Source organism: Pseudomonas protegens CHA0 (genome assembly GCF_000397205.1).
Lineage (GTDB): Bacteria > Pseudomonadota > Gammaproteobacteria > Pseudomonadales > Pseudomonadaceae > Aquipseudomonas > Aquipseudomonas protegens.
The window spans coordinates 412111-469481 of sequence record NC_021237.1 but is presented as its reverse complement, the minus strand read 5'-3'; the positions used below and the strand labels follow the sequence as shown (position 1 = coordinate 469481).

The 57371-nt window shown below is 63.3% G+C and carries 49 protein-coding genes, 1 tRNA gene and 1 pseudogene (2 of these 51 only partly in view); 22 read left to right on the top strand and 29 right to left on the bottom strand.

Going from position 1 to position 57371, the window contains the following annotated elements; translation table 11 throughout:
* The 6 genes from PFLCHA0_RS02055 to hutC all read right to left on the bottom strand — a co-directional run.
* Window positions 1–670: the 5' portion of an ABC transporter permease gene (locus PFLCHA0_RS02055; protein WP_011058779.1), read on the bottom strand. The gene continues 182 nt to the left of window position 1, outside the view; only the first 670 of its 852 coding nucleotides appear in the window; its start codon is at window positions 668–670; the stop codon falls past the left edge of the window.
* Window positions 671–741: 71 nt separating this feature from the next.
* Window positions 742–1707, bottom strand: a complete 966-nt coding sequence (locus tag PFLCHA0_RS02050) for an ABC transporter substrate-binding protein (protein WP_015633846.1) — start codon at window positions 1705–1707, stop codon at window positions 742–744.
* 75 nt (window positions 1708–1782) lie between these two features.
* Complete coding sequence (locus PFLCHA0_RS02045) at window positions 1783–3252, bottom strand: purine-cytosine permease family protein (RefSeq protein ID WP_015633845.1); 1470 nt, start codon at window positions 3250–3252, stop codon at window positions 1783–1785.
* Between the two features lie 129 nt (window positions 3253–3381).
* Window positions 3382–5064, bottom strand: a complete 1683-nt coding sequence (hutU, locus tag PFLCHA0_RS02040; protein WP_011058776.1) for a urocanate hydratase — start codon at window positions 5062–5064, stop codon at window positions 3382–3384.
* 404 nt (window positions 5065–5468) lie between these two features.
* A complete protein-coding gene (locus PFLCHA0_RS02035; RefSeq protein WP_011058775.1) occupies window positions 5469–6041 on the bottom strand; it encodes a HutD/Ves family protein in 573 nt (190 codons plus the stop codon).
* Window positions 6038–6787 carry a histidine utilization repressor gene (gene hutC, locus PFLCHA0_RS02030; protein WP_011058774.1) on the bottom strand — a complete coding sequence of 250 codons (750 nt, stop codon included), beginning with the start codon at window positions 6785–6787 and terminating at the stop codon, window positions 6038–6040. Before hutC ends, PFLCHA0_RS02035 begins: the two co-directional genes overlap by 4 nt.
* Window positions 6788–6894: 107 nt before the next feature.
* Here hutC and PFLCHA0_RS02025 point away from each other — a divergent pair, with 107 nt between their 5' ends.
* Window positions 6895–8259 (top strand): formimidoylglutamate deiminase, encoded by a 1365-nt coding sequence (locus PFLCHA0_RS02025; RefSeq protein WP_011058773.1) that lies wholly within the window; start codon window positions 6895–6897, stop codon window positions 8257–8259.
* Between the two features lie 81 nt (window positions 8260–8340).
* Here the strand turns inward: PFLCHA0_RS02025 and PFLCHA0_RS02020 are convergent, their stop codons facing one another.
* Window positions 8341–8910, bottom strand: coding sequence for a lipocalin family protein (locus PFLCHA0_RS02020; RefSeq protein ID WP_011058772.1), 570 nt, complete (start codon window positions 8908–8910; stop codon window positions 8341–8343).
* A 35-nt stretch (window positions 8911–8945) separates the two neighbouring features.
* Window positions 8946–9200 carry a hypothetical protein gene (locus PFLCHA0_RS02015; RefSeq protein ID WP_011058771.1) on the bottom strand — a complete coding sequence of 85 codons (255 nt, stop codon included), beginning with the start codon at window positions 9198–9200 and terminating at the stop codon, window positions 8946–8948.
* 210 nt (window positions 9201–9410) lie between these two features.
* On the opposite strand from PFLCHA0_RS02015, the pseudogene PFLCHA0_RS32185 reads away from it, so the two are divergent.
* Window positions 9411–10517 (top strand): annotated as a pseudogene (locus tag PFLCHA0_RS32185) (HAMP domain-containing protein); the annotation flags it as partial.
* 93 nt (window positions 10518–10610) lie between these two features.
* Window positions 10611–11375 (top strand): methyl-accepting chemotaxis protein, encoded by a 765-nt coding sequence (locus PFLCHA0_RS32180; RefSeq protein WP_370059460.1) that lies wholly within the window; start codon window positions 10611–10613, stop codon window positions 11373–11375.
* Between the two features lie 36 nt (window positions 11376–11411).
* Here PFLCHA0_RS32180 and PFLCHA0_RS02005 read toward each other — a convergent pair whose 3' ends face one another.
* The 5 genes from PFLCHA0_RS02005 to PFLCHA0_RS01985 all read right to left on the bottom strand — a co-directional run bounded on the left by PFLCHA0_RS02005 (window position 11412) and on the right by PFLCHA0_RS01985 (window position 20873).
* A complete protein-coding gene (locus PFLCHA0_RS02005) occupies window positions 11412–12014 on the bottom strand; it encodes a DUF924 family protein (protein ID WP_011058769.1) in 603 nt (200 codons plus the stop codon).
* 3 nt (window positions 12015–12017) lie between these two features.
* On the bottom strand, window positions 12018–13028 hold the full coding sequence (locus PFLCHA0_RS02000; protein WP_011058768.1) for a class 1 fructose-bisphosphatase: 1011 nt from the start codon (window positions 13026–13028) through the stop codon (window positions 12018–12020).
* Between the two features lie 186 nt (window positions 13029–13214).
* Window positions 13215–14588, bottom strand: a complete 1374-nt coding sequence (locus PFLCHA0_RS01995) for a DUF3999 domain-containing protein (protein WP_015633843.1) — start codon at window positions 14586–14588, stop codon at window positions 13215–13217.
* Window positions 14585–18217 carry a DUF2339 domain-containing protein gene (locus PFLCHA0_RS01990; protein ID WP_015633842.1) on the bottom strand — a complete coding sequence of 1211 codons (3633 nt, stop codon included), beginning with the start codon at window positions 18215–18217 and terminating at the stop codon, window positions 14585–14587. Before PFLCHA0_RS01990 ends, PFLCHA0_RS01995 begins: the two co-directional genes overlap by 4 nt.
* A gap of 205 nt (window positions 18218–18422) precedes the next feature.
* Window positions 18423–20873: a glycogen/starch/alpha-glucan phosphorylase gene (locus PFLCHA0_RS01985; protein WP_015633841.1), complete on the bottom strand. Its 2451-nt coding sequence runs from the start codon at window positions 20871–20873 to the stop codon at window positions 18423–18425.
* Window positions 20874–21142: 269 nt separating this feature from the next.
* Between PFLCHA0_RS01985 and PFLCHA0_RS01980 the strand changes: the two genes are divergently transcribed.
* Complete coding sequence (locus PFLCHA0_RS01980; protein ID WP_026020056.1) at window positions 21143–21583, top strand: YkgJ family cysteine cluster protein; 441 nt, start codon at window positions 21143–21145, stop codon at window positions 21581–21583.
* Window positions 21584–21852: 269 nt separating this feature from the next.
* On the opposite strand, the gene typA is transcribed toward PFLCHA0_RS01980, so the two are convergent.
* Both typA and thiI read right to left on the bottom strand, forming a co-directional pair.
* Window positions 21853–23673, bottom strand: a complete 1821-nt coding sequence (typA, locus tag PFLCHA0_RS01975) for a translational GTPase TypA (protein WP_041751915.1) — start codon at window positions 23671–23673, stop codon at window positions 21853–21855.
* Between the two features lie 139 nt (window positions 23674–23812).
* Window positions 23813–25267, bottom strand: coding sequence for a tRNA uracil 4-sulfurtransferase ThiI (gene thiI, locus PFLCHA0_RS01970; protein WP_015633839.1), 1455 nt, complete (start codon window positions 25265–25267; stop codon window positions 23813–23815).
* 331 nt (window positions 25268–25598) lie between these two features.
* Between thiI and glnA the strand changes: the two genes are divergently transcribed.
* From glnA to PFLCHA0_RS01955, 3 genes are all read left to right on the top strand, one after another.
* Window positions 25599–27005, top strand: a complete 1407-nt coding sequence (gene glnA, locus PFLCHA0_RS01965) for a glutamate--ammonia ligase (protein ID WP_011058761.1) — start codon at window positions 25599–25601, stop codon at window positions 27003–27005.
* A 137-nt stretch (window positions 27006–27142) separates the two neighbouring features.
* Complete coding sequence (locus PFLCHA0_RS01960; RefSeq protein WP_011058760.1) at window positions 27143–27697, top strand: chorismate mutase; 555 nt, start codon at window positions 27143–27145, stop codon at window positions 27695–27697.
* A 68-nt stretch (window positions 27698–27765) separates the two neighbouring features.
* Window positions 27766–28272, top strand: a complete 507-nt coding sequence (locus PFLCHA0_RS01955; protein ID WP_015633837.1) for a DUF4124 domain-containing protein — start codon at window positions 27766–27768, stop codon at window positions 28270–28272.
* 3 nt (window positions 28273–28275) lie between these two features.
* Here PFLCHA0_RS01955 and PFLCHA0_RS01950 read toward each other — a convergent pair whose 3' ends face one another.
* Both PFLCHA0_RS01950 and PFLCHA0_RS01945 read right to left on the bottom strand, forming a co-directional pair.
* A complete protein-coding gene (locus PFLCHA0_RS01950) occupies window positions 28276–29463 on the bottom strand; it encodes a CaiB/BaiF CoA transferase family protein (RefSeq protein ID WP_015633836.1) in 1188 nt (395 codons plus the stop codon).
* Between the two features lie 35 nt (window positions 29464–29498).
* Complete coding sequence (locus tag PFLCHA0_RS01945; protein ID WP_015633835.1) at window positions 29499–31220, bottom strand: acyl-CoA dehydrogenase family protein; 1722 nt, start codon at window positions 31218–31220, stop codon at window positions 29499–29501.
* Window positions 31221–31330: 110 nt separating this feature from the next.
* Here PFLCHA0_RS01945 and PFLCHA0_RS01940 point away from each other — a divergent pair, with 110 nt between their 5' ends.
* Together PFLCHA0_RS01940 and PFLCHA0_RS01935 are read left to right on the top strand one after the other, a co-directional pair.
* Window positions 31331–32230: a LysR family transcriptional regulator gene (locus PFLCHA0_RS01940; protein ID WP_011058756.1), complete on the top strand. Its 900-nt coding sequence runs from the start codon at window positions 31331–31333 to the stop codon at window positions 32228–32230.
* A 157-nt stretch (window positions 32231–32387) separates the two neighbouring features.
* Window positions 32388–33800 carry an MFS transporter gene (locus PFLCHA0_RS01935; RefSeq protein ID WP_015633834.1) on the top strand — a complete coding sequence of 471 codons (1413 nt, stop codon included), beginning with the start codon at window positions 32388–32390 and terminating at the stop codon, window positions 33798–33800.
* On the opposite strand, the gene PFLCHA0_RS01930 is transcribed toward PFLCHA0_RS01935, so the two are convergent.
* The gene (locus tag PFLCHA0_RS01930) at window positions 33783–34877 is read right to left on the bottom strand and encodes a bifunctional transcriptional activator/DNA repair enzyme AdaA (protein ID WP_011058754.1); all 1095 of its coding nucleotides are present in this window, start codon (window positions 34875–34877) and stop codon (window positions 33783–33785) included. The two genes, PFLCHA0_RS01935 and PFLCHA0_RS01930, sit on opposite strands and share 18 nt — an antisense overlap.
* Window positions 34878–35248: 371 nt before the next feature.
* Here PFLCHA0_RS01930 and glnL point away from each other — a divergent pair, with 371 nt between their 5' ends.
* Complete coding sequence (gene glnL / locus PFLCHA0_RS01925) at window positions 35249–36334, top strand: nitrogen regulation protein NR(II) (RefSeq protein ID WP_011058753.1); 1086 nt, start codon at window positions 35249–35251, stop codon at window positions 36332–36334.
* Window positions 36331–37767, top strand: coding sequence for a nitrogen regulation protein NR(I) (ntrC, locus tag PFLCHA0_RS01920; protein WP_011058752.1), 1437 nt, complete (start codon window positions 36331–36333; stop codon window positions 37765–37767). Before glnL ends, ntrC begins: the two co-directional genes overlap by 4 nt.
* A gap of 685 nt (window positions 37768–38452) precedes the next feature.
* Here the strand turns inward: ntrC and PFLCHA0_RS01915 are convergent.
* Window positions 38453–38893 (bottom strand): hypothetical protein, encoded by a 441-nt coding sequence (locus PFLCHA0_RS01915; protein WP_011058751.1) that lies wholly within the window; start codon window positions 38891–38893, stop codon window positions 38453–38455.
* Between PFLCHA0_RS01915 and trmL the strand changes: the two genes are divergently transcribed.
* Window positions 38892–39347, top strand: coding sequence for a tRNA (uridine(34)/cytosine(34)/5-carboxymethylaminomethyluridine(34)-2'-O)-methyltransferase TrmL (gene trmL / locus PFLCHA0_RS01910; protein ID WP_011058750.1), 456 nt, complete (start codon window positions 38892–38894; stop codon window positions 39345–39347). The two genes, PFLCHA0_RS01915 and trmL, sit on opposite strands and share 2 nt — an antisense overlap.
* Window positions 39348–39442: 95 nt before the next feature.
* Here trmL and secB read toward each other — a convergent pair whose 3' ends face one another.
* The 3 genes from secB to PFLCHA0_RS01895 are packed head-to-tail and all read right to left on the bottom strand — an operon-like array spanning window position 39443 to window position 40632.
* Window positions 39443–39922, bottom strand: coding sequence for a protein-export chaperone SecB (gene secB / locus PFLCHA0_RS01905; RefSeq protein ID WP_011058749.1), 480 nt, complete (start codon window positions 39920–39922; stop codon window positions 39443–39445).
* 42 nt (window positions 39923–39964) lie between these two features.
* Window positions 39965–40219, bottom strand: coding sequence for a glutaredoxin 3 (grxC, locus tag PFLCHA0_RS01900; RefSeq protein WP_015633833.1), 255 nt, complete (start codon window positions 40217–40219; stop codon window positions 39965–39967).
* On the bottom strand, window positions 40219–40632 hold the full coding sequence (locus tag PFLCHA0_RS01895) for a rhodanese-like domain-containing protein (protein WP_011058747.1): 414 nt from the start codon (window positions 40630–40632) through the stop codon (window positions 40219–40221). Before PFLCHA0_RS01895 ends, grxC begins: the two co-directional genes overlap by 1 nt.
* 164 nt (window positions 40633–40796) lie before the next feature.
* Between PFLCHA0_RS01895 and gpmI the strand changes: the two genes are divergently transcribed.
* From gpmI to PFLCHA0_RS01870, 5 genes are all read left to right on the top strand, one after another.
* On the top strand, window positions 40797–42338 hold the full coding sequence (gpmI, locus tag PFLCHA0_RS01890; protein WP_015633832.1) for a 2,3-bisphosphoglycerate-independent phosphoglycerate mutase: 1542 nt from the start codon (window positions 40797–40799) through the stop codon (window positions 42336–42338).
* Between the two features lie 166 nt (window positions 42339–42504).
* On the top strand, window positions 42505–43419 hold the full coding sequence (locus tag PFLCHA0_RS01885) for a DUF1460 domain-containing protein (protein ID WP_015633831.1): 915 nt from the start codon (window positions 42505–42507) through the stop codon (window positions 43417–43419).
* A gap of 174 nt (window positions 43420–43593) precedes the next feature.
* The gene (locus tag PFLCHA0_RS01880; RefSeq protein ID WP_015633830.1) at window positions 43594–44880 is read left to right on the top strand and encodes a murein hydrolase activator EnvC family protein; all 1287 of its coding nucleotides are present in this window, start codon (window positions 43594–43596) and stop codon (window positions 44878–44880) included.
* A gap of 31 nt (window positions 44881–44911) precedes the next feature.
* Window positions 44912–46222 carry a S41 family peptidase gene (locus tag PFLCHA0_RS01875; protein ID WP_011058743.1) on the top strand — a complete coding sequence of 437 codons (1311 nt, stop codon included), beginning with the start codon at window positions 44912–44914 and terminating at the stop codon, window positions 46220–46222.
* 115 nt (window positions 46223–46337) lie between these two features.
* A complete protein-coding gene (locus PFLCHA0_RS01870) occupies window positions 46338–47144 on the top strand; it encodes a divergent polysaccharide deacetylase family protein (RefSeq protein ID WP_015633829.1) in 807 nt (268 codons plus the stop codon).
* 38 nt (window positions 47145–47182) lie between these two features.
* Here PFLCHA0_RS01870 and PFLCHA0_RS01865 read toward each other — a convergent pair whose 3' ends face one another.
* From PFLCHA0_RS01865 to PFLCHA0_RS01835, 7 genes are all read right to left on the bottom strand, one after another.
* Window positions 47183–47938 carry a substrate-binding periplasmic protein gene (locus tag PFLCHA0_RS01865; RefSeq protein ID WP_015633828.1) on the bottom strand — a complete coding sequence of 252 codons (756 nt, stop codon included), beginning with the start codon at window positions 47936–47938 and terminating at the stop codon, window positions 47183–47185.
* 63 nt (window positions 47939–48001) lie between these two features.
* Window positions 48002–48772: an imidazole glycerol phosphate synthase subunit HisF gene (gene hisF, locus PFLCHA0_RS01860; RefSeq protein WP_015633827.1), complete on the bottom strand. Its 771-nt coding sequence runs from the start codon at window positions 48770–48772 to the stop codon at window positions 48002–48004.
* Between the two features lie 9 nt (window positions 48773–48781).
* The gene (gene hisA, locus PFLCHA0_RS01855; RefSeq protein ID WP_011058739.1) at window positions 48782–49519 is read right to left on the bottom strand and encodes a 1-(5-phosphoribosyl)-5-[(5-phosphoribosylamino)methylideneamino]imidazole-4-carboxamide isomerase; all 738 of its coding nucleotides are present in this window, start codon (window positions 49517–49519) and stop codon (window positions 48782–48784) included.
* Between the two features lie 42 nt (window positions 49520–49561).
* On the bottom strand, window positions 49562–49822 hold the full coding sequence (locus PFLCHA0_RS01850) for a DUF2164 domain-containing protein (protein WP_011058738.1): 261 nt from the start codon (window positions 49820–49822) through the stop codon (window positions 49562–49564).
* A complete protein-coding gene (hisH, locus tag PFLCHA0_RS01845) occupies window positions 49823–50461 on the bottom strand; it encodes an imidazole glycerol phosphate synthase subunit HisH (protein WP_011058737.1) in 639 nt (212 codons plus the stop codon).
* Window positions 50461–51054, bottom strand: a complete 594-nt coding sequence (gene hisB / locus PFLCHA0_RS01840) for an imidazoleglycerol-phosphate dehydratase HisB (protein WP_011058736.1) — start codon at window positions 51052–51054, stop codon at window positions 50461–50463. Before hisB ends, hisH begins: the two co-directional genes overlap by 1 nt.
* A 237-nt stretch (window positions 51055–51291) precedes the next feature.
* Window positions 51292–52953, bottom strand: a complete 1662-nt coding sequence (locus PFLCHA0_RS01835) for an OFA family MFS transporter (protein WP_015633826.1) — start codon at window positions 52951–52953, stop codon at window positions 51292–51294.
* Window positions 52954–53295: 342 nt separating this feature from the next.
* On the opposite strand from PFLCHA0_RS01835, the gene PFLCHA0_RS01830 reads away from it, so the two are divergent.
* The 5 genes from PFLCHA0_RS01830 to PFLCHA0_RS01810 form a co-directional block, all read left to right on the top strand.
* On the top strand, window positions 53296–55521 hold the full coding sequence (locus tag PFLCHA0_RS01830; RefSeq protein WP_015633825.1) for an AsmA family protein: 2226 nt from the start codon (window positions 53296–53298) through the stop codon (window positions 55519–55521).
* On the top strand, window positions 55518–56585 hold the full coding sequence (gene mutY, locus PFLCHA0_RS01825; RefSeq protein ID WP_011058733.1) for an A/G-specific adenine glycosylase: 1068 nt from the start codon (window positions 55518–55520) through the stop codon (window positions 56583–56585). Before PFLCHA0_RS01830 ends, mutY begins: the two co-directional genes overlap by 4 nt.
* Entirely contained in the window at window positions 56582–56854 is a 273-nt protein-coding gene (locus PFLCHA0_RS01820; protein WP_015633824.1) for an oxidative damage protection protein, read from the top strand. Before mutY ends, PFLCHA0_RS01820 begins: the two co-directional genes overlap by 4 nt.
* A gap of 105 nt (window positions 56855–56959) precedes the next feature.
* Window positions 56960–57035, top strand: a tRNA-Phe gene (locus PFLCHA0_RS01815).
* A gap of 320 nt (window positions 57036–57355) precedes the next feature.
* Window positions 57356–57371, top strand: partial view of a Fic family protein gene (locus tag PFLCHA0_RS01810; protein ID WP_015633823.1) — the 5' end (the start) only. It continues 1139 nt past the right edge of the window; the window shows 16 of its 1155 coding nt (coding positions 1–16); the start codon lies at window positions 57356–57358; the stop codon falls past the right edge of the window.

Here is a 57371-nt window from a genome sequence, read left to right as displayed (position 1 = left end):
ACAGGGCCATCATCGTGGTCTGGTTGATCCCGGCCATGATGCTCGGCAGGGCCAGGGGCAGTTGCACACCGAACAGCTGCTGCCAGCGGTTGGCGCCGAAGGCGTTGATCGCCTCCATCACCTCGCCGTCCACCTGGCGGATCCCCAGGTCGGTGAGGCGGATCAAGGGCGGCGCGGCGTAGATCACCGTAGCGAAGATCGCCGGCACCTTGCCCAGGCCGAACAGCATCAGCACCGGGATCAGGTACACGAAGCTGGGCATGGTCTGCATGATGTCCAAGAGCGGCATCAGCACTGAGCGCAGGCGGTTGCTGCGGGCCGAGAGGATCCCCAGGGGGATGCCGATCAGCACCGAGATCAGGGTGGCCACCAGCATCAGCGCCAGGGTCTGCATCAGCTTGTCCCACAGACCCACCGCGCCCACCAGGAACAGCAGGCCGACGATCACCGCGGTGGTCAGCAGCTTGCGGGTGGCGTGCCAGGCGATACCGCCGACAATCGCCAGCATCAGCCACCAGGGCGCCATGCGCAGCAGGCCTTCGAGGTTGACGATGGCCCACAGCAGGGTGTCGGAAATGTGCCGGAACACATCGCCATAATGGGTCACCAGGGCGTCGACCCAGCCGTTGACCCAATCGGCGATGGAAAACGTGAAGCTTTCTGGAAACATAGGAAACTCTCGCTCAAAGGAGGTTGCTGTCCGGTTCCCGACGGCCCTTGGAGCCGCCGGAAAAGCCCGGGCTACAGGGCCGCGTCGATTTTCCCGGCGGCCTCTTCACTGACCCATGGGTGCCAGACTTCAGGATGTTCCTTGAGAAAGAGTTTCGCCAGTTTCGGCGACTCGATGCGCTCACGGCTCATGCGCGCCAGATTCTGGTTGAGCAGGTCGATCGGCAGGTTGACCTTTTCCAGTACCGCCACCAGCTCCGGGGCCTCGTCGTGGAAGACTCTGGACAAGCCGACCTTGATGCTCACGCTCTTGTCGACGCCAGGTTTCTCATCGAGCTTGACCAGGTCCACCTGGCCCATCAGAGGGGTCGGCGACCAGTAGTAGAAGAGGATCGGCTCGCCGCGCTTGTAGCTCGACAGTACCGCCGCATCCAGGGCCGGGCCGGTGCCCGGGCGGAAGTTGGTGTAGCTGCTTTCCAGGCCGTAGCTCTTGAGCATCTCGCTGTTGTCCAGCTCGCAGGTCCAGCCCGCCGGGCAGTTGTAGAAACGCCCCTTGCTCGGTTCTTCCGGGTCCTTGAACACGCTGGCGTACTTGCCCAGGTCGGCAATGTTCTTCAGGTCCGGGGCCTTGGCTTCGAGCTTGCGCTTGGCGTCGCCTTCGATCACGTAGCGCGGGACGTACCAGCCTTCGACAGCACCCACCACCGGCGCGCCGACGCCCACCACCTTGCCGGCCTTCTCGGCCTTGTTCCACACCTCGCTGCGGCCCACCCACTCTTCGGCGAAGATCTGGATGTCATTGCTGCCCAGGGCGTTTTCCATGGTGATGGAGTTGCCCGGCAGGCTGTCGGTCTTGCAGCCGTAGCCCTTCTCCAGGACCAGTTGCAGCACGTCGGTCAGCAACATGCCGCTTTCCCAGTTCAGGCCGGCGAACTTCACCGCCTTGCCCGACTCGCACCAGCCCGCGGCCTGGGCGCCGGAAGCGACCAGCAGGCCCATGGACAGCAACGTGGTCAGCAGGGTCTTATGCATTTTCATTGTGTGACGCTCCTAATCATGAGTTGGCTTACGGCAGTTAAGAGGCATCCAGCCCTGTCCACGTCCAATCAAGACTCATACCGCTGCAGCGCGGGTGGTCCCACTCGTTTTTTGTTCGGTGGGCGCGCCCTGCTCTATTGGCAGGATCAGGTGCTCGGGCACCGCGCCATGCCACTTCTTCGCACAGGCGTAGTACAACGCCGCGGGCACCACCAGGCCGATGATCCAGGAGATGTCGGTATCTCCGAGGCTCGCCACCAGGGGGCCGGTGTAGAAGTGGGTGGAAATGAACGGCATCTGAATCAGCACGCCGAACACATAGATACTGATGCCCATGACATTCCAGCGGCCGTAGCGACCGTCCGGATTGGACAGCGCGGGGATGTCATAGCGCTCCTTGGTAATGCAGTAGAAATCCACCAGGTTGATCGCACTCCAGGGCGTGAAGAACGCCAGCAGGAACAGGATGAAGGCGGAGAAATCCTTGAGGAACGAATCCTTGCCCAACAGTGCCAGGGTGGCGGCAAGCGAGACCATGATGAAGATGTAGAACAGGCGCACACCGCTGCCGATATGCCGGCTGCCGCGAAAGCCGCTGATGATGGTGGCGATCGACATGAAGCTGCCGTAGGCATTCAGCGTGGTCACCGTGACCTTGCCGAAGGCCACGGCGAAATACAGCAGGCCGGCGACGATACCGGTACCGCCGAGGCTGACGATGAACGACACCTCGTGGTGGGCGAACTGGGACCCGGCCAGGGCCGCCGCGAAGACCCCGAAGACCATCGCGGCCTGGGCCCCGATCACCGAACCCAGGCCTACGGCCCAGAAGGTTTTCGCCGCCGAGGTGCTGCGCGGCAGGTAGCGCGAGTAGTCCGCCACATAAGGGCCGAAGGCGATCTGCCAGGAGGCCGACAGCGATACCGCCAGCAGGAAGCTGGCCAGGGAAAAATGCTTGTTGCCGAGCAGGGCCGCGATGTCGTTGCCTGCCAGCAGCTTGTAGAACAGGTAGATGAAGGCCACCACGCCAAGCACGCTGGCGATCCGCCCGATGCCGTGGATGACCCGGTAGCCGAAAATGGTGAAGACCATGATCGAGCCGGCGAACAGCAAGATGCCGGCCCAGTCTTCGACGTGCAGCAGTTGCGCCACAGCCTGCCCCGCCAGCAGCGAACCGCTGGCGGAAAAGCCGACGTACATCAGGCACACCAGCACCAGGGGAATCACCGCACCGTACACGCCGAACTGCACGCGGCTGGAGATCATCTGCGGCAGCCCCAGTTGCGGGCCCTGGGCGGCATGCAGGGCCATGACCCCGCCCCCCAGCAACTGACCGACCAGCAAGCCGATCAGCGACCAGAACACATCACCGCCCAGGACCACTGCCAGGGCGCCGGTGACAATGGCGGTGATCTGCAGGTTGGCGCCCAACCACAGGGTGAATTGACTCAAGAGACGACCGTGTCTTTCCGCTTCCGGGATGTAGTCGATCGAACGCCTTTCGATCAACGGTTTGTTGCTTGCACGATCATTCGCTAAAGCCATGGACGTCGAACCTCTAGTGGGCACTGCAGACGATTTCCCCTGTAGGAGCGAGCGGGCTTGCGAGGCGGTGTGCCTGATGCACCGCGGTGCATGCTTGGCCAGCAAGCTGGCTCCTACAGAGAGCGGTGGTTACTTGCCGGTGATCATCGGCAGATTCAGGCCCTGTTCCTTGGCGCAATCGATGGCGATCTGGTAGCCGGCATCGGCGTGACGCATCACCCCAGTGGCCGGGTCGTTGTGCAGCACCCGGGCAATACGCTCGGCCGCTTCATCGGTGCCGTCGCAGACGATCACCATCCCCGAATGCTGGGAGAAGCCCATGCCGACGCCGCCGCCGTGGTGCAGGGAAACCCAGGTCGCGCCACTGGCGGTGTTCAACAGGGCATTGAGCAGCGGCCAGTCGGATACGGCATCGGAACCGTCCTGCATGGATTCGGTTTCACGGTTCGGGCTGGCCACGGAACCGGAGTCCAGGTGGTCGCGACCGATGACGATCGGTGCCGACAGCTCGCCGCTGCGGACCATTTCGTTGAAGGCCAGGCCGAGCTTGGCGCGCAGGCCCAGGCCAACCCAGCAGATCCGTGCCGGCAAGCCCTGGAAGCTGATGCGCTCGCGCGCCATGTCCAGCCAGTTGTGCAGGTGGGCGTCGTCGGGGATCAGTTCCTTGACCTTGGCGTCGGTCTTGTAGATGTCCTGCGGGTCGCCGGACAGCGCCGCCCAGCGGAACGGGCCGATGCCACGGCAGAACAGCGGACGGATATAGGCCGGGACGAAGCCGGGGAAGTCGAAAGCGTTTTCCACGCCCTCTTCCTGGGCCATCTGGCGGATGTTGTTGCCGTAGTCGAAGGTCGGAACCCCCATTTTCTGGAAGTCCAGCATGGCTTGGACGTGCACGGCCATGGACTGCTTGGCCGCCTTGATCACCGCCGCCGGCTCGGTCTGGGCGCGGTCACGGTACTGCTCCCAGGTCCAGCCCTTGGGCAGGTAGCCGTTCAGCGGGTCGTGGGCGCTGGTCTGGTCGGTGACCATGTCCGGGCGCACGCCGCGGCGTACCAGTTCCGGCAGGATCTCGGCAGCGTTGCCGCACAGGGCAATGGAGATGGCACGGCCTTCGGCGGTGTATTTCTTGATCCGCGCCAGGGCGTCGTCCAGGTCGGTGGCCTGCTCGTCGACGTAGCGGGTCTTGAGGCGGAAGTCGATGCTGGTCTGCTGGCACTCGATGTTCAGCGAGCAGGCTCCGGCCAGGGTCGCGGCCAGTGGCTGGGCACCGCCCATGCCACCCAGACCGGCAGTCAGCACCCAACGGCCCTTGAGGTTGGAATCGTAATGCTGGCGGCCGGCTTCGACGAAGGTTTCATAGGTGCCCTGGACGATGCCCTGGCTGCCGATGTAGATCCAGCTGCCGGCGGTCATCTGGCCGTACATGGCCAGGCCCTTGGCATCCAGTTCGTTGAAGTGTTCCCAGCTGGCCCAGTGCGGCACCAGGTTGGAGTTGGCGATCAGTACCCGCGGGGCGTTGCTGTGGGTCTTGAACACGCCCACCGGCTTGCCGGACTGCACCAGCAGGGTTTCGTCGTCATTCAGATGGGTCAGGGCCTCGACGATCTTGTCGTAGCACTCCCAGTTGCGCGCCGCGCGGCCGATGCCGCCGTACACCACCAGTTCCTTGGGATTCTCGGCAACTTCCGGGTCGAGGTTGTTCATCAGCATGCGCAGCGGCGCTTCGGTCAGCCAGCTCTTGGCGGTCAGCTTGTTGCCGCGTGCAGCACGGATTTCGACGTTACGGTATTTAGTTGGCTTGCTGTCGGTCACGGAAAAACTCCTCGGCGATGAGTCCAAGGTGCGAAGAGGATTCCATCGACTCTTACGCACACATATTTACTTGTACATACAAGCATATGCAATCAAGCGGCCAACTCCCTTGAGATCATTCTCATAAACCTGACGAACACATCGCAGGCCTTGTAGAACGGGGCTTTCAACCAAAGATAAATTTTCAGCGAAGGTTTTTTGCCACGCGCGCGGCTGTTACCAGGATGGGCTTTTGCGCCGAGCTGGGGCGTTCGGTAACAAATGAGTGCGCGCAAGAAACAGCAGGCGCGCCGGCGCAGGCACGCAGGACCCCGCACGAAGCCGAGGGCAACCAAGCACGAATAAAGAAAGGAGGTTTGCAGCATCCGCAGGCCGTATCCCGGCCTGCGGCAAGACGTGATGAATCAGCGGGCGGTGAGTTCGATCACGCAGCACAGCCCGTCCAGGGCGACTTCCAGCAGCCCGCGATTGCCTTCCAGGCGCAGGCAGTCATAACGCCCCAGTGCTTGCACCGGTGCGCTACCGGTATCCACCCAGGCTTGCTCGGCAGCACTGAACAACAACAAGGTGTGCGCCTGGGTGAAAAACCGCTGCTGGCCATCGAGCCACTGCAAACGGGCGACGTAGCGCTGTGGGCAATAGATCAGGTTGAAGTCGCGGATCGCCCCCTCCAGCAATGTGCAATCGACCTGGCTGGCGCCGCTGAAGGCAAAGGCGTCCAGAGGCAACAGCGGCCGCACATCCTCGCCATCGATGGTCAGTTGCATGCCCGCGCCCTGGAGCACGGTGATGACCCGCTGGTAACCGGCAAAACTGGAAAACCCGCCGGACTCGGCGATATCGGCAATCGACAGGCGCCAGCCGAAACCGTCCAGGCCGTCACCGGTATCCCGGGCAATCTCTTCGGTGCTGCCTCCACCGTTTTTCCAGGGCATGCGTGGGTAGTCGGCGGCACGCAGATGGGTGAGCTGGATCATTTGTGAAAGCGCCCTTCCAGACGATGACGGGAACCGGGGTGGATCAGCCGCGCGGCGGTCACCGGCTGGCGCCCGGACCAGGTGCGACGGCGAATCAGCAGGCAAGGCTCGCCCCGCTCGATCTGCAGCAGCCGGCATTCTTCGGCTTCGGCGAGAATCGCCTCCACCACATGCTCGCCCTCGGTCAGGGGCGCGACCTGGGACAGATAGGCGTAGGGAGTCTGCAGGGTGAAGTCCTGCTTGAGGTACTCCGGCGCCACCAGGGCGTTGACGAAACGGTCCTCGATCTGCACCGGGATGTCGTTCTCGAAATGCACGATCAGCGAGTGGAAGACCTTCTGCCCTTCACGCATGTCCAGGGCCAGGGCACGCTCGGAACCGGCGGCCTCCTCGCCCAGGGTGATCACCTGGCAGGTGTGGCGATGACCGCGAGACGCGATCTCGTCGGCAATGTTGTGCACTTCGAACAGGGCGGACTGGCTCTTGGGTTCGGCGACGAAAGTGCCCACGCCCTGCATCCGCACCAGCATGCCTTCGGCCGTCATCTCGCGCAGCGCGCGGTTGATGGTCATGCGGCTGAAACCCAGCTGATTGACCAGCTCGCTTTCCGAGGGAACACGGTAGTGCGGCGGCCAGTTTCCGCTCTCGATCTGCTGGGTGATCATCTGTTTGACGCGGGCGTACAAGGGCGCCGGACTATCGCCCAAGTGGGCAGCCAGCGGCGATTTGGCAGGCGGAGTCGGCACAGGAAATCCTTGTTGATCGATAAAGGTGGCTAGCTTGCCGGAGTTTACCGGGCAGGCAAACGTCTGTATATGTATATACAAATAACAAACGATAGGGTGCTTGAACCATGTCCGCCTTTTTCGCCGAACGTGCACTGCTGCCTGATGGCTGGGCCAACCATGTACGCCTTGAAGTCAGCGCTAACGGCCAACTGACACAGATCCAGGCCAACGCCAGCGCAGACGGCGCGGAACGGCTCAAGGGCCCGCTGCTGCCGGGCATGCCCAACCTGCACTCCCATGCATTCCAGCGGGCCATGGCCGGGCTGGCGGAAGTGGCCGGCAACCCCAATGACAGCTTCTGGACCTGGCGCGACCTGATGTACCGCCTGGTGGGCAAGATCAATCCCGAGCAGTTGGAAGTCATCGCCCGGCAGCTGTATATCGAAATGCTCAAGGCCGGCTACACCTCGGTAGCTGAATTCCACTACGTGCATCACGACAGCGACGGCAAGCCCTACGCCGACCCCGCCGAACTGTCCCGCCGCATCAGCCAGGCCGCCGCCGGCAGCGGTATCGGCCTGACCCTGCTGCCAGTGCTCTACAGCCACGCAGGCTTTGGTGGCCAGGCACCGAATGACGGCCAGCGCCGCTTCATCAACAGCACCGAAAACTACCTCAAGCTGCAACAGCACTTGCAGCCGCTGCTGGCGCAGCAGGCCAACCAGCAACTGGGCCTGTGCTTTCACTCGTTGCGAGCGGTCACGCCACAGCAGATCAGCGAAGTGCTGGCTGCCAGTGATCGCCATTGCCCGGTGCATATCCACATCGCCGAGCAGCAGAAGGAAGTCGACGACTGCCTGAGCTGGAGCGGCCGGCGTCCATTGCAGTGGCTGTATGAAAACGTCGCGGTGGATCAGCGCTGGTGCCTGGTCCACGCCACCCACGCCAACCCCGAGGAAGTCAGCCTCATGGCCAGAAGCCGGGCCATCGCCGGCCTGTGCCTGACCACCGAGGCCAACCTGGGCGACGGTATTTTCCCGGCGGTGGACTTCCTGGCCCAGGGCGGGCGCCTGGGCATCGGCTCCGACAGCCATGTGTCCTTGAGCGTGGTGGAAGAACTGCGCTGGCTGGAGTACGGCCAGCGCCTGCGGGACCAGCGCCGCAACCGCCTGTACCGCGCCGACCAGCCCATGGTCGGCCGGACCCTGTACGACGCCGCGCTGGATGGCGGGGCCCAGGCCCTGGGACAAGGCATTGGCGCCCTGGCCGTGGGTACCCGCGCCGACTGGCTGGTGCTGGATGGCAACGACCCCTACCTGGCCACCGCCGACGGCGACGGGATTCTCAACCGCTGGCTGTTCGCCGGCGGCGACCGTCAGGTGCGCGATGTGATGGTGGGTGGGCAGTGGGTCGTGCGCGACGGGCGTCACGCCGCCGAAGAAGACAGCAGCCGGGCCTTCACCCAGGTCCTGCGTGACCTGCTCAACTAACCCCGACCTGTAGGAGCCGGCTGGCCGGCGAAAGCATTCTCACGAGCGCCTTCGCCGGCCAGCCGGCTCCTGCGGATGAGCTTATTTCGAGGTCTTGGCCATGGCCGAGTCCGACACCCGCCAGATCAGCCGCGTGGTGTCATACCCCTGCTGGCGAGCCTTGCTCAGCAGTTCCTCGCGCACCGTTTCGTTGACCTCCTTGGTCCGCGACAGCAGCCACAGGTAACGGCGGTTCGGGTTGCCGACAATCGCGGTCTTGTAGTCATCACTGACGTACAACACCCAGTAGTCGCCCTTGGTAGCGCCCGGCAGCAGCCGCGAGAACCAGTTATCGAACTCCACCCACAGCTTGTCGGTCTTGCCCGGCACTTGAGGCGTGGCCGTACCACGGGCCTCTTCCCATTTCCATTCCGGCGTCAGGCAGCGATTGAGCACCGCCACGTTGCCCTCCGGCAGCAGGGTATAGCGAGCCTCGGATTGCGCACAGTTGCGCTGGAAGTACATGGGCAACCGCGCCAGCTCGTACCAGGTGCCCTGATAACGCTTGAGATCGACGTGGTTGACGGTCTTGGGCGCCAGCGAATCGTCCCGGGACGTGGCGCAGCCGGCCAAGAGCAGGCCGACCAGAAGAGTGACAGCAAAACGCATCATTATTTTTCTCCCGTGGGCCCGAAGCCCCGGTTTTTTTACTTCAGGCCTTGCCCGGAAAACATCAGAACCTTGTCACCGGCGTACTGCACGCTGATAAAGCTGTTCTTGTCACCCCAGGTGCAGCTGGACATGCCCAGCGCGCCCGAACAGTCAGTCGGCTTGCCCAGGAGTTGTTCGACCTCGGCCTTGGGCATACCCGCCGACAGCTTGGAATAGTTTTCCTGATTGACCTTGCTGCACGCGGCCAGCAGCACGCAGAACGACAACAGAGCGAGAGAACGCAGGGACATGGTGAACTCCTGAACAAAAGGGGGAAGGCCTGTCAGCCAACCAGAAGCTTAGAAGAGAAAACCCCCTTCTGGTTCCCCGGGGAGACGGGTATTTCTTGCCTGGCAAACCGGGCAATTGCCTCGTAAATCAAGGACCTTTTTGCCGCACCTGACAGTTCGTCGGCTTTGTGTATCTGCCCCTCATTTTCAGTGGTGGCCAGTCGACATAAGATGCAGCGCAAAGCCCTCCACTGTGGCAAATTGACGCCCCTCGTTGACCAGCCCCTCGCGGTAGTTCATTTAATGACCAGAAATATGAAGTTCAGCCACAAGATCCTGCTCGCCGCCGCCCTTGTGGTTGCCGTTGCGTTCGCCTGTTTTATTCTGTTCAACGACTATCGACAGCGAGAGGCCCTGCGCAGCAGCACCGAAGCCTCGATGCAGGAACTGGGCAGCCTGACCACCAGCAACATCCAGACCTGGCTGGAGAGCCGCATCCAGCTCCTGCAAACCCTGGCCCAGCAGATCGCCGTGGACGGCAGCGGCGCCGATAGCCTGAAACGCAGCGTCGGCCTGCCCGCCTACACCGGCAACTTCCAGCTCAGCTACTTCGGGGGCCAGGACGGCGTGATGTTCTCGGTACCGGCCGGCAACCGCGCCGCCGATTACGACCCCCGTGCCCGCGGCTGGTACAAGGCAGCCACCGGCGCCCAGCGGACCATCGTCACCGAACCCTACATCGCCGCCTCGTCGGGCAAGCTGGTGATCACCGTCGCCACCCCGGTACAGCACCAGAACCAGATGATCGGTGTGGCCGGTGCCGACATCGACCTGTCGAGCGTCAGCGCCATCATCAACTCACTGAACTTCGGCGGTCACGGCCATGCCTTCATCGTCAGTGCCGAGGGCAAGATCCTCATCCACCCTGACAGCAAGCTGGTGCTCAAGAACCTGAGCGAGGCCTACCCCAACGCAGCGCCGAACGTCAGCCCGGGCCTGAAAGAAGTACAGCAGGGCGGCAAGACCCAGTTCATTTCCTTCACCCACGTCAATGGCGTGCCCTCGGCCGATTGGTACGTGGCCCTGGTCCTGGACCAGGACACCGCCTTCGCCATGCTCAGCGAGTTCCGCACCTCGGCCATCATCGCCATGGCCATTGCCGTGGTGATCATCATCAGCCTGCTGGGCATGCTGATCCGCATGCTGATGCAGCCCCTGCACCTGATGGGCCGGGCCATGCACGATATCGCCGAAGGTGAAGGCGACCTGACCAAACGCCTGGTGATCCACGGCCACGACGAATTCGGCACCCTGGGAGTGTCGTTCAACCGTTTCGTCGAACGCATCCACAGCTCGATCCGCGAAGTGTCCTCGGCCACCGGCCAGGTCAACGAAGTGGCCCTGCGGGTCGTGGCTGCCTCCAATTCGTCGATGTTCAACTCCGACCAGCAGGCCTCGCGCACCAGCAGCGTGGCCGCAGCCATCAACCAGCTGGGCGCCGCCGCCCAGGAAATCGCCCAGAACGCAGCCCTGGCCTCGCAGCACTCCAGCGACGCCCGCAGCCTGGCGGAAGACGGCCAGCAGGTAGTGGACAAGACCATCGCCGCGATGCACCAGCTGTCGGCCAAGATCAGCAGTTCCTGCGACAACATCGAAACCCTCAACAGCAGCACGGTGAACATCGGGCAGATTCTGGAAGTGATCACCAGCATCTCCCAGCAGACCAACCTGCTGGCCCTCAACGCCGCCATCGAAGCCGCCCGCGCCGGTGAAGCCGGGCGCGGCTTCGCAGTGGTAGCGGACGAGGTGCGCAACCTCGCCCACCGCACCCAGGATTCGGCGCAGCAAGTGCAGAAGATGATCGAGGAACTGCAGGTAGGCGCCCGTGAAGCGGTGGGCACCATGACCGAAAGCCAGCGCGAGAGCGAGAACAGCGTGGGCATTGCCAACCAGGCCGGCGAGCGCCTGGGCAGCGTGACCCAGCGCATCGGCGAGATCGACGGCATGAACCAGTCGGTGGCCACCGCCACCGAGGAGCAGACCGCCGTGGTGGAGTCGATCAACGTCGACATCACCGAGATCAACACCCTCAACCAGGAAGGCGTGGAAAACCTCCAGGCCACCTTGCGCGCCTGCGCCGACCTGGAGCAGCAGGCCAAGCGCCTGCAGCATCTGGTGGGCAGTTTCCGTATTTAAAGGAACAGCTTCGCCGGCTTGCCGGCGAAAGCGCTCTTAAAAACGCGAACCGGGCTCGCGCAGGAAAGCCAGTTCCTCGGCCGTGGATTCGCGGCCCAGGATGGCATTGCGATGGGGGAAGCGCCCAAAGCGGGCAATGACTTTCTGGTGCCGTTCGGCGTAGTCCAGGTTGTCGGCAAACACTGCACGCTCGTCCGCTGGCTGTTCATCGTGCAGGGCGGTAAAGCGTGAAACGCTCTCGTTCTGCACCGCCAGGTTTTCGCAGTGCTCGAACACCAGGTAGATGAAGCAGCGCTGCATGGCCGGCAGGCGCCGGTCAAAATCCGCGGCGATACCCTGGGCCACCAGTGCCTGGGCACGCAGGTCGCCGGCAAATGCCTTGGGAGTGTCGCGATAGATCATCCGTGGCAGTTGGTCGAGCAACAGCACCATGGCCAGCCAACCTTGGGGGCTTTGCGCCCATTCGGTCAAACCGCCAGCCAGGGCCTGCTCCACCAGGCCGGCGAAACGCTGACGCGCTTCGAGGTCCTGGCTGTCGCGCTTGCCGAACCACAACCGGCCCTTGGCAGCGACAATCTCCGCCGGCTTTTCGGCTGAACCGAACCACCAATCAAGCAGAGGCTGCCAGGGCGCGCTCATGATTTATTCCTTGTGGTAGCCGGTCACGCGGGCCACTTCTTCCTTCGAGCCGAGGAACACCGCCACACGCTGGTGCAGGCCTTCAGGCTGAATGTCGAGAATGCGCTTGTGACCATCGGTGGACGCGCCGCCGGCCTGTTCCACCAGGAACGACATCGGGTTGGCTTCGTACATCAGGCGCAGCTTGCCCGGTTTTTCCGGCTCGCGGCTGTCACGTGGGTACATGAACAGACCGCCCCGGGTCAGGATACGGTGCACGTCAGCCACCATCGCCGCGACCCAGCGCATGTTGTAGTTCTTTTTCAGCGGGCCGGTGTCGCCCGCCAGCAGTTCTTCCACGTAGCGCTTGACCGGGGCTTCCCAGTGACGCTCGTTGGACATGTTGATGGCGAATTCCTGGGTGGACTCCGGAATCTTGATGTCTTCGTGGGTCAGGACGAAGCTGCCCATTTCGCGGTCCAGGGTGAAGCCTTTGACGCCGTCGCCCAGGGTCAGCACCAGCATGGTCTGCGGGCCGTAGATGGCGTAACCGGCAGCGACCTGCTGGGTGCCCGGCTGCAGGAAGGCCTTTTCATTCAGGGCTTCGTTCTGGCTCAGGTACTCGTTCGGGCAGCGCAGTACCGAGAAAATGGTGCCGACCGGTGCGTTGATATCGATGTTCGAGGAGCCGTCCAGCGGGTCGAATACCAGCAGGTAGGCGCCTTTGGGGTACTTGCCCGGGATCTGGTAGGCATTGTCCATTTCCTCGGACGCCATGCCGGCCAGGTGGCCGCCCCATTCGTTGGCTTCGAGCAGGATCTCGTTGGAGATCACGTCGAGCTTCTTCTGCACTTCGCCCTGCACGTTTTCCGTGCCCATGCTGCCCAGGACACCGCCCAGGGCGCCCTTGGAAACGGCGTGGCTGATCTCCTTGCAAGCACGCGCCACCACTTCGATCAGGAAGCGCAGATCGGCAGGAGTGTTGTTGCTGCGGGTCTGCTCAATCAAATAGCGACTCAGGGTAACGCGGGACATGGAAGGCTCCGGAGGAATGGGGGGCTAAAAACCCGCGCAGTTTAACGCGAGTCGAGGCGCATTTCCTCCTCTCAGACAGGGAACCGCCAGTTAGAGTTCAGGCGCCGGTTTCAGCGTAGTCAAAAACCCCGGGCACGATGGACCTTGGTGGCGAGGGAGCTTGGTCCCTCGCCACACCTGCCCGCCTCAGGCCGCGGGTTTGCGCAACATGCTGAAGGCCATGCCGGCCAGGGCCAGCACCCCGAGAAGCAATACGGCCCACAGGCCGATCTTCTTCCAGTCCGGCCCGCCTGCCGCCACGGCAGCGGCAGGAGCGACAGTGGCCGAGGCCAGCTGCGCCGCACCCTCGACCTTGGCCTGGCCCAACTGCTTGAGGCGTTGCGCACTGTAGTCGGGGATCAGGGTCGCCAGCGGCAGGTTGGCCGCGCTCGCGGTGGGGTTGCCCAGGGCCAGGGTGTAAGGGCCGGCTCCCCGAGCCAGGAACACCAGTTGGGTGCCACGCACGGCGAACTCCAGGCTCGGGGCCTCGGCGCCCAGGCCGCCACCACGCTCATCCACCACCAGCCTGAGTTGCTGCACGGTCTGCCCCGGCAGTTGCAGTTCGTTCTGCTGCACGTCCTGGCCATTCTGGGTCAGGCGGTACAGCAGGCCATTGCCCAGGGGCTGCCACGGCAGGCTGCTTTCTCGGCGCCCATAAAGCGTGGCCGGAGCCAGGCTGTTGGCCTGGGTCAGGGCAATGCGCACCCGTTCCAGGTTCAAACCCATAGGCAGCTGCCAGGTGTACTCGCCGGCCTTGGCACTGCTGCCCTTCAGGGGCTGCGACCACACCAGCGGCGAGGGCAGGCTGCTGGTGGTACTGCTTTGCAATTGCGCCGAAGTCAGCACCGGCGCCGTTTGCGGGGCGTTCCATAACAGGCGCAGGTAGCGCGCCGTCTGCCCGGGCAAGGCCACTTCATGCTGTTCGACCCGCTCGTCGGCGAACGACAGGCGCGCCACCTGGCCTTCGCCCCAGGGCTGCCAGTGTTGCAGGTCGTCGCTGGCTTCGATGCTGAACCGCTGGAAGCCGTCGCGTTCGCTGGTCCAGTCCAGCACCAGTTGCTGCAACGGAGCCTTGATTGCGCTGGCATCCAGCAACCAGCCACGCAGGACCTCCTCGCCGGCCTCCAGTTGAGTGGAGGGCTGAACCTCCACCAGCGTGCCATTGCTGGTGGATTGCACCCGCACGCTGGGGGTGCTGTCGGCGGCATCTGCCGAGCTGTACAACGGGAACCACTTCACATCGCTGAGCGTGTGCTGCTCGGTGGTCTGCGCCTGCTGGCGCGCCAGGGCATAGGCCTGGGGCTCACCGGCAGCGTTGAACACACGGATATCCCGCAGGTCGGTCTGGCTGGCGTGCAGTTGCACCGCCAACGGCAATTCCAGGCGATACCAGGGCCCCTCGCCGCTCAGGCTCAGGGGTGCCAGGGACTTGAAGTCCCCCGGTTTGTCCTGGGCCACGGCGGACAACGCCACACACAGGCCCACAGCCCCCAACCAGCCCAGGCTCAGCTTCACACTCACGATGACACTCCTTCATTCAACGGTTTGCCGGGCTCGGCTTGCGCCTCGGCGCGCTTGGGCGGCAATGGGGCGAAATAGCCCACCACCAGCAGCAATACTCCCACCCCGATGAACGAGACGATCCGCGCCAGCCCGCCACGGTTGCTCAACTCCACCAGGAACAGCTTGGCCACCACCACGGCAATCAGCACTGCGCCGATCAGCCAGACTTCACGGCGATGACGCAGGTGGCCGCCGATCATCAGGCTCAGGGCAATCAGGGTCCAGACGATGGACAGCCCGGCCTGGACCATCATCGATTCCAGCAACGCATCCGCCTGGAACGGCACGCCGCTCCAATGGTGGGCCGCCCGCATCACCAGCACGGTGAAGAAGGCGAACAGCGACAGCCCCGCCACCAGTTGCGTGGCACGCTCGGCGTAGTCGACACGGATCGCCAGTTCCCGCACCGCGCTGCGCGACCAGACATAGACGCCGAACAGCGCGAACAGCAGCCCCAGTTCCAGCGGGTTGAGCAGCGGCAGGTAAGGCAGTGGTTCGGCCCGGCCATCGCTGAAGATATTCGCCAGCCAGAACCAGCCGAGCATCAGCACCGCCAGGGGCAGCGCGGCATACAGGCGGTACTCGCGGGAGTGGGCAGAAACCGGCCACGGCCAGGCGCGCGGCGCGGCCATCGCCACCAGGTACAGGCTCGGCAGGATCGCCCAGCCCAGCCAGCGCCAGGCGTTGTACTGCTCGGACAACAGCAGCAGGCCATAACGCAGCTCCAGCGCCAGCACGCCGATCAGCAACCAGCAGCCCAGCACATGGGCGATGCTCGCCACCCGTGCCGGCAGCTGCGACGCCAGGCGCCGCTGGCTGAAGAAGTGCACGGCGAACAACAGGGTCCAGGCCAGCCAGCCGAAATCCGCCGCCGGGTGATAGCGCGGAGCCCAGGAAGCCAGGAGCACCAGACCCGCGGCCGGTATCAACAGGCTGCACAACAGGCCCAGGGACGACCATTTCAAACGTACCGCCAGCAGCGCCCAGAGCAACACGCTAGCCGCGCTGATCAGCAACAGCAGGCTGGCCTGCCAATGGGCCGGGGCGAAGCGCAGCACTTCCTTGAGCCAGGTAAAGGCCCACCAGCAGGCGCCCCAGGCCAGCAACAGATCGGACAGATGGCCCAGGCTCAAGGTATCGAAGGCCGAACCATGGTTGCTCCGCTGCAGGCGCCAAGCGCCCACCAGGGCCGCCAGGGCCAGGACCATCGGCGTCCAGAAATCGCCATTGGCCAGAGGCCGCGCAGCGTCCGCCGCGACGAAATACCAACCCGAACCGGCCAGCAGGAAAGTGCTGCCGCCAATCACCTGGAGCACCAGACCGAAGACAAAGCTGGCCCGCTGCTGCAGATACAGGCTGAGCCAGATGATCAGCAGGCCACTGGCGGCCCAGACGCCACTGGCCGTGCTCCAGGGCAGGACGAACAGCACCGCCAGGTTGATCATCATCAGGCCGGCCAGCAGTACCAGGGACAAGCCCCGCAGCAGCCGCGGATCACTGCGTACCATGTCATTGCGGGCTGCCATGAGCATGCCGCCGATCAGCGCCAGGCCAATCAGCGAAGCGCTCATCAGCCCGCTCCAGCCGGCGTTGAACACCGCACCGGCATCGCCGTCCGCACCTTGCAGGCGCATCAGGAACAGCGCACCGCCCAACAGCTGCACGGCGAAGGCGGTGAACAGGAACGTCCGCGATTGCAGGCGCAGGCCGACAAACAGCGTCGCCAACCCCGCCACGGCCCAGCTGATGGCGGTGCCCTGGGTGAACAGGAACAACGGCGCCAGCAGGTACAGGAAAGCCAGCCCGGCCACCGCCAGGATCGGCGCAATGCCCTGCTCCCAGCTCGCTACCTGGGTCTTCTGCGCCCGCCGCAACTGGTCGAAGCTGAACAGCAGCGCGACGCCCAGCAGCAACGCCCCCAGCGGCGCGCCATCCAGCAGGCTGGTAGCGCCAGGCTGCAGCTTACTGAGGAAGGCCAGGGCCGACCCCAGTTGCAGCAGCAGGGCGAACGCCCGGGCCAGCGGCCGTTGCTGGCGCAGGCCGAGCCAGAAGATTCCCGCCCCTTCCACGGCCCAGGCGGCGCAGGTCCACCGCGCATCCAGGCCTAGAGGGATCGCCAGGCTGGCGAAGATCACGCCCAGGGCCAGGCAGGTTTCACCCAGCAACAGGGCGCGGCCGCCCATCAGTAGCCGGGCCAGGACTATGTAGGTCAGGCCCAGGGCCAGGGCACTGAAGGAAGCTGCGAACTCCAGGTGCTGGACCAGCGCCAGTTGCAGGCCGAAGCCCACCAGGGGCGGGCCGAAGAGCATGCTGCCGTCGACGTAGTCACCCTTGCGCGCAGACCAGTGCAGCAGCGCCTGGCGGCTGTCATCCGCCGGTGCGTCGGGCATTTCCAGCAGCTTGCGCCGGGTGAACAGCAGGCCGATGGCCAGGTACATGACAAAGAACAGGATCAGGAAGGGCTCGGTGCTCCACAGCAGCTCCGGCGTGTAGGAGCGCAGGCCCCAGGCAAAGCCGATACCGAAGGTGCCGACAAAGCCGATCAGGTTCAGCAGGCGCCAGGCCTTGAACCAGGCAATGGCCAGGATGCCGGCATTGAGCAGGGCGAAGTAACTGAACAGTGCCACATGGCTGCCGGCGCCGGTGGACGTCAGGATCGGTGCGGCAAAGCCGCCCAGGGCTGCAGCGGCCGCCAGACTGAGGGCGTCCTGGGTAATGGCCAGGATCGCCGAAAACACCGTGACCGCCACCAACAGGCCAAGGGCCGCGGAAGGGTCGAGCAACGGATGCAGGCGCATCGCCGCGAACACCGTCAGGTACAGCACGGCGATACCGGTGCCCTGGAGCATCAGGGCGTAGTTGCTGTTGCGCCGCCGCAACCACCAGCCCAGGCCCAGCAGGCCCAGGGAGCAGGCCGCAACCCCGGCGTAGCGCAGCTCCAGCGGCACCACCATGCCTTCGGTGGCGTAGCGCAGAAGGAAAGCCAGGCCTAGGAACAACAGCACCACGCCGACCCGCAGCACAGTGTTGCCGCCAAACAGCCAGTTGCGCGCGCCGCTCAGGGCGCGCTCGATCAGGTTGGGTTCCCGAGGCGCAGCTACGGACTCACGGGCCGGCGCCTGGGGCTGGGGTTGCCATACCGACTCCGGCACCGGCTGGCTGGCCTCCACGGAGGCGGCAGGGCTCGCTGCCGCGGGCAACTCCCAGACCAGCTCGGGGGCAGCCGGCGCCGGCTCCACGGGCTGGACTTCCTCAAGAATGAATTCGGGAAGGTCTGCAAGTTCCGGCGCGGCGCTCATGCCGCTGCCTGCCTCGGCCAGCGGGGCGCTGGCCTGGGGTTCTGAGGCGGGTTCGGCAGCGGGGCCGCCGGTGCTTTCCAGCAGGGCAAGGCGCTGGCCCAGGGTAGCGAGGGCCTTCTTTGCCTTCTCCAGCTCACGATGCTGGTCGACAACTTGTCGATGCAAGGCGTCGGAACGAATCGCCAGGCCGATGGCCAAGCCCGAGACCGCGCCAATCAGGGCGTCGCTGAAGGACTCGTCAAGGAGCCAGCCCAGTCCCCCTCCCAGCAGCATGAATATCCATTGCATGTGTCGATATCCCTAAGCAGTCCATTGACGGACGGGTGCAACCGTATGGGTGCCCGCGCCGGTAAACCGGTAAAGGCCCCTCCCCGCTTGGAAGCCGGACACCAGACAAAAGACACCGCCGGGGAGGCAAAACGCTGCCCAGTATATCGGCAAGGCCCAACAAACGCTGGGCCTTGTACACACTTCTAGAATTTTCTCAGGGGCCTCATTCCAGGGCCTTCCAGATCTCCGTAGCATATTCACGGATGGTCCGGTCCGAAGAGAACCAGCCCATGCGCGCAGTGTTGAGCACCGCCGAACGCCACCATTCCTTGGAGTCGTGCCAGCGCTCCTCGACCCGAGCCTGGGCGTTCCAGTAAGCGTCGAAATCGGCGCAGACCAGGAACCGGTCGTAATCGATCAGCGAATCGATCAGCGCGGTATAGCGCGACGGATCGTCCGGGGAGAACACCCCGCCGCGAATCGCCTGCAGCACGTCGTTCAGCCGATGGGAGGCGGCGATGTCCGGCACCGCGCTGAACTCGCCATTGCGTTTGCGCGCCTCCACCTGCTGGGCACTTAGGCCGAAGATGAACATGTGCTCGGCGCCGACCTGCTCGCACATTTCCACGTTGGCGCCGTCCAGGGTGCCGATGGTCAACGCGCCATTGAGGCCGAACTTCATGTTGCTGGTGCCCGAGGCCTCGAACCCGGCGGTGGAGATCTGCTCCGACAGGTCGGCGGCAGGAATGATGCTTTCCGCCAGGCTGACGTTGTAGTTGGGCAAGAACACCACCTTGAGCAAACCGCGCACCGTGGGGTCATTGTTCACCGTACGGGCGATGTCGTTGGTCAGCTTGATGATCAGCTTGGCCTGGTGATAGCTGGCGGCAGCCTTGCCGGCGAAGATCTTCACCCGCGGCACCCAGTCGGTTTCCGGCTCGGCGCGGATCGCCTGGTACAACGCCACGGTGTGCAACAGGTTGAGCAACTGGCGCTTGTATTCGTGGATGCGCTTGACCTGCACATCGAACATTGCCGCCGGGTTGATCGCGATTCCCAGGCGCTCATGGATGATCGCCGCGAGGGCGCGCTTGCTGTGCAGGCGCTGCTCGGCGAACTGTTTGCGAAAGACCGGGTTCTCGGCAAAAGGTTCAAGCCCCCTGAGCAGTTCCTCGGGGCTGTCCAGCAGCTCGGGGCCCAGGGCCTCCACCAGCATTTCAGTGAGTTGCGGGTTGGCCTGGTACAGCCAGCGGCGGAAGGTGATGCCGTTGGTCTTGTTGTTGATGCGCTCGGGGTACAGCTTGTGCAGCTCGGAGAACACCGTGCTGCGCATCAACTGGGTGTGCAGCCCGGACACGCCGTTGACGCTGTGGGAGCCGAGAAACGCCAGGTTGCCCATGCGCACCCGGCGGCCGTTGTCTTCCTCGATCAGCGACACCGCCCGCAGCACGTCGAAATCGTGCAGGCCCTTGGCCCGCAGCGAGTCGATGTGCTGGGCGTTGATCAGGTAGATGATCTGCATGTGCCGCGGCAGCATGCGCTCCATCAGGCCCACCGGCCAGGTTTCCAGGGCTTCGGGCAGCAAGGTGTGGTTGGTGTAGGAGAGGGTTTCCACGGTGATCTGCCACGCCGCGTCCCAGGCGATGCCGTGCAGGTCGACCAGTTGGCGCATCAGCTCGGCCACGGCGATCGACGGGTGGGTGTCATTGAGCTGGATCGCCGCGTGCTCGCCGAGGCTGAGCACCGAGTCGTGCATGTTCTTGTGGCGGCGCAGCAGGTCCTGCAGCGACGCCGAGACGAAGAAATATTCCTGGCGCAGGCGCAGCTCCTGGCCGGCCTCGGTGCTGTCGGCCGGGTACAGCACCCGGGAAATGCTCTCGGCCCGGGCCACTTCGGCTACCGCGCCCAGGTGGTCACCGGCATTGAAGCGCTCCAGATGCAGGTCTTCCATGGCCCGTGCCCGCCACAGGCGCAAGGTGTTGACGCTGGCCCCGCGCCAGCCCACCACCGGGGTGTCGTAGGCCACCGCGCGCACCGTTTCCGCCGGCCACCAGACCTGCCGGGTGTTGCCCGCCTCGTCGGTCACGGTGTCGACACTGCCGCCAAAGCCGATGGAGTAGATCACCTCGGGGCGCTCGAACTCCCAGGGGTTGCCGAAATCCAGCCAGTGCTCGGTCTGCTCCTGCTGCCAGCCATCGACGATGGCCTGGCGGAACAGGCCGTGTTCGTAGCGGATGCCGTAGCCGTGGCCGGCGATGCCCAGGGTCGACATGCTTTCCATGAAGCACGCCGCCAGGCGCCCCAGGCCACCGTTGCCCAAAGCCGCATCGGGCTCCAGCAGGCGAATGCGCTCCAGGTCCACCCCCAGGTCGGTGAGGGCCTCGCGGGCCACCTCCAGCAGCCCGAGGTTGCTCAGGCTGTCGAACAGCAGGCGGCCGATAAGGAACTCCAGGGACAGGTAGTACACCCGCTTCTGGCCCTTGCGGTAGATCTGCCGCGTGTGATCCATCCAGTGGTCGACCATGTGGTCCCGCGCGGCCAGGGCAATGGCTTCGAACCAGTCGTGGTCGAAGGCGTGATCCGGGTCTTTGCCTACCGCGTAGGTGAGTTTGGTCAAGACGGCTTCGCGAAAAGCGGCCACCTCAGCGTCGCGAACAAGGGGTTCCTGAGTCATCGATACGACCTCTGACGAGATACACAGTGAGCATGGAATTGTCTGAGCCTAGTCGGTCTGACACGAGGCGAAGGCTCTGGTTCGGCGCTATTTCAAATGGCTCGGCTAAACAGGGAGTCTTCTGCGCCAGCGGGAGAAAAGGATGCAGTTGCCGTGCCGCCAGGTATTGTTCGGCGCCACATGAAGAAAAATCCGACCTAAAGTCGTTCAAAAATCCACCAGTCCCGGTATGATCGCGCGCCCTGGAACACCTGCCGGAAATGACCTTGATGAAGTCCAACCTGATCGCCGCCGCGGAAATCGATCGTCTCGATACCTGGGCCAAGTACACCGCCCCCATGTGCGGCTCCTGCATGTCCAGCTGCTGCACACTGCCGGTGGAAGTGAAGATCAAGGACCTGATCCGCATCGGCATCGTCGATGAATTCGAACGCGGCGAGCCGGCGAAGAACATCGCCAAGCGCCTGCAGAAGGAAGGCATCGTCGAGCGCTACAACCAGAAGTCGGAAATCTTCACCCTGCAGCGCATGAGCAACAACGACTGCCTGTATCTGGATCGTAAAAGCCGCCTGTGCACCATTTATGACAAGCGCCCGGACACCTGCCGCAACCATCCGAAGATCGGCCCGCGCCCGGGTTACTGCGCTTACAAGCCCAAGCCCCAGGTGCGCCCGACCAATACCAGCAGCCGGACCCTGGAACGCTTCTGAGCCCCGGCCTGCGCCTGCAACCCCGTTCCCCATGTAACCCTGCCGCCCTGTAGCCGCAGCCGAGCCTTGGCGAGGCTGCGAACGGCTGCAAAGCCGCCGCAGTACAGGCTACTGCAGAGTTTCAGATACACCGCTTTACGACCGCTACGCGGTCGAGCGCAGCCTCGCAGGCTCGGCAGTGGCGACAGGACCCGAGCTTTTTCACAGATCAAAAAAAACGCCCCCGGCCGCAAGGCCGGGGGCGTTTTCATTCAGCCGGAACTAAAGACTCAGTTCTTGGCTTTCTTGGCAGCGCGAGTACGCTCGCTTTCGTCCAGGATCTTCTTGCGAAGACGGATGGACTTAGGCGTCACTTCGCACAGCTCGTCGTCCTGGATGAATTCCAGAGCCTGTTCCAGGGTGAAGCGAACAGGTGGAACCAGGGCGATGGTTTCGTCCTTGCCCGAAGCACGCATGTTGTCGAGCTTCTTGCCTTTGGTTGGGTTCACACCCAGGTCGTTGTCACGGCTGTTCAGACCAACGATCTGACCGTTGTAGATTTCCTGACCGTGTTCAACGAACAGCTTGCCACGCGCCTGCAGGGTTTCCAGGGAGTAGGTCAGTGCCTTGCCGGTTTCAACCGAAACCAGAACGCCGTTCTGACGGCCGGACATGTCGCCGGACTTCATCACGTCGTAACGATCGAAGATCGAGGTCAGGATGCCAGCACCGTTGGTCAGGGTCAGGAACTGGTTACGGAAACCGATCAGACCGCGAGCAGGGATGTTGTATTCCAGACGTACACGGCCCTTGCCATCCGGCACCATGTTGGTCAGGTCGCCCTTACGCAGGCCCATCTCTTCCATCACCTTGCCCTGGGATTCTTCCGGCAGGTCGATGGTGACGTTTTCGAACGGTTCGTGCTTCACGCCGTCAACCAGACGGATGATCACTTCTGGACGGCCTACAGCCATTTCGAAGCCTTCGCGACGCATGGTTTCGATCAGTACCGAGAGGTGCAGCTCACCACGGCCGGAAACCTTGAACTTGTCGGCCGAGTCGCCTTCTTCAACGCGCAGAGCAACGTTGTACAGCAGCTCTTTGTCCAGACGTTCCTTGATGTTACGGGACGTCACGAACTTGCCTTCTTTACCGCAGAATGGCGAGTCGTTGACCTGGAAGGTCATGGAAACGGTTGGCTCGTCAACGGTCAGAGGCTTCATCGCCTCGACGGTGTCCGGGTGGCACAGGGTGTCGGAGATGAACAGCGAGTCCATACCGCTGATGCACACGATGTCGCCTGCAGCCGCTTCTTCAACGTCCACACGGTGCAGACCGTGGTGACCCATCAGCTTGAGGATACGACCGTTACGCTTCTTGCCAGTGGCGTCGATAGCCACGACTGGAGTGTTCGGCTTGACCCGACCACGAGCGATACGGCCAACGCCGATCACACCCAGGAAGCTGTTGTAGTCCAGTGCGGAGATCTGCATCTGGAACGGACCGTCACGGTCAACAGCCGGCGCAGGTACGTTGTCGACGATCGACTGGTACAGCGGGGTCATGTCTTCGGCCATTTCGGTGTGGTCCAGACCGGCAATGCCGTTCAGGGCCGAGGCGTAGACGACTTTGAAGTCCAGCTGTTCTTCGGTGGCGCCCAGGTTGTCGAACAGGTCGAAGATCTGGTCCAGAACCCAGTCAGGACGCGCGCCCGGACGGTCGACCTTGTTGATCACCACGATTGGACGCAGGCCGGCTTCGAAAGCCTTCTTGGTCACGAAACGGGTTTGCGGCATAGGGCCGTCTTGAGCGTCGACCAGCAGCAGCACGGAGTCGACCATGGACATTACGCGCTCAACTTCGCCGCCGAAGTCGGCGTGGCCCGGGGTGTCCACGATGTTGATGTGGTAGCCGTTCCAGTTGATGGCGGTGTTTTTCGCCAGGATGGTAATGCCGCGCTCTTTTTCCTGGTCGTTGGAGTCCATCACGCGCTCGTCGTTGAGCTCGTTGCGCTCCAGGGTGCCGGATTGACGCAGGAGTTTGTCTACCAGGGTGGTTTTACCATGGTCAACGTGGGCAATGATGGCGATGTTGCGTAGATTTTCGATCACTTGTGTATCTCGATCAGAGGATTCGGTGTGCTGACAAATGCTGGCAGCGATTAACAATAGATTCAGGCCTGGCCGTTACAGCTGGACGGCGGCGTCGGGGGGCCGGTGACGCAAGCCACAGGCGAACATCCCCGGGCACTTAGCTCGGTCTATAAACGCGCACATTGGCATGCCCCTCACTGAGCAGATGGTGAGCATGCAGGCGACTCATGACGCCTTTGTCGCAATACAGCAGGTACTGGCGCGTAGGGTCCAGTTCCTTGAAGCGGGCGTTCAATGCATAGAACGGCAGCGCTTTTACTTCGACGCCAGGCAGCTGCAGCGGGTCATCTTCCTCGGCATCCGGGTGACGGATGTCGATGACGATCTGACCGGCCAGCGCTTCACTGACTTCTTCAATCTGCACATCCTGGCCCAACTCGTCGATCACTCGATCGATCGGCACCAGTTTGGCCCGCTCGATCGCACGCTCGAGCACCGCCATATCGAATTCTTTCTCTTCATGCTCGACGCGATGGCGCTTGGCATGGGTCTTGGGGTTCACCGAGATGACCCCGCAGTACTCCGGCATGTGCTTGGCGAAGTCGGCGGTGCCGATCTCCACGGCCAGGTCGATGATGTCCTGCTTGTGGCTGGCGATCAGGGGGCGCAGTACCAGTTTCTCGGTCACGCAGTCGATCACCGACAGGTTCGGCAGGGTCTGGCTGGACACCTGGGAAATCGCCTCGCCGGTCACCAGCGCATCGATGTGCAGGCGGTCGGCGATGCTCGACGCGGCACGCAACATCATACGCTTCAAAATGACGCCCATATGACTGTTGTCGACTTTGCCGAGGATTTCCCCGAGCACTTCCTCGAACGGCACGCTGACGAACAGCACGCGCTGGGAGCTGCCGTACTTCTTCCATATATAGTGCGCGACTTCCATCACGCCCAGTTCATGGGCACGCCCGCCCAGGTTGAAGAAGCAGAAATGCCCCATCAGGCCGCGGCGCATGATCTGGTAGGCCGCCACCGTGGAATCGAAACCGCCGGACATCAGCACCAGGGTCTGTTCCAGGGCGCCCAGCGGGTAGCCGCCGATGCCGTTGTGCTGGCTGTGGATCACGAACAACCGTTGGTCGCGAATTTCCATCCGCACTTCGATTTCAGGCTCTTTCAGGGAAATTCCGGCGGCGCCGCACTGCCGACGCAGTTGGCTGCCGACGTATTTTTCCACGTCCATGGAGCTGAATTCATGCTTGCCGGCACGCTTGCAGCGCACGGCAAAAACCTTCCCCGGGAGGGCTTCGCCAAAGTGCTGCTTGCACTTGGCGACGATGTCGTCGAAGTCGCCCAGAGGGTACTCGTCGACCTGCAGGAAATGCGCGATGCCGGGCATGCAGCTCAGGCGCTCGGTCATGTCCTTCAGGGCCTTGGGCTCGCTGACGGCGGTTTCCAGCTCGAGGTTGTCCCACACACCATTGACCACCACGGCCGGGTCCAGGTCGCGGAGCACGGCACGGATGTTCTTCGCCAACTGACGGATGAAACGCGTCCGAACCGGGCGGCTCTTGATGGTGATTTCCGGGAAAACTTTAACGATTAGTTTCATGAAAACAGCGCGCGCTGGGCCAGCCGAAAAAGGGGGGCGCGGATTATAGCGGAAATTGCTCAAGGTTTAACCAGTTTATGTGCAGAAGGTTTTCGATGCACCAAAACGGGTCATTTATTGGCAAAGACGCTACATTGCAGTGCGCCGAATGCCGGCATTCAACCCAATACGTCGCAGAAAGCGTGATTTTGGGGCAGAAAACCCATCTCGGGGCACTGGCATGCAATTTGCTCCCTTGTGAGGCAGGTTGCCATGGCAGAGTATTCGCGCCGGCATCACCCACATTCTAAGGGCACTCCAACACCAAGCCCGAAGCCACCCGGAGGACACTATGTCGAAGTCGGTTCAACTCATCAAAGATCATGACGTCAAATGGATTGATCTGCGCTTCACTGACACCAAGGGCACTCAACATCACGTGACCATGCCGGCTCGTGATGCGCTGGATGAAGACTTCTTCGAAGCTGGCAAGATGTTCGACGGCTCCTCCATCGCTGGCTGGAAAGGCATCGAAGCCTCCGACATGATCCTGATGCCGGACGACGAAACCGCCGTACTGGACCCGTTCACCGAAGAACCGACCCTGATCCTGGTGTGCGACATCATCGAGCCTTCGAGCATGCAGGGTTACGATCGTGACCCACGTGCCATCGCCAAGCGTGCCGAAGAGCACCTGAAAGCCACCGGTATCGGCGACACCGTATTCGCCGGCCCAGAGCCAGAGTTCTTCATCTTCGACCAGGTGAAATTCAAGTCCGACATCTCCGGCTCCATGTTCAAGATCTACTCCGAACAAGGTTCCTGGATGTCCGACCAGGACATCGAAGGCGGCAACAAGGGTCACCGTCCAGGCGTCAAAGGCGGCTACTTCCCGGTTCCACCGTTCGACCACGACCACGAAATCCGTACCTCCATGTGCAACGCACTGGAAGAAATGGGCCTGACCGTTGAAGTTCACCACCACGAAGTGGCGACTGCCGGCCAGAACGAAATCGGCGTCAAGTTCAACACCCTGGTGAAGAAAGCCGACGAAACCCAGACCCTGAAATACGTCGTGCACAACGTGGCCGACGCCTACGGTCGCACCGCCACTTTCATGCCTAAGCCACTGTACGGCGACAACGGCTCGGGCATGCACGTACACATGTCCATCTGGAAAGACGGCAAGAACACCTTCGCCGGTGAAGGCTATGCCGGCCTGTCCGATACCGCTCTGTACTTCATCGGCGGCATCATCAAGCACGGTAAGGCCCTGAACGGCTTCACCAACCCGGCGACCAACTCCTACAAGCGTCTGGTGCCAGGCTTCGAAGCCCCGGTCATGCTGGCCTACTCGGCGCGCAACCGTTCCGCTTCGATCCGTATTCCTTACGTGTCGAGCCCTAAGGCCCGCCGTATCGAAGCCCGTTTCCCGGACCCGGCTGCCAACCCGTACCTGGCCTTCGCTGCCCTGCTGATGGCCGGCCTGGACGGCATCCAGAACAAGATCCACCCTGGCGACGCTGCTGACAAAAACCTGTACGACCTGCCGCCTGAAGAGGCCAAAGAGATCCCACAAGTTTGCGGCAGCCTGAAGGAAGCCCTGGAAGAGCTGGACAAAGGTCGTGCGTTCCTGACCAAAGGCGGCGTTTTCAGCGACGACTTCATCGACGCCTACATCGCCCTGAAAAGCGAAGAAGAAATCAAGGTACGTACCTTCGTACACCCACTGGAATACGAGCTGTACTACAGCTGCTGATCCGGTAACGCCGGCGCAAGCCGCGTGATCAAGGGGCCTCCTTCGGGAGGCCTTTTTTTATGCCCGCGCATTTGCCCTGCCCGGGGTGGTTGCGTGCATCATGGGCACCGTCTCCCCATCAGCAGCCGAGCCCGCCCATGACTTCGCGCCTCAACCTGTGCCTCGCCCTGACTTGCAGCCTGTTCGCCACCGCCGCCTGCGCCAGTGACGCCCCGCCCGCCCTCGCCCCGCTGCTGCAGAGCATCGGCGAACGCCTGGCGATTGCCGATCAGGTGGCCCTGAGCAAATGGGACAGCCACAAGGCCGTGGAAGACCGCCCGCGGGAACAACAGGTGATCGCCGGGGCAACCGCCCAGGCCGCAACCTATCACTTGAGCGAAGAAACGGTTGGGCAGTTCTTCGCCGCCCAGATCGAAGCCAACAAGCTGGTGCAATACGCCCGACTCTCGACCTGGCACTTGCAAGGCCGGGCACCGGACACTCCGCGCCAGGACCTGGCCGGGCAGATCCGCCCCCAACTTGATCAGTTACAAAAACGCCTGCTGCAGCAACTGGCCGACTTCAGCCCGCAGCGCACCGACCGCCAATGCCCGCAATGGCTGGCCCGGGCCAATCAGGCCAGCAGCAGCGACCCACTGCGACGACTGGCGATGGTTCGTGCCACGGCAGAGTTATGTGTGTTCAAAGGTTAACCACGCCTGTGCCACGCGCAGCAGCACCCTATGCTGGAGCCTTTCAGGCACCCGCCAGGATCAGCGAGATGCACCTCGTCATTGCTTGCCTGCTGTGGATCAGCGCATTGCCAGCCGGCGCGCAGATCTACCAGTACACCGACTCGGCCGGTAATCGCGCCTATAGCGACCAGCCGCCGGGAACCTCGTACCGGCAGATTGAAACGCCCGCGCCGAATCGCCTCCCCAGCCCGGCCACCCCGGCGCCACATACGCCGGCAGCACAACCTGCCAGCACCCTTCTGGCCTACGAACGGCTGCAACTGAGCGGCGTACCGGAGCACGGTGCCTTGCGCGCCAACAACGGCAGTTTCAGCGTGCAGGTGGAGTTGCAGCCCAGCCTGCGGCCCGGCCACCGTCTGCGCCTGCTGCTGGATGGCCAGCCCTATGGCCAGGCCGGCCAGGGGCCCGAGCTGCAACTGGTGAATATCGACCGTGGCCAGCACCGGTTGGCGGTGCAGGTGCTGGCTGGCGACAAGGTCCTGCAACAGAGCCCGGCCATCAGCTTCACTCTGCTGCGGGCCCGCCGCCCCTGAGCCTCAACCGTGCACCACGCCGCTGGCCAGCAGTGCGGCGATGGTCGATTCATCCAGGCCCAGCCCCTGCAATACCGCCCGGGTGTCCTGCCCCAGGCTCGGCGGCGCCGTACGGTAGCTGGCCGGCGTGCGCGACAACTTCACCGGCGAACCTATGCCCCGGTAGCCATCGAGTTCCACCAGCAGCCCGCGATGCCGGGTGTGGGGATGAGCCACCACCTGGTCGACGGTGGCGATCGAACCACAAGGCACCCCCAGGCCGATCAGCCGCGGGGCCAGCAACGCGCCGTCGTGTGCCGACAGGTAATGCTCCAGTTGCTGCTTCAAGGCCTCGCGATTGACCGAGCGCTGGCCGTTGTCGGTAAAGCGCGGGTCCTCCAGCAACGCGCCGGCCCCCAGTTCCTGGCACAGCCGGGCGAACTGGCGGTCGTTGCCCACCGCCAGGAAAATCGGCTCGCCAGCGGTGCGGTAGCTGTCGTAGGGAGCAATGTTGGGATGGGCGTTGCCCGTGCGTTTGGGCGTCTGGCCGGCGGCGAAGTAGTTCGGCAGGTGCGGGTGCAGCAGGGACACGCCGCAGTCGTACAGGGAGATGTCCAGTGACTGCCCGAGGCCGCTGCGCTGGCGCTCGTTGAGGGCCAGGAGAATCCCCGCCAGGGCATTCAGGCCGGTGACCATATCGACAATCGGCAGGCCGATGCGCAACGGCCCGCCGTCGCCTTCGCCGTTGACGCTCATCAGCCCGGCCATGGCCTGGATCACCGCGTCGTAACCCGGTAGCCCGCCCAGCGGGCCATCGGCGCCAAAGCCGGAAATCCCGCAGTGGATCAACGCCGGAAAACGCTGGCTCAGCACCTCCTGGTAACCGATGCCCCAACGCTGCAGGGTGCCCGGCTTGAAGTTCTCGATCAGCACGTCGGCGCCTTCCAGCAACTGCATCAGCAGTTCCAGGCCTTCGGGGCGCGACAGGTCGACGGCGATCCCCTGCTTGTTACGGTTGATGCCGCGAAAATACGCCGCGTCATCACCTTCGAAAGGCGGCCCCCAGCCCCGGGTCTCATCACCGCTCAAAGGTTCCAGCTTGATCACGTCGGCGCCGTGGTCGGCCAGGGCCTGGGAGCAGTAGGGGCCGCCCAGCACACGGCTGAGATCGATGATTTTCACGCCCGCCAGGGCGCCTTGGGCAAACGTCATGGATGTACTCCGGCAGATCGGACAAGGACGGCCATTCAGGCCGGCAGCAATTGCATGGCCTGGGCCTGGGACAGCGGGCTTTCATTGGCCAGGCGCACCAGCAGCTCGGCATCGATCACCGGCTCAAGGCCCAACGGATCGCGCGGCAACACCTTGTGCACCAGCACCAGGTGAGCCAGGGCCAGGCGCCGATGGTCCGCACCCTGGCGCGCGGCCTCCCAGGCCATGAAGATGGCGCTGGCCAGGTGATAGAGAACGCTGCCCACCTGCCGCACCTGCTCGTCCCGGCGCTGCTGCGCCACGGCATGGAAGCCGGTCACGGTGCGCAACAGGGCCGAATCGAACAGCCGGCGGCTCGCCGGTGGCAAATCGGCCTCGGCCAGCAGCCCGGCCAGATAGCCCTGCAACGGCTCCAGCGCCTGCTCCCGAGTCACCGCCCGGGCAATGTCCAGGGCGACGATGTTGCTGGTGCCCTCCCAGATCGACCCCAGGTGCGCATCGCGCACCAGCCGGGCATCGCTCCACTCCTCGATATAGCCAACCCCGCCGCGCACTTCCATGGCATCGCCGGTCACCCGGCGGGCATCACGGCAGGCGCGGAACTTGATCAGCGGCGTAAGGATCCGCACGCACTTGCGCGCCGTCTCATCGCCGCCATCGGCCCGGGGCAGCAAGCTGGCGATCTGCATGAACATCGAGCGCGCCTGTTCGGCGGGCAGCATCATCTTCAGCAACTGGCGCTGCATCAGCGGCATTTCGATCAGGTGCTTGCCGAAGGCCCGGCGCTGGCGGGCGATGTACAACGCCTCGCTCAGCCCCCGGCGCATCAGCCCCGCCGCGCGCACGCCATTGGACAGGCGCGACATGTTGATCATGTCGGCCATCTGCTGAAAACCGCGGCCGACCTCACCGATCAGGTAGGCCGTGGCGCCTTCCAGGGTGATCTCGCCACTGGCCATCGAGCGGCTGCCCAGCTTGTCCTTCAGGCGCTGGATCCGGTAGTGGTTGCGCGAGCCGTCGGGCAGCACCTTGGGCAACAGGAACAGGGTCACCCCGGCCATGCCCGGTGGTGCGTCTTCCGGGCGCGCCAGGACCATGGCCAGGTCGGCATCCGGGTTGGAGCAGAACCACTTCTCACCGAACAGGCGCCATTGGCCATCTTCCAGCCGGGCCCGAGTTTCGGTGCGTGAAACGTCGGAACCGGCGGCCTGTTCGGTCATGAACATCGCCCCCTGGAACAGCGTCTCGAAATCCTGGGACTGCAACTGCGGCAGGTAGCGCGCCACCAGTTCCGGCGTACCGAACTTGCACAGGGTGCGGGTCAGGGAGTCGGTCATGCTCACCGGGCAGCACAGGCCGAACTCGGCCTGGACGAACAGGTAGGTCAGGGCGTACTTGATCAGCGGCGGCGGGCCTCCGGGCTGGTGGCTCATGGCAGCCAGCCCCAGTTCGGCAAAGGCCACCCGTTCCAGGGTGACGTAGTCCGGATGCTTGGCGATGCTTTGCAGGTTCTCGCCGCGGCGGGTACGCGGTTGCAGCACCGGGGGATTCTTGTCGGCGCTCAGGGCCAGCACATCCAGCTCGCCACCGGCCCGGGCGCCCAGGTGCTGCAAGGTGGGCAACCACTGCTGGTAGACCGCCGAGGGCAGGTAGACCTGGAGCAGCGCGGCCAGGCCGGCGTCGCACTCGAACAGGTTGATGCCGCGGCTGTCGGGGATGTTGAGGCTGTCTTCAATGGGGCGGGGCTCGGCGGTCATGGCGCGTCTCCTGTTTTTTGTAGGCCGAGACTAGAGCCGCCATCGATAAGTATCTAATACAAAATCAATCAACTACGATAAGAAATCCATATCGTAGAACCGGAGTCGCCATGGACCTCAAACAGTTGCGCTACTTCGTCGCGGTAGCCGAAGAACTGCATTTCGGGCGGGCCGCGAACCGTCTGTGCATTTCCCAGCCGGCCCTGAGTTTCGACATCAAGAAGCTTGAGGGGCAACTGGAAGTCCAACTGCTCAATCGCAACAACAAGTCGGTGAGCCTGACCAACGCCGGACAGGTTCTGCTGGACGAGGCCCGCTACCTGCTGCTGCGTGCCGACCAGGCGCGGCACCTGACCCAGCGCTCGGCAGAAGGCTTTGCCGGGCGCCTGAGCCTGGGTTTCGTCAACTCGATCCTGCACCGCGGGCTGCCCGAGGCGGTCAAGGCCTTCGAACAGCAATACCCGGAAACCGAAGTGGTGCTGATGGAAATGAACAGTGCCGACCAGACCCAGGCCCTGCAACGCGGCCAGATCGACATCGGCTTCGTCCATGGCAGCACCTTCGCCGCCGGCATCCACAGCGAACCGCTGCTGGCCGAGCCGTTCCTCTGCTGCCTGCCCCAGAGCCACTCGCTGGCCACCCAGGCGCGGATCGACCTGGCGCAACTGGCCAATGACGATTTCATCCTGTTTCCGCGGGCGGTCTCGCCGCACTACCACGACCTGATCATTTCCCGCTGCGTGGCGGCCGGGTTCAGCCCGCGCATTCGCCACGAGACGCGGCTATGGCAAACGGTGGTGGCAATGGTGGCCCACGAGATGGGCGTGGCGCTGGTGCCACAGACCCTGGCCATGCTCGGCCAGCCGGGCGTGCATTACGGCGAGCTCGAAGGCTCCGGCGCGCCTTCGCAGATCCAGGCGATACGCCTGGAGGACAAGCCTTCGGCGGCGGCCGAAAGCTTTCTCGGGCTGCTCAAGTCCCTGATCAAACCGGCCGCCGGAGGGCGCTGAGCGTTGGGGCGCGATACGCAATCACGTATCAAACCATAAGATTTAATCATTATATTTTTCGATTCCTGCCTGTATAGGCTCCCAGCGGTCGGACCTTGCCAGAGGTCCATGCGCCCGATCAGGGGCGCATATAACAATAAAAACGCAGGAATTGAACATGAACGCTGCCCAGGATGCCGCTGCCCACAAGAAAGCCCGCAAGGCGGGTATCGCCTCATTCATCGGCACCACCATCGAGTGGTATGACTTCTACGCCTACGGCATCGCCGCCGCCCTGGTGTTCGGCAAGGTGTTCTTTCCCGCCGACCTGCCCCCCGGCACGGCCACCCTGCTGTCCTTCCTGACCCTGTGGGCCGGGTTCATCGCCCGCCCCGTCGGCGGCATCATCTTCGGCCACATGGGCGACAAGATCGGCCGCAAGACCACCCTGGTGATCACCCTGATCATGATGGGCCTGGCCACCACCTGCATCGGCCTGCTGCCCAGCTACCTGCAGATCGGCGTCTGGGCCCCCATTGCCCTGGTGACCCTGCGCATCATCCAGGGCATCGCGGTGGGCGGCGAATGGGGCGGGGCGATCCTCATCGCCAGCGAAAGCGCGCCCAAGGGCAAGGGCATTCTCTATGCTGCCTTCGCCCAGCAGGGTTCGCCGGCCGGCAACCTGCTGGCAACCCTGGTGTTCTTCGGCCTCAGCGCCCTGCCGACTCCGGACTTTCTGCTCTGGGGCTGGCGCATTCCGTTCCTGCTGTCGGCGGTGCTGGTGATCATCGGCATGGTCATCCGCCTCAAGCTGGAAGAGTCCGATGACATGAAGCGCCTGATGGAGCAGAAAAAGACCGTCAAGCTGCCGATTCTCGAAGTCCTGCGCGACCACTGGCGCCTGGTACTGCTGGGGGCCGGGGTGCTGCCGATCATCCACGTCACCTATTTCAAGAGCACCTTCGCCCTGTCCTGGGCCACCAAGGAGCTGGGCTACAGCCAGGGCAGCTTCCTCAGCGTGATCGTCATCGCCCTGGTGGTGCAGTTCATCACCCAGCCCCTGGGTGCGGTGCTGGTTTCACGCATGGACATGCGCAAGGCCATGGTGCTGATGGTGGTGCCCGAGCTGCTGCTGATGCCGGCGATGTTCTTCGCCGTGGAGACCGGTCACTACTGGATCGCGGTGCTGGGCATGTGCCTGGCCACGGTGCCGCACTCGATGTTCTATGGCGCGGTGGGCGGCATCCTGGCGCGGGCGTTTCCGACCCGGGTGCGCTACAGCGGACTGTCGATCTCCTATCAGCTGTGTTCACTGCTGGTGGGCGGCGCCACGCCGGTGCTGGCCCAGAGCATCCTCAATGGCACCGGCAGCATCATCGGCGTGGCCATCGCCTCGGCCTGCTACGCCCTGGTCTCGCTGGCATGCATGCTGGCCCTGCTCAAGCGCATCGGCCATAACGCCGCCGAACTGTCCACGGCGGAACAGGCGGATGCCGACGAACTGGCGCGCCAGACTGGCGCCCAGCCACCTGTGGATAAGGTTTCCCGGCCCGACCCGGTGCCCGGCAGCGAGCTACAGCCCGCTCGCTGATGCACCCTGCAAGTGGTGCAGGCGCCGCTCATGTTCCAGCAGCCAGCGCTTGCGCCACAGACCACCGCCATAGCCGGTCAGGGAGCCATCGGCGCCAATCACCCGGTGGCAGGCAATGACAATGGAAATCTGGTTGGCGGCATTGGCCCGGGCCACCGCGCGCACCGCTGAGGGCGAGCCAACCTGCCGCGCCACCTCGGCGTAGCTGCAGGTGGTACCCAGGGGAATGGCCCGCAACGCCTGCCAGACGGTACGGGTAAAGGGCGAGGCGCTCATCGCCAGCGGTGTGGCGAAGTGCACCGCCTCGCCGGCGAAGTAACGCTGCAGTTCGGCCTCGATCTGGTCGATGGGGGCAAAACGCCCGAAACCTATGCTCGAACCGCTGCTCTTCTGCAGGTTCTGCAACTCATTGGCCAGTGCCGGGCGGTCGAAGAATTCCAGCAGATGCAGGACCTGGGCGTCGGCCACCGCCAGCATCACGCCGATCGGGGTCTGCAACCAATCGACCTTGAGCAGTTCCCGCCCCCGCAAGTTGGACGGCGGCTGGCCCGCCAGGCGGCTGAAGGCGTGGCGAAAGCCGCTGTCGGAGTCGAAGCCGGCGCTGATCTGCGCCTCGATCACCGGCTCTCCCGAGGCCAGTTGCTGCATGCCCTGGCCCATGCGACGCAGGCGCGCCATTTCCAGGAAGGTGACGCCGAAATAGCGCTTGAACGCACGGCGCACGGTGGATGGGTCCAGCCCCTGGGCGACCAGGTCGTCCTCGTACCAACGGCGTTCCGGGTCGCGGCCCAACTGCTCGAGCAAGGTCTGCACCCAGGGCTCCTGGACCCCGGCCCGCTCCAGCGGACGACAGCGCAGGCAGGCGCGGAACCCTGCTTCGACACAACCCTTGATGGAGCCGAAGAACACCGTGTTCTCGCGCTTGGGCTTGCGTGCAGCGCAGGTCAGGCGGCAGAACACGCCGGTGCTCTTCACCCCGACAAAGGCAAAGCCTTCATAGGCCGGGTCCCGTGCCAGCAGCGCCTGGTACAGGGTGTCGTCATCGGGAAGCTGGAACAGCAGAGGGGCATTTTCCATGGCCGCATCCTAAACCTTGAAGCATCGGGTTCGAGCACTCTAAACCCGCCCTTTGCCCCGCGCCGCTGAAAAACGGGCGTTGATTCTTCTATCAAGGCGCGCCCATCGAGCGCCGCTCAGATTCATGCACTATATTGGTGCAATGCCTTGCACTCAGGTGCCAATACCAGCCCATTTTGGTTCGAAAATACCCGCCAGAGCTGGCAAAACGCCACAGAACCAGGCTTCAAACGCCTGTTTCAGGGCATGCGCGCTTCTTTTCGGAGCCTTGGTTTGGTTTTTGCATTTTCTCCACCACAGCGCCTTAGCCGCGCGCGCACTTCGGGACCGGCCCCGGATTGTCTTGCTTCAAAAGAGGTCACCATCTACCCATGACCATCAGCGACCCACTGCACCGCCTGCTTCTGGACAACCTGACCACCGCCACCATCCTGCTCAATGCCGACCTGCGCCTTGAGTACATGAACCCGGCGGCGGAAATGCTCCTGGCCATCAGCGGCCAGCGCAGCCATGGGCAATTCATCAGCGAGCTGTTCACCGAATCCGCCGAGGCCCTGAGCTCCCTGCGCCAGGCGGTGGAGCAGGCGCACCCCTTCACCAAGCGCGAAGCCATGCTCACCGCACTGACCGGCCAGACCCTGACCGTCGACTACGCGGTGACGCCGATCCTCAGCAACGGCGACACCTTGCTGCTGCTGGAAGTCCACCCCCGGGACCGGCTGCTGCGGATCACCAAGGAAGAGGCCCAGTTGTCCAAGCAGGAAACCAGCAAGATGCTGGTGCGCGGCCTGGCCCATGAAATCAAGAACCCCTTGGGGGGCATTCGCGGCGCCGCACAGTTGCTGGCCCGGGAGCTGCCCGAGGAAAGCCTCAAGGACTACACCAACGTCATCATCGAAGAAGCCGACCGCCTGCGGAACCTGGTGGACCGCATGCTCGGCTCGAACAAGCTGCCATCCCTGGCCCTGACCAACATCCATGAAGTGCTGGAGCGGGTCAGCAGCCTGGTGGAAGCCGAAAGCCAGGGCTGTATCACCCTGGTGCGCGATTACGACCCGAGCATTCCCGACGTGCTGATCGACCGCGAACAGATGATCCAGGCGGTGCTCAACATCGTGCGCAACGCCATGCAGGCCATCAGCAGCCAGAATGAAATGCGCCTCGGGCGCATCACCCTGCGCAGCCGCACCATGCGCCAGTTCACCATCGGCCACGTGCGCCATCGCCTGGTGAGCAAGATCGAGATCATCGACAACGGCCCGGGCATCCCCGCGGAACTGCAGGACACCCTCTTCTTCCCCATGGTCAGCGGCCGCCCGGACGGTACCGGGCTGGGCCTGGCCATCACCCAGAACATCATCAGCCAGCACCAGGGTCTGATCGAATGTGACAGCCATCCCGGCCACACCACCTTCTCGATCTTTCTGCCACTGGAACAAGGAGCCCCATCGACATGAGCCGTAGTGAAACCGTGTGGATCGTCGATGACGACCGTTCTATCCGTTGGGTCCTGGAAAAAGCCTTGCAGCAGGAAGGGATGACCACCCAGAGCTTCGACAGCGCCGACGGGGTGATGAGCCGCCTGGCCCGCCAGGCCCCGGACGTGATCATTTCCGACATTCGCATGCCCGGCGCCAGTGGCCTGGACCTGCTGGCACGGATTCGCGAGCAGCACCCGCGCCTGCCGGTGATCATCATGACCGCGCATTCGGACCTGGATAGCGCTGTCGCCTCCTACCAGGGCGGCGCCTTCGAATACCTGCCCAAGCCGTTCGATGTCGATGAAGCGGTGTCGCTGGTCAAGCGCGCCAATCAGCACGCCCAGGAACAGCAAGGCCTGGAAGTGGCCCCGACCCTGGCTCGCACCCCGGAGATCATCGGCGAAGCGCCGGCGATGCAGGAGGTGTTCCGCGCCATCGGGCGCCTGAGCCACTCCAACATCACAGTGCTGATCAACGGCGAATCCGGTACCGGCAAGGAGCTGGTGGCCCATGCCCTGCATCGCCACAGCCCGCGGGCGGCCTCGCCATTCATCGCCCTGAACATGGCGGCGATCCCCAAGGACCTGATGGAATCCGAGCTGTTCGGCCATGAAAAGGGCGCGTTCACCGGCGCGGCCAACCTGCGGCGCGGGCGCTTCGAGCAGGCCGACGGCGGCACCCTGTTCCTCGACGAGATCGGCGACATGCCAGCCGACACTCAGACCCGCCTGCTGCGGGTTCTGGCCGATGGCGAGTTCTATCGGGTCGGTGGCCATACCCCGGTCAAGGTCGATGTACGCATCATCGCCGCGACCCACCAGAACCTGGAAACCCTGGTGCACGCCGGCAAGTTCCGTGAGGACCTGTTCCACCGCCTCAACGTGATCCGCATCCATATCCCGCGCCTGTCGGACCGTCGCGAAGACATCCCGACCCTGGCCAGGCACTTCCTCAGCCGCGCCGCCCAGGAGCTGGCGGTGGAACCCAAGTTGCTGAAAAACGAAACCGAGGAATACCTGAAGAACCTGCCGTGGCCGGGCAACGTGCGCCAGCTGGAGAACACCTGCCGCTGGATCACCGTCATGGCCTCGGGTCGCGAGGTGCATATCAGCGACCTGCCACCGGAGTTGCTGAGCCTGCCCCAGGATTCAGCGCCGGTCACCAACTGGGAACAGGCCCTGCGCCAATGGGCCGACCAGGCCCTGGCCCGCGGGCAATCGAACCTGCTGGACAGCGCGGTACCGAGTTTCGAGCGGATCATGATCGAGACCGCCCTCAAGCACACCGCCGGCCGCCGCCGCGATGCCGCGGTCCTGTTGGGCTGGGGGCGCAATACCCTGACCCGCAAGATCAAGGAGCTGGGGATGAAGGTCGACGGTGGCGACGAGGATGAAGGCGAGGAAGGCTGAAGCCCCGGCCGCAGCATGTAGGAGCTGGCTTGCCAGCGAAGAGGCCCTTGAGCCTTGCAGTGCGCCCACAGGCGCTTTCGCCGGCAAGCCGGCTCCTACGATGAGGATGTGCGTGCACCAGGATGGGGTGCATGCACTGCACGAAGGCGCGCTGCAGTGCCATCCAGCCCGGGTACAACCCGGGCCTCAGCTCTGAAAAGCCCTCCGTCGAAAACGCAAAAGCCCCGGATTACGGGGCTTTCGGCTTTTTATCCCAGCAATCAACGCCTCTGCAGCCAAAACTGGCACGCCACCTGCACTAACCCAGTCACTACCCAGTTTCGGGGACCTTGGTACAGGCAGGCCGGGAATTCCCCTCTTTAACACCAGGCTCGGCACGCACATCGCGACGGCCAATGGTTTCGGGAACCCCAGTACAGGCAGGCTGGGACTTCCCTCTTTAACACCAGGCCCACCCCGCTCACAGCGACGGGCCAGGCTTTCGGGAACCCCGGTACAGGCAGGCCGGGACTTCCCTCTTTAATACCCGGCCCATCCCGCGCATCGCGACGGGCCACGCTTTTGGGGACCCTGGTACAGGCAGGCCGGGAATCCCCTTCTTTACACCGGGACTCATCGCCCTCGTGGCGCTCAGCCCCTCCCGCTTTTGGGGGCCTTGGTACAGGCAGGCCGGGGTTTCCCTCTTTTATTCCTCCCGCAGGTGGATCGCCAGGCGCCAGCGCCCCTCCACCTCGCTCCCGTCCCACTGGCCCCGCAGCGGCCGCGCGGCCACCAGGTTCAGCAGCAGACCCTGGTCCGCCCGGCGCACCCGCCAGTTCACATTGCGCTGATTGACCTGCAACTGGCCCTTCTGTGCCTGCCCCTGGGCATCGAACAGCAGCGCCACGGTGCCATCGATGTGTTCCCCATGGAGCTTGGGCTCATGGTTGAACCACAGCACCAGCCCATCGGGCGCCACCTCGACCTGCTGCAACGCCACCGGATCAGGCTGGGTCAGGCGGCCGATCATCAGCCCTACCATCACCCCGACAATCGCCAGGGAGCCGAACACCCGCAGCATTAGCTTCGGTCGCGAGTACGCTTCAGGCGTAGAATGCAGCCTGTCTTTCTCTTCGGAGCCGTGCATGTTTCACGTCATCCTCTTTCAACCAGAAATTCCGCCGAATACCGGCAACGTTATCAGGCTGTGCGCCAACAGCGGCTGCCACCTGCATTTGATCGAGCCGCTGGGTTTCGAAATGGACGACAAGCGCCTGCGCCGCGCCGGCCTCGACTATCACGAATACGCCACCCTGCAACGCCATGCCGACCTTGCCAGTTGCCTGGAAAGCCTCGGCCACCCGCGCCTGTTCGCCTTCACCACCAAGGGCTCGCGCCCCTTCCATGACGCCAGCTTCCAGGAGGGCGACGCCTTCCTGTTCGGCCCCGAGAGCCGGGGCCTGCCGGCGGACGTGCTGGACGCCCTGCCCGGCGAACAGCGCCTGCGCCTGCCCATGCGCGAAGGCTGCCGCAGCCTGAACCTGTCCAACACCGTGGCCGTTGCGGTCTATGAAGGCTGGAGACAGTTGGGGTTCAAGTAGAGCCGGGGGTTCGCGGGCAAGCCCGCTCCTACAGGTTTTGCCCGAGCATGAAAAAAGCGCCGTTACAGGCGCTTTTTTCGTACCGCAACCAGCACTTACTGAACGGTGTTTTCGCCAGCGGACTGCAGGCGTTGCAGCTCTTGGGCGTACAGCGCATCGAAGTTCACCGGGGCCAGCATCAGCGCCGGGAACGAACCGCGGGTCACCAGGCTGTCCAGCGCTTCACGAGCGTAAGGGAACAGGATGTTCGGGCAGAAAGCACCCAGGGTGTGGCTCATGGAAGCCTCATCCAGGTTCTTGATCAGGAAGATACCGGCCTGCTGGACTTCAGCGATGAAGGCCACTTCGTCGCCGTTCTTCACGGTCACGGACAGGGTCAGCACCACTTCGTGGAAGTCGGCTTCCAACGCTGTCTGGCGGGTATTGAGGTCCAGGCCGACGCTAGGTTCCCACTGCTGACGGAAGATCGCCGGGCTTTTCGGCGCTTCGAAGGACAGGTCACGCACGTAGATACGCTGCAGGGAGAATTGCGGTGCGCTTTCGTCGTCGGCAACGGTGTTCTGTTGGTCAGTCATCTCAGAGTCCTTCTTGATCTTGGGTCTATAGGGTTGGGAATTTCAGGCCGCTAGCAGCGCGTCGAGCTTGCCGGCACGCTCCAGGGCGAACAAATCATCACAGCCACCTACGTGGGTGGCGCCGATCCAGATCTGCGGCACGGACGTACGCCCGGCCTTCTGGGCCATCTCGGCGCGTACCTGGGGCTTGCCATCGACCTTGACCTCTTCGAAGGCTACGCCTTTGCTCGCCAGCAGATGCTTGGCGCGCGAGCAGTAAGGGCAGTAATCACTGGAGTAGACGATGACCTTGGACATTACTTCACCAATGGCAGGTTATCGGCCTTCCAGCTGGCCACGCCGCCGGACAGCTTGGCCGCGGTGAAACCGGACTTGAGCAGCTCGCGGGCGTGGGTGCCGGCGTGCTGACCCTGAGCGTCCACCAGGATGATGGTCTTGGACTTGTGCTTCTCCAGCTCGCCGACACGGGCGGCCAGCTTGTCCTGGGGAATGTTCAGTGCACCGACGATATGGCCGGCGGCATAGTCCTTGGATGGACGGATATCGATCACGACGCCCTGCTCGCTGTTGACCAGCGCGGTCAGTTCACGGGTGCTGAGGCTGCGGCCACCGCGGCTCAATTCATGAGCGATCAACAGAGCCAGCAGGATGGCGAAGGCGCCGACGAGCAAGTAGTGTTCAGTGGCGAATTGAATCAGGTGAGCAACCATCTAAGGAGGTTCCAGGGCGTTAAAATGTCGGCCAGTATACACAGCCCTCCGGGTCGACCAAACCCCGCCCGGCGGTGACTCCACCGGAACTTCGCTTTAAACTGCCACTCCCTTTTTCAACACCTCCCTTTCATCTCTTTCCTATCCAGCCACGAGTGGACGCCATGACTACCACGCCTAAACCTTTGGTCCTGATGATTCTGGATGGCTTCGGTCACAGCGAAAGCCACGAATCCAACGCCGTCTATGCGGCCAAGAAGCCAGTCCTGGACCGCTTGTGCGCCAGCATGCCCAACGGCCTGATCTCCGGCTCGGGCATGGACGTCGGTCTGCCGGACGGGCAGATGGGCAACTCCGAAGTCGGCCACATGAACCTCGGTGCCGGTCGCGTGGTGTATCAGGACTTCACCCGGGTGACCAAGGCCATCCGTGACGGTGAGTTCTTCGAGAACCCGACCATTTGCGCGGCCGTGGACAAGGCCGTGGCCGCCGACAAGGCCGTACACATCCTCGGCCTGCTGTCCGACGGCGGCGTACACAGCCACCAGGACCACCTGATCGCCATGGCCGAACTGGCCTTCAAGCGCGGCGCCGAGAAGATCTACCTGCACGCCTTCCTCGACGGTCGAGATACGCCGCCCAAAAGCGCCCAATCGTCCATCGAACTGCTGGACGAAACCTTCAAGACCCTGGGCAAGGGCCGCATCGCCAGCCTGATCGGCCGTTACTTCGCCATGGACCGCGACAATCGCTGGGACCGTGTGGCCCAGGCCTACAACCTGATCGTCGACGGCCAGGGCCAGTTCAACGCCGCCACCGCCCAGGAAGGCCTGCAAGCCGCCTACGCCCGCGAAGAGAGCGATGAATTCGTCAAGGCCACCACCATCGGCGAACCGGTCAAGGTCGAAGACGGCGATGCCGTGGTGTTCATGAACTTCCGCGCCGACCGGGCCCGCGAGCTGACCCGGGTCTTCGTCGAGGACGACTTCAAGGACTTCGAACGTGCGCGCCAGCCAAAGCTGGCCGGCTTTGTCATGCTCACCCAGTACGCCGCCAGCATCCCCGCGCCGTCGGCCTTCGCTCCGGGCAGCCTGGAAAACGTGCTGGGCGACTATTTGGCGAAAAACGGCAAGACCCAACTGCGCATCGCCGAGACCGAGAAGTATGCCCACGTCACCTTCTTCTTCTCCGGTGGCCGCGAAGAGCCGTTCCCGGGCGAGGAGCGCATCCTGATCCCGTCGCCGAAAGTCGCCACCTACGACCTGCAGCCGGAAATGAGTGCCCCGGAAGTCACCGACAAGATCGTCGACGCCATCGAGCACCAGCGTTATGACGTGATCATCGTCAACTACGCCAACGGCGACATGGTCGGTCACAGCGGCGTGTTCGAGGCGGCGGTCAAAGCCGTGGAATGCCTGGACCTGTGCGTCGGACGTATCGTCGACGCCCTGGAAAAGGTCGGCGGCGAAGCCCTGATCACCGCCGACCACGGCAACGTCGAGCAGATGTCCGACGAATCCACCGGCCAGGCCCACACCGCCCACACCACCGAGCCGGTGCCATTCATCTATGTCGGCAAACGCGCCTTGAAAGTCCGTGAAGGCGGGGTTCTGGCGGACGTGGCGCCCACCATGCTCAAGCTGCTGGGCCTGCCCAAGCCCGCGGAAATGACCGGCACGTCGATCCTGGTGGACCCAGCGCACTGATCCCTCCAGCTCGCCATTGCAGGCAAAAACGCCCGATGCAACCGTCGGGCGTTTTTCATGGTGGCCTTGCACAGGGCGAATCAGGGCCATGGAAGTAAAAGCAGACAAGCGCCGGGCACTTATTGAATAATGATTATCGTTATCAATAACAGCAGAGAGAATCTCCATGAACAAGACGGCTACGCTGCTTCTGGCCTCCCTCCTGTCAGGCTGTGCAAGCCAGATTCCTGCTCAACAGCCGGTGGATGCCAGTGCCCTCGCACAGCAACACAGCCCGGTGGAAATGGATGCTCAGACCGCCGATAAATTGAAAGCACTGCTGAAGATCCAGCCTCCTCGGGGCTCTACCGACATAGGCCAGATGAACGACCTGATTTCCCGGGAGTTCCTGCACACGCCTTACGCGGCGAACCGGCTGCACGGCTCCGCAACCCTGGCCGAGAAGCTGGTGGTCGACTTCAGGGGCCTGGACTGCTTCACCTACCTGGATTACGTCGAGGCCTTGCGCCAGTCCAGCGACGAGGCCGGCTTCATTAACAACCTGGTGCAGATTCGCTACGTGAACGGCGATATCAACTTCCTCAACCGCCGCCACTTCTTCACCGATTGGGCCCATGCCGGGCAACCCATGGCCGAGGATGTGACCGCCCAGCTGAGTGCGAACGCGGTGACCGTGGCCAAGCGCCTCAATCAAAAGGCCGATGGCGGCCGCTACCTGCCCGGCCTGCCCGTGGCCGAACGCGACATCACCTACATTCCCAGCGCATTGATTGACCAGCATCTGCTCAGCCACCTGCGAACCGGCGACTACATCGGCATCTATACCCACCTCTCGGGCCTGGACGTCACCCATACCGGGCTGTTCATTCAGACGGCCCAGGGCCCGGTCCTGCGCAACGCCTCCTCGAAAAAGGACCAGGGCGCGGTCATCGACTCACCCTTCATGGAGTACGTTCACAACGTCCCGGGAATCGTGGTCCTGCGGGCCCGGCAAGACAGCCAGGCCGGCCAGGATGCCTCGGCCGCGAAGGCCGGCACCCAGGCGCTGCAGCATCAGGCTCGTTCGCCCGCACAAGGTTGATCGGCGCCGCCGCCCCAGGCCACGGCGGCGGCACGCTGATAGCAAATGGCCCAATAACGGCCCGGAAACGGCTTTTTATGACGAACGCCTCAAAGCAGTTGGCTTTGAGGCGTTTTTTTTGCAGCGATGGGCGGGCATACTAGGCCGTCCCTTTCCCTGGTGTCGCCCGCCTCTATGCTTCGCGCCCTGATTACCCTTGCTCTGATCTGCCTGCTCCAACCGGCTTTCGCCGACGAGCGCGCGCAAACCCAACAACAGTTGGACGCCACGCGTCAGGACATTGCCGAGCTGAAAAAGCTGCTGGGCAAGCTGCAGGAAGAGAAGTCCGGCGTGCAGAAAGACCTGCGCGGCACCGAGACCGAGATGGGCAAGCTGGAGAAGCAGGTCGAAGCCCTGCAGAAAGAGCTGAAAAAAAGCGAATCCGAGCTGCAGCGACTCGATGAGGAGAAAAAAAAACTCCAGAGCGCGCGCACTGAACAGCAGCGACTGATCGCCATCCAGGCCCGCGCGGCCTACCAGAACGGGCGCCAGGAGTACCTCAAGCTGCTGCTCAACCAGCAGAATCCGGAAAAATTCGCCCGCACCCTGACCTATTACGACTACCTGAGCCAGGCCCGCCTGGAGCAGTTGAAGAATTTCAACGAAACCCTGCGTCAGCTGGCCAATGTGGAAAAGGACATCTCCCTGCAACAGGCCCAGTTGCTGGTGCAGAAGAGCAGCCTCGACACCCAGCGTGAAGAACTCGACAAGGTCCGCAAAGAGCGGCAGTTGGCCCTGGCCAAGCTGAACAACGACGTGAAGGCCCGGGACGACAAGCTCAAGGCCCGTGAACAGGACCAGGCCGACCTGGCCAAGGTCCTGAAAACCATTGAAGAAACCCTGGCCCGCCAGGCCCGCGAGGCAGAAGAAGCGCGCCAGAAAGCGCTGATCGCCCAGCAGGAAGCCGAAAAAAAGCGCTTGCGTGAGGCTCAGGCCGACGCCAGCGATGAGCCGCGCAAACCCGCAAGATCAAGCCCTGGAGCCCTGGTTTCCAGCGCCGGCCCTTCCTATGGCGGGGCATTTGCTTCAGCCCGGGGAAAACTTCCATGGCCCGTTGATGGTCGACTACTGGCACGCTTTGGTGAAACCCGTGGCGACGACTCCCGCTCCAAGTGGGACGGCGTGATGATCAGCGCCGCCGCCGGCAGCCAGGTGCACGCCGTGCACGGTGGCCGGGTAGTGTTCGCCGACTGGCTGCGCGGCGCCGGCCTGCTGGTGATCCTCGATCACGGCAACGGTTACCTGAGCCTCTACGGACACAACCAGACGCTGCTCAAGGAAGCCGGCGACGTGGTCAAGGCCGGAGAGTCCATCTCCACCGTCGGTAATAGTGGCGGACAGGACACTCCTGCGCTGTACTTTGCAATTCGTCAGCAGGGCCGCCCCAGCGACCCGGCACAGTGGTGCCACGCGCAAGGATAAGCGCTGCATCTAAATTAGGAGTTCGTTCGACATGCTGCATTTGTCCCGCCTTACCTCGCTGGCCCTGACGATCGCCCTGGTGATCGGAGCGCCTCAGGCGTTTGCCGCCGAAACCGCTCAAGCAGCAACCGCCGCGACCACCAAGGCGCCCTTGCCGCTGGAAGAGCTGCGCACCTTCGCCGAGGTCATGGACCGCATCAAGGCAGCGTATGTCGAACCCGTAGACGACAAGACCCTGCTGGAGAATGCCATCAAGGGCATGCTCAGCAACCTCGACCCGCACTCTGCCTATCTGGGCCCGGAAGACTTCGCCGAACTGCAGGAAAGCACCAGCGGCGAATTCGGCGGCCTGGGCATCGAAGTCGGCGCCGAGGACGGCTTCATCAAGGTGGTCTCGCCCATCGACGACACCCCGGCATCCAAGGCCGGGATCCAGGCCGGCGACCTGATCGTCAAGATCAACGGCCAGCCGACCCGTGGCCAGACCATGACCGAAGCCGTGGACAAGATGCGCGGCAAGATCGGCCAGAAGATCACCCTGACCCTGGTGCGCGACGGCGGCACGCCGTTCGACGTGACCCTGGCCCGCGCCACCATCCAGGTGAAAAGCGTGAAGAGCCAGCTGCTGGAGTCGGGCTACGGCTACATCCGCATCACCCAGTTCCAGGTCAAGACCGGCGAGGAAGTCTCCAAGGCCCTGGCCAAGCTGCGCAAGGACAACGGCAAGAAGCTCAACGGCATCATCCTCGACCTGCGCAACAACCCGGGCGGCGTGCTGCAAGCCGCGGTGGAGGTGGTCGACCACTTCATCACCAAGGGCCTGATCGTCTACACCAAGGGCCGCATCGCCAACTCCGAGCTGCGCTTCTCCGCCACCGGCAAGGACGAAAGCGAAGCCGTGCCGATGGTGGTGCTGATCAACGGCGGCAGCGCCTCGGCTTCGGAGATCGTCGCCGGTGCCCTGCAGGATCAGAAGCGCGCAGTACTGATGGGCACTACCAGCTTCGGCAAGGGCTCGGTGCAGACCGTGCTGCCGCTGAACAACGACCGGGCGCTGAAGATCACCACCGCGCTGTACTTCACCCCCAACGGCCGCTCGATTCAGGCCCAGGGCATCGTTCCGGACATCGAAGTGCGCCGCGCCAAGATCACCAGCGAGTCCCAGGACGGCGAGTACTTCAAGGAAGCCGACCTGCAGGGCCACCTGGGCAATGGCAACGGCGGCGCCGACAAGCCCAGTGGTGCAGCGAGCAAGGCCAAGCCGATGCCGCAGGACGACGACTACCAGTTGGCCCAGGCCCTGAGCCTGCTCAAGGGGCTGAGCATCACCCGCGGCAAATGATTGAACCCTTCGCCGGCAAGCCGGCTCCTACAGGAGCCGGCTTGCGTAGGAGCTGGCTCGCCAGCCAAGCGCCCGCCAGGGTGCCCATTCCCCTAAAGGCCTGATCCCGATCCCCATGATTTCCCGCTGCTCACTGCTGTTGCGCTCGCTCCAGGCCCCGCTGCTCACCCTGCTGTGCCTCTTGCCCCTCGCGACCCAAGCCGCCGAACCCACAGCCGCTGCGCCCAAGGCCTACCTGAGCCTGATCATCGACGACCTCGGCCAGAACCTGCCCCGTGACCGTCGCGTACTGGCCCTGCCCGGCCCGGTCACCACGGCGATCATGCCCGACACGCCCCACGCTGCCGAATTCGCTCGCGAGGCCCATCGCGCCGGCAAGATCGTCATCCTGCACATGCCCATGGACCCGGCCACCGGGCCGTTTGCCTGGCACCCCGAGTTGCCCATCGAAGAGCTGCAAAAACGCCTGGAAGCCGCCTTCCAGGCCGTGCCCTACACCAGCGGCATCAACAATCACATGGGCAGCCGCATGACCGCCCAGCCCCAGGCCATGGCCTGGCTGATGGGCGACTTGCAGCGGCGACACAAATTCTTCGTCGACAGCCGCACCAGCGCCCAGACGGTGGCCGCCGCCGAAGCGCAGAAGATCGGCCTGGCCAGTGTTTCCCGGGATGTGTTCCTGGATGACGAACGTACCGAAGCGGCGATCAGCCAACAGTTGCAGACCGCGATCAAACTGGCGCGCAAACAGGGTTCGGCGGTGATGATCGGCCACCCTTATCCACAGACCCTGGCAGTGCTCGAACGTGAGCTGCCCAGGCTCAAGGCCCAGGGCATCGAGTGGATCGATATCAAGTCGATGATCAGCCTGCGCAGTAACAAGGCCATGGCCGGGCATGGCAAGAACGGGGTTTATCGCTAGAGGCCTTCGCCACAGGAGCTGGCTTGCCAGCGAAGCGCCTACAGGTAACGCCCCATGATCTCCTCCACCAGCCCCTCTTGGCGCATCTGGTCCAGGGCGGCCTGGAGCTTGGCCACCACCTCATCGGAGACATCCTTGTTCAGGGCCAGGTACAGCTCGGCGCTATTGAAGCGCAGCACCGTCTTGAGGCCGCTGATGCCCTCCTGCTTGGCCAGATAGCGCCCGGCCGGGTCGCCGGTGGCCCAGAGGTCGATCTGCCCCGCCACCAGCTTCTTGGCATTGTCCTGGTCCCGCAGCACCACCTGGGGTGCCAGGCCCTGCTTGGTCAGGGTCTCGGCAATGGCATCGCCCTTGTAGGCGCCGATCTTGTATTTGCGCGCCTGTTCCAGGGATTCGAGGGTGATCTTGCTGCCGGCCTTGGCCAGCATGATCCAGTCATCCGGGCCAATGGGGCCGACCCACTTGAAGAGCGGCTCGCGGTCCGGCAGGCGCGCCATGACGAACACACCATAGCCCGGCTGCTCCAGCGCCATCTTGTAGATACGCTCCCATGGAAAACGCAGGGTCAGGCTGTAATTGATTCCGGCACGCTTGAACATTTCACGGACGATATCCACGGCGATGCCGTCGATATTCTCGCCCTGGGCGAAGTTCTTGCCGTTCTTGGCCATGTTGTAGGGGGGGAAGTTTTCCGTCAGCAACACCAGGGAGGTGTCGGCGGGTTCATCAGCGCGGGCGAGGCCGCAAAGAACAAGCGACGCGCTGGCGACAACCACTAGAAGACGTTTGAACATGACGGGCTACCGGAATCCATGGCGTGCTCAAGAGTGCCGTGAGCACGCCATGCTGTCCAGTGGCTACCGCACAACAATCCCGCGCTGAGCCATATAGGCCTTGGCCTCGGGAACCGTGTATTCGCCGAAGTGGAAAATGCTCGCCGCCAGCACTGCGCTGGCATGGCCTTCAATGATGCCGTCGGCCAGGTGCTGGAGGTTGCCGACACCGCCGGAGGCGATCACCGGAATCCCCAGGGCATCGCTGATGGCCCGGGTCACGCCCAGGTCGAAGCCGTTTTTCATGCCGTCCTGATCCATGCTGGTGAGCAGGATCTCGCCGGCACCCAGGCCTTCCATCTTCTTCGCCCACTCCACCGCGTCCAGCCCGGTGGGCTTGCGCCCGCCATGGGTGAAGATTTCCCAGCGCGGGGTTTCACCCGGGCCGGAGACTTTCTTCGCGTCAATGGCGACCACGATGCACTGAGAACCAAAGTGCTGCGCCGCTTCGCCGACGAACTCGGGATTGAACACTGCTGCGGTGTTGATCGAAACCTTGTCCGCGCCGGCATTGAGCAGGTTGCGGATGTCCTGCACGGTGCGCACGCCACCGCCCACAGTCAGCGGGATGAACACCTGGCTGGCCATGCGCTCGACGGTATGGAGGGTGGTATCGCGTCCATCGACGCTGGCGGTGATGTCGAGGAAAGTGATTTCGTCGGCACCCTGCTCGTCGTAGCGACGGGCGATTTCCACCGGGTCACCGGCATCGCGGATGTTCTCGAACTTGACGCCCTTGACCACCCGGCCGTTGTCCACGTCCAGGCAAGGGATGATGCGTTTGGCCAGTGCCATGGCGAATCCTCAGCCTTGGTACGAATCGCAGAAAGCCTGGGCTTCTGCGACATCGAGGGTGCCTTCATAAATCGCGCGGCCAGTGATGGCGCCGATGATTCCTGGCGCCTTGGCGTCCAGCAGGGCCTTGATGTCGCCCAGGTTATGGATGCCGCCGGAAGCGATCACCGGGATCCGGGTAGCGGCCGCTAGGGCTGCGGTGAAGGGAACGTTGCAGCCCTGCATCATGCCGTCTTTGGCGATGTCGGTATAAACGATGGCGGACACGCCGTCGGCTTCGAAGCGCTTGGCCAGGTCGATGACCTGCACGCTGCTGACTTCAGCCCAGCCGTCGGTGGCGACGAAACCGTCCTTGGCGTCCAGGCCGACAATCACCTTGCCGGGGAACGCGCGACAGGCCTCGGCGACGAACTCCGGCTCCTTGACCGCCTTGGTGCCGATGATCACGTAGCTCACGCCGGCCTTCACATAGTGTTCGATGGTTTCCAGGGAGCGGATGCCGCCGCCGATCTGGATCGGCAGGTTCGGGTAGCGCTTGGCGATCGCGGTAACCACCTCGCCGTTCACCGGCTGGCCTTCGAAGGCACCGTTCAGGTCCACCAGATGCAGACGACGGCAACCGCCTTCAACCCACTTGGCAGCCATGCTCACCGGGTCATCGGAGAACACCGTGGAGTCTTCCATGCGGCCTTGGCGCAGACGCACACAGGCGCCGTCCTTGAGATCGATAGCGGGAATAATCAGCATCTGGCAAACCTTCAAGTTCGATTGTTCAGCTTCACTCGGAAATCAGTTTTTCTCGAGCGCCCACAGGTCGCTTTCGATGCTTTCGAACCTCTCCTTGAGGTGCGCCTGCACATCGAAAATCGCCCGGTTGTAATAGTGCGGAGCAATTTCGCGGGTAAACAGTTCAAGAACCTCCGCCGCTTCGAACGAGCCCAGCTCGAGCTCGAACCGATCCTCCAGGAAACGCTTGATCTTGTGCGTCGCCTCGCTCTCCTGTTCGGCAGTGAGGCTAAGGATCGGCGGCTTGGGTTTCTTGATCGCCATTTACCAGCGACCGTCCCAGGCGGCGAAATTCTGCAGCAGCTGCAGGCCGTGGGTATGGCTTTTCTCCGGGTGGAACTGCACGGCAAAACGCGAGCCGTCGGCCAGCGCCGCGGCGAAATCCACGCCATAGTGACCGCTGCCCACCACCTGCCGCGTGTTACCGGCATTGATGTAGTAGCTGTGCACGAAGTAGAAGCGCGCCAGGTCCGCAATGTTGTGCCATAGCGGGTGGTCCACCGCCTGCTTCACTTCGTTCCAGCCCATGTGCGGCACCTTCAGGTGCTCGCCATCCTCGATCAGGCCCTTGCCGAAGAACTTCACCTGGCCGGGAAACAGGCCGATGCAGTCCACGCCTTCGTTCTCTTCACTGTGGTCGAGCAGCGCCTGCATGCCCACGCAGATACCGAGGAACGGACGGTCCTGGCTGACCTCGCGCACCAGGGCATCGAAGCCCAGGCGGCGGATCTCGGCCATGCAGTCACGGATCGCGCCCACTCCGGGGAACACCACCCGGTCGGCCTCTCGAATCACGCTGGCATCGCTGGTGATCAGCACCTTGCCGGCGCCCACGTGCTCCAGGGCCTTGGCCACCGAGTGCAGGTTGCCCATGCCGTAGTCGATAACGGCGACGGTCTGCATTACAGCACGCCCTTGGTGGACGGCATCTGGCCGGCCATGCGCTCGTCCAGCTCCACCGCCATGCGCAGTGCACGGCCGAAGGCCTTGAACACGGTCTCGATCTGGTGGTGAGTGTTGGTGCCGCGCAGGGTGTCGATGTGCAGGGTCACGTTGGCGTGGTTGACGAAGCCCTGGAAGAACTCCTGGAACAGGTCGACATCGAAACCACCGACGGTGGCGCGGGTGAACGGCACATGCATCTGCAGGCCAGGGCGGCCGGAGAAGTCGATCACCACGCGGGACAGGGCTTCATCCAGCGGCACATAGGCATGGCCGTAGCGACGGATGCCTTTCTTGTCGCCGATGGCTTTGCTGAATGCCTGGCCGAGGGTGATACCGACATCCTCCACGGTGTGGTGGTCGTCGATATGCAGGTCGCCCTTGCTTTCGATGTCCAGGTCGATCAGCCCGTGCCGGGCGATCTGGTCCAGCATGTGCTCAAGGAAGGGCACGCCGATATCGAATCGGGCCTTTCCGGTGCCATCCAGGTTGATCGAGGCTTTGATCTGGGTTTCCAGAGTGTCGCGCTCGACAGATGCCTTACGTTCGGCCATCACCAGCTCCGCAAAATCATTGGGCGAAAAAGGCGAATAGTATAGGCCCCACGGCGGCTAAACAGAAACACGATGGACAATATCCTGACGGGCGCCAGCCAATGGCTGCGGGGCTGTACCTGTCATGACAACTGTAGAAACTGACTTGCTGGTGAAGGTGCCAGGCCTACAAGACCGAGGCACCTTGTGCACCGGCAAGCCGGCTCCTGAGCAGGAGCGGGCTTGCCGGCGAAGCCATCAATGGAACAGCACCGCCGTCTTCTGCAAGGTCACCCACACACCCCAGGCCAGGGGAATGCCCACCACCAGCCAGGCAGCGATCACCACCGGCAGACTGGCGGACGAAGCTTTCCACTCCAGCACGACACTGCTGTCAGCGCCCTTGTCATGACCCAGGGCCTGCTCGGCCGCCAGTTGCTCATCGGTCATGAAGTACTTGTCGGCCACCGGGCGCACCAGCAGGTTGCACAAAAAGCCCAGCACCAGCAGGCCGGCGAGGATGTACAGGGTGATGTCGTAAGCCGCAGCGCGCTCGACGCCGATGCTCAGCTGGTACTCGCGCAGGTAGTTCACCAGCACCGGGCCCAGCACGCCCGCCGCGGCCCAGGCGGTCAGCAGGCGACCGTGGATAGCGCCCACCATCTGGGTGCCGAACAGGTCCGCCAGGTAGGCCGGCACCGTGGCGAAACCGCCGCCGTACATCGACAGGATGATGCAGAACGCCGCCACGAACAGGGCGATATTGCCCAGGTGGCCGAGGTTCGGGATCAGCGCATAAAGGGCAAAGCCCAGGGCAAAGAACACGAAATAGGTGTTCTTGCGGCCCAGGTAGTCGGAGAACGACGCCCAGAAGAACCGCCCGCCGATGTTGAACAGGCTCAGCAAACCGGTGAAGCCGGCGGCAATCGCGGCAATCTGCGCCAGTTGCCCGGCGTCCAGCTGGCTGAAGGTCAGGCCATTGCCCAGCAGCTTGCCGGCAAACACTTCCTGCAGCAGGGGCGAGGCCATGCCGAGGATGCCGATACCGGCCGAAACGTTGAGGCACAGCACCAGCCACACCAGGCGGAACTGCGGGGTCTTCCAGGCCACGTTCACGTGCACGTGGCGGTGGGTGATCATCGCATTGGCGGCTTTCTTCGCCGGTGCGGTCCAGCCCTCAGGCTTCCAGCCGGTGGGCGGAACCCGGTAGGCCAGGGCGCCACCGATCATGAACACGAAGTAGATGGCCGCCATCACCAGGAAGCTCTGCCACACGCCAACGCTGGTCGGCGTTGCAAAGTGGCCCATCAGGGCCGCCGCCAGGGGCGCACCGACCATGGCGCCGCCGCCAAAGCCCATGATCGCCATGCCGGTGGCCATGCCGCGCTTGTCCGGGAACCACTTGATCAGGGTCGACACCGGGGAGATATAGCCCAGGCCCAGGCCGATACCGCCGATGACCCCGGAGCCTATCCACATCAGCCAGATCTGGTGGGTGTAGATCCCCAGCGCCGAGATCAGCAGGCCGCCGCACCAGCACAGTGCCGAAACCACACCGGCCTTGCGCGGGCCGGCATGTTCCAGCCAGCCGCCCCAGATCGCCGCCGAGCACCCCAGGAAGATGAAGAACAGGGTGTAGATCCAGCCGAGCATGGAGATCGGCCAGTCACACTGGGACGAAAAGATCTGCGCGATGAAGCCCATGCCGGGCTCGCAAGCCACGGGCGCACTGACGCCCAGGGCCTTGGACAGCGGCAGCCAGAACACCGAAAAGCCATAGGCCATGCCGATGCACAGGTGGATGGCCAGAGCGGCCGGTGGAACCAGCCAGCGGTTGAAACCGGGCTTGGCGATGATGCGTTCTTTGGACAAGAACGCTGGCTGAGCGGACGGACTGGCCGCCGCGTTGCTAGTGCTCATGGATGTTTCCCCCAATTATTAGAATTGTTCATCGACCACTCTTCTACGACGACCTTGGCACACCGGCGCGGTCGTTTTATTGAGTAAAGCTCCATTTGGGCAGACGCGACATTAAGTCGCACAAGGGCGGACGAACCGCGAGAGGTTACCATTTGCGACAAACTAAAAAACCAAACTGACATCACCTTTTTTCCCGCAGCTGCTTTGCCCACAGGCCAGACCGCTGGCCAAAAAAAACCGCTACAACGAAAAAACCTCTAACTGCAATGGGTGACCAGTCGTCAGGTTCAGAGCGCTATACTCCCCCGCTAAATTTTGAATTCGACATACAAGGACTCGCCCATGAAAGCGTTCGGCAAAATCCTGGGTCTGGTAATTCTCGGGCTGTTGCTGATCATCGTGGCTCTGGGCTTCGCCCTGACCCACCTGTTTGATCCCAACGACTACAAAGACGAGATTCGCCAGATTGCCCGCGACAAGGCCCACATCGAGCTGACGCTCAATGGCGACATCGGCTGGAGCCTGTTCCCCTGGCTGGGCCTGGAACTGCACGATGCCGGCGTCGCCACCCTGGCCAACCCGACCCAACCTTTCGCCGACCTGCAGATGCTCGGCCTGTCGGTCCGGGTGTTGCCGCTGCTGCGCCGCGAAGTGCAGATGAGCGATGTGCGTGTCGAAGGCCTGAACCTGCGCCTGACCCGCAACAAGGACGGCCACGGCAACTGGCAGGACATTGGCAAGGCCGCACCGACCGACAAGCAGGCCGAGACTCCCGCCGCCAGCACCGGCGAAGCCAGCCAACCACCAGCCGGCGCGGACAAACCCGCGCAGCCGATCCGCCTGGACATCGACAGCCTGACCGTGAACAACGCCCGGGTTGAGTACAACGATGAACAGACCGACAAGCAGTTCACCGCCGAAAGCATCCAGCTGAGTACCGGGCCGATTCACGAAGCCACCAACACCCCGGTCAAGCTCACGGCCTTCCTCGCCAGCAGCCAACCCGCAGTGCGCGTGCGCACCGAACTCAATGGCGAACTGCGCTTCGACCGCGCCCTGAAGCGCTACCAGTTCGAAGACATGCGCCTGTCCGGCGAAGCCGCCGGCGACCCGTTGCAAGGCAAGACCCTGACCTTCGCAGCCCAGGGCCAGTTGCTGCTGGACCAGGCCGCCAACGTTGCCCAGTGGACCGGCCTGAAGGTCTCCCTCAATCAGTTGCGCGCCCTGGGTGAGCTCAAGGTCAACGACCTGGACAAGACCCCGCAGATCAGCGGCGGCATCTCCATTGCCCAGTTCGACCTGGCGAGATTCGTCGACAGCATCGGCCAGACCCTGCCCGCCATGGGTGAAGGCAGCCTGAGCAAGGTCGAGCTGGTCAGCCGCCTGCAAGGCACGCCCACCAGCCTGGCCCTGGAAGACCTGAACCTGAAGCTCGACGACAGCACCTTCAGCGGCCGCCTGGCCATCGAGGACTTCGACAAGCAATCCCTGCGCGCCCAGCTCAAGGCCGACACCTTCAATGTCGACCGCTACCTGCCGCCCAAGTCCGCCGAAGCCAACAGCGCGGCATCGGCCCGCAAGGCCGAAGTGCAGAGCAGCGAAGCCGATGCCATGGCCGGAGCCGGCAGCACCCCGCTGCCCAACGCACCGACCAAGGGCGCCTGGAGCACTGACCGCCTGCTGCCGGTGGAGCGCCTGAGCAAACTCGATGTCGATGCCGACCTGAACTTCGGCCAACTGACCCTGGACAAGCTGCCGATCCAGAATGCCGCACTCAAGGCCTCCGGCCAGGGTGGCCTGCTCAAGCTTTCCAGCCTGCGCGGCGAGCTGTACAACGGCAGCTTCGATGCCAGCGGCAACCTCGATGTGCGCCAGAGCACACCGCAGTTGAGCTTGCAGACCAAGATCAACCGGGTGCCGGTGGAACGCATCCTCGAAAGCCAGGGCCAGAATCCTCCGGTCAAGGGCCTGGTGACTCTGAACAGCAACCTCAGCGGCAGCGGCAACAGCCAGAAGGCATTGATCGACAGCCTCAACGGCACCGCCAGCTTCGTCATCAACAACGGCGTGCTGCTCAACGCCAATATCGAACAGCAGCTGTGCCAGGGCATCGCCGTGCTCAACCGCAAGAACCTCAGCAGCACGCCACGGGGCAAGGACACGCCCTTCCAGGAGCTCAAGGGCAACCTGACGCTGCGCAATGGCGTGGCCAGCAACCCGGACCTGAAAGTGCGCATCCCCGGCATGACGGTGAACGGCAACGGCGACATCGACCTGCGAGTGCTGGGCATGGACTACCGGGTCGGCATCATTGTCGAAGGCGACCTGCGGGATAACCCGGACCCGGCCTGCCAGGTGGGCGAGCGCTTTACCGGCATCGAGCTGCCGCTGCGCTGCCGCGGCCCGCTGGAGCTGGGGGCCAAGGCCTGCCGCCTGGACAAGGACGGCCTGGGCCAGGTAGCGGCCAAGCTGGCCGGTGACCGCCTGCAGCAAAAGATCGACGAGAAACTGGGGGACAAGGTCAGCCCGGAACTGAAGAACGCGCTCAAGGGGCTGTTCAAGCGATGAGAGCCGAGGCGTTTTCAACGGCGGTGCTGGACTGGTACGACCGCCACGGCCGCCATGACCTGCCCTGGCAGCAGGACATCAACCCGTATCGGGTATGGGTCTCGGAGATCATGCTGCAACAGACCCAGGTCAGCACCGTGCTCAACTACTTCGACCGCTTCATGGCCTCGCTGCCCACGGTGCAGGCCCTGGCCGAAGCCCCGGAAGACGAAGTGCTGCACCTGTGGACCGGCCTGGGCTACTACACCCGAGCGCGCAACCTGCAGAAGACCGCGAAGATCGTCATGGCCGAATACGGCGGCGAGTTCCCCCGGGACGTGGAAAAGCTCACCGAACTGCCGGGCATCGGCCTGTCCACCGCCGGCGCCATCGCCAGCATCAGCATGGGCCTGCGGGCGCCGATCCTCGACGGCAACGTCAAGCGGGTGCTGGCACGCTTCACCGCCCAGGAGGGCTACCCGGGGGAACCCAAGGTGGCCAAGCAGCTGTGGGCCGCTGCGGAACGCTTCACGCCCCATAGCCGGGTCAACCACTACACCCAGGCGATGATGGACCTGGGGGCAACCCTCTGTACCCGGAGCAAGCCCAGCTGCCTGTTGTGCCCCCTGGAGCGCGGCTGCGAAGCCCACATGCTCGGCCTGGAAACCCGCTACCCGATCCCCAAGCCACGCAAGGAAGTGCCTCAGAAGCGCACCCTGATGCCGATGCTGGCCAACCGCGAAGGCGCCATCCTGCTTTACCGGCGGCCCTCCAGCGGCCTCTGGGGCGGGTTGTGGAGCCTGCCGGAGCTGGATGGCCTGGACGACATCCAGCACCTGGCCCTGCAGCACTCCCTGGAACTGGGCCAGCAACAGCAGATGCCCGGGCTGGTGCACACCTTCAGCCACTTCCAGCTGGCCATCGAACCCTGGCTGATCCGGGTCGAAGAGTCGGCCCTGCACGTCGCCGAGGCCGACTGGCTCTGGTATAACCTCGCCACCCCGCCGCGCCTGGGCCTTGCCGCCCCGGTGAAAACACTGCTCAAACGCGCGGCCGAAGTCTTGAATGCAGGAGAGTCGTCATGACCCGCACCGTAATGTGCCGCAAGTACCAGGAAGAACTGCCGGGCCTGGAACGCCCCCCGTACCCGGGCGCCAAAGGCCAGGATATTTTCGAACACGTCTCGGCCAAGGCCTGGGCTGACTGGCAGAAACACCAGACCCTGCTGATCAACGAAAAGCGCCTGAACATGATGAATGCCGAAGACCGCAAATATCTGCAGGGCGAGATGGACAAATTTTTCTCCGGCGAGGAATACGCCAAGGCCGACGGCTACGTGCCACCGGCTGAGTAAAGCTGTTGAAAATCGGGGGTGGAACGTAAGCGACGGTAATAATTAAACATTTTTTTCAAAACTTGCTTGACGCCCCCCTGAAAAACCCGTTTAATGCGCCCCGTTGCCCAGATAGCTCAGTCGGTAGAGCAGGGGATTGAAAATCCCCGTGTCGGCGGTTCGATTCCGTCTCTGGGCACCACCTTCAGCTTTCAGGTGGTGTTTACATCACGTGAAAGCAATCAGAAAACCCGCCTAGTGCGGGTTTTTTGTTGCCTGCAATTCAGCCCTTCCCTTCCCCCTGCTCGACACCCCGGCCTTCTTTCCTGCACAACCAAGCCGCTGCGCGACCATCACGCCACCCACACAGCGCATCACGCCTCGCTTTTTCTCAAGCGTTCACTTAAGTGAAGTACCATTTTGAGATAATCATCTTTTGATATTCGAGCAGAACCCCTATAGAACAGGGCCTATGGCAAAAAAATCATAGATAATTTTTTCGGCTTTCGAGATGTTTGCACAATGCCTGCATTCTTCC

Coding starts and splice junctions, on each gene's coding strand:
- PFLCHA0_RS02050 (WP_015633846.1), bottom strand. CDS start 1,707: ATGAAAATGCATAAGACCCTGCTGACCACGTTGCTGTCCATGGGCCTG.
- PFLCHA0_RS02045 (WP_015633845.1), bottom strand. CDS start 3,252: ATGGCTTTAGCGAATGATCGTGCAAGCAACAAACCGTTGATCGAAAGG.
- PFLCHA0_RS02035 (WP_011058775.1), bottom strand. CDS start 6,041: ATGATCCAGCTCACCCATCTGCGTGCCGCCGACTACCCACGCATGCCC.
- PFLCHA0_RS02025 (WP_011058773.1), top strand. CDS start 6,895: ATGTCCGCCTTTTTCGCCGAACGTGCACTGCTGCCTGATGGCTGGGCC.
- PFLCHA0_RS02020 (WP_011058772.1), bottom strand. CDS start 8,910: ATGATGCGTTTTGCTGTCACTCTTCTGGTCGGCCTGCTCTTGGCCGGC.
- PFLCHA0_RS02015 (WP_011058771.1), bottom strand. CDS start 9,200: ATGTCCCTGCGTTCTCTCGCTCTGTTGTCGTTCTGCGTGCTGCTGGCC.
- PFLCHA0_RS32180 (WP_370059460.1), top strand. CDS start 10,611: ATGTTCAACTCCGACCAGCAGGCCTCGCGCACCAGCAGCGTGGCCGCA.
- PFLCHA0_RS02005 (WP_011058769.1), bottom strand. CDS start 12,014: ATGAGCGCGCCCTGGCAGCCTCTGCTTGATTGGTGGTTCGGTTCAGCC.
- PFLCHA0_RS02000 (WP_011058768.1), bottom strand. CDS start 13,028: ATGTCCCGCGTTACCCTGAGTCGCTATTTGATTGAGCAGACCCGCAGC.
- PFLCHA0_RS01990 (WP_015633842.1), bottom strand. CDS start 18,217: ATGCAATGGATATTCATGCTGCTGGGAGGGGGACTGGGCTGGCTCCTT.
- PFLCHA0_RS01985 (WP_015633841.1), bottom strand. CDS start 20,873: ATGACTCAGGAACCCCTTGTTCGCGACGCTGAGGTGGCCGCTTTTCGC.
- PFLCHA0_RS01980 (WP_026020056.1), top strand. CDS start 21,143: ATGAAGTCCAACCTGATCGCCGCCGCGGAAATCGATCGTCTCGATACC.
- thiI (WP_015633839.1), bottom strand. CDS start 25,267: ATGAAACTAATCGTTAAAGTTTTCCCGGAAATCACCATCAAGAGCCGC.
- glnA (WP_011058761.1), top strand. CDS start 25,599: ATGTCGAAGTCGGTTCAACTCATCAAAGATCATGACGTCAAATGGATT.
- PFLCHA0_RS01960 (WP_011058760.1), top strand. CDS start 27,143: ATGACTTCGCGCCTCAACCTGTGCCTCGCCCTGACTTGCAGCCTGTTC.
- PFLCHA0_RS01955 (WP_015633837.1), top strand. CDS start 27,766: ATGCACCTCGTCATTGCTTGCCTGCTGTGGATCAGCGCATTGCCAGCC.
- PFLCHA0_RS01950 (WP_015633836.1), bottom strand. CDS start 29,463: ATGACGTTTGCCCAAGGCGCCCTGGCGGGCGTGAAAATCATCGATCTC.
- PFLCHA0_RS01945 (WP_015633835.1), bottom strand. CDS start 31,220: ATGACCGCCGAGCCCCGCCCCATTGAAGACAGCCTCAACATCCCCGAC.
- PFLCHA0_RS01940 (WP_011058756.1), top strand. CDS start 31,331: ATGGACCTCAAACAGTTGCGCTACTTCGTCGCGGTAGCCGAAGAACTG.
- PFLCHA0_RS01935 (WP_015633834.1), top strand. CDS start 32,388: ATGAACGCTGCCCAGGATGCCGCTGCCCACAAGAAAGCCCGCAAGGCG.
- PFLCHA0_RS01930 (WP_011058754.1), bottom strand. CDS start 34,877: ATGGAAAATGCCCCTCTGCTGTTCCAGCTTCCCGATGACGACACCCTG.
- glnL (WP_011058753.1), top strand. CDS start 35,249: ATGACCATCAGCGACCCACTGCACCGCCTGCTTCTGGACAACCTGACC.
- ntrC (WP_011058752.1), top strand. CDS start 36,331: ATGAGCCGTAGTGAAACCGTGTGGATCGTCGATGACGACCGTTCTATC.
- trmL (WP_011058750.1), top strand. CDS start 38,892: ATGTTTCACGTCATCCTCTTTCAACCAGAAATTCCGCCGAATACCGGC.
- PFLCHA0_RS01915 (WP_011058751.1), bottom strand. CDS start 38,893: ATGCACGGCTCCGAAGAGAAAGACAGGCTGCATTCTACGCCTGAAGCG.
- secB (WP_011058749.1), bottom strand. CDS start 39,922: ATGACTGACCAACAGAACACCGTTGCCGACGACGAAAGCGCACCGCAA.
- grxC (WP_015633833.1), bottom strand. CDS start 40,219: ATGTCCAAGGTCATCGTCTACTCCAGTGATTACTGCCCTTACTGCTCG.
- PFLCHA0_RS01895 (WP_011058747.1), bottom strand. CDS start 40,632: ATGGTTGCTCACCTGATTCAATTCGCCACTGAACACTACTTGCTCGTC.
- gpmI (WP_015633832.1), top strand. CDS start 40,797: ATGACTACCACGCCTAAACCTTTGGTCCTGATGATTCTGGATGGCTTC.
- PFLCHA0_RS01885 (WP_015633831.1), top strand. CDS start 42,505: ATGAACAAGACGGCTACGCTGCTTCTGGCCTCCCTCCTGTCAGGCTGT.
- PFLCHA0_RS01880 (WP_015633830.1), top strand. CDS start 43,594: ATGCTTCGCGCCCTGATTACCCTTGCTCTGATCTGCCTGCTCCAACCG.
- PFLCHA0_RS01875 (WP_011058743.1), top strand. CDS start 44,912: ATGCTGCATTTGTCCCGCCTTACCTCGCTGGCCCTGACGATCGCCCTG.
- PFLCHA0_RS01870 (WP_015633829.1), top strand. CDS start 46,338: ATGATTTCCCGCTGCTCACTGCTGTTGCGCTCGCTCCAGGCCCCGCTG.
- PFLCHA0_RS01865 (WP_015633828.1), bottom strand. CDS start 47,938: ATGTTCAAACGTCTTCTAGTGGTTGTCGCCAGCGCGTCGCTTGTTCTT.
- hisF (WP_015633827.1), bottom strand. CDS start 48,772: ATGGCACTGGCCAAACGCATCATCCCTTGCCTGGACGTGGACAACGGC.
- hisA (WP_011058739.1), bottom strand. CDS start 49,519: ATGCTGATTATTCCCGCTATCGATCTCAAGGACGGCGCCTGTGTGCGT.
- PFLCHA0_RS01850 (WP_011058738.1), bottom strand. CDS start 49,822: ATGGCGATCAAGAAACCCAAGCCGCCGATCCTTAGCCTCACTGCCGAA.
- hisH (WP_011058737.1), bottom strand. CDS start 50,461: ATGCAGACCGTCGCCGTTATCGACTACGGCATGGGCAACCTGCACTCG.
- hisB (WP_011058736.1), bottom strand. CDS start 51,054: ATGGCCGAACGTAAGGCATCTGTCGAGCGCGACACTCTGGAAACCCAG.
- PFLCHA0_RS01835 (WP_015633826.1), bottom strand. CDS start 52,953: ATGAGCACTAGCAACGCGGCGGCCAGTCCGTCCGCTCAGCCAGCGTTC.
- PFLCHA0_RS01830 (WP_015633825.1), top strand. CDS start 53,296: ATGAAAGCGTTCGGCAAAATCCTGGGTCTGGTAATTCTCGGGCTGTTG.
- mutY (WP_011058733.1), top strand. CDS start 55,518: ATGAGAGCCGAGGCGTTTTCAACGGCGGTGCTGGACTGGTACGACCGC.
- PFLCHA0_RS01820 (WP_015633824.1), top strand. CDS start 56,582: ATGACCCGCACCGTAATGTGCCGCAAGTACCAGGAAGAACTGCCGGGC.